Consider the following 57671-nt stretch of genomic DNA (forward strand, 5'->3'; position numbering starts at 1 on the left):
AGGAATTGACGAATCTCGTCCCAGTCACTGCCAGCCAGAGATTGATGACGCCCCTTCTCCGCGACTGAAACCACGAGACTCAGGAACTCCGCCATCTGTTGTTTCAGATCATCGATCTTGAGGTTGCGAGTGGCACCGTTAGCTTCCAGCGCCGCCAGCCATTCAGCTGACAGTTCTGGCTGGGAGGTCTTGATTGCGTCAACGGTTTTTTGCTGCACTGCTGCCATCTTGTTTGAACTCCTGAACAATGCCGGCAAACCTGATTATCCAGGAATGCAATAACGAGTATGAATATGGGCCGACTGGCCTCTTTATGCGGCGATTCTCTACCATTCACCTTTAAATGCAAGCAGCCTCTGCTGGCACATTGCTAATAGCTTTTCGTCAAGCGTTATAGCGGCCAGTTTTTTCATCAAAACCACTCTGAATGCGACTTTTTCGACGGGCGTTACACCCATTCGACCTGATTAATGCTGCATGCCTAACCGACTGACTCAAAGACGCTGACGATGTGATCGATGACAGCCCTCACCCGTGCGGTATGTCGCAAGTCTTCATGAGTCACCAACCAGACGTCGTACGTTTGCTGCCGCTGCCGATCCGGCCAAAGCCGGGTCAGCCCGTCACGCTCGCCCAGACACACCGGGATTTCGCCAATGCCGATCCCGGCAGCAATCGAGCGACGCATCATCAGTCCGGAATTAACCGTCGCCACCAGACGCCCTTCACCGACCGGCTCGGAAACGATAGTCGCTTCACGGCTACTGTCCAGATAGGGCTGAAACATGATCAGGTCATGACCGGCAAATGCCGAACCCGGTTCAGGCTCGCCATGGCGTTGCGCATACTCCGCCGACGCATACAGCCCTACCGGCCAACGGGCAATACAGCGAGCGATCAAATCCGGATTTTCTGGTTTGACGTTTCTGACGGCTATATCGGCTTCACGCCGGGAAAGACTAAGCATTTGTATGGATGCATCGAGCCGGACTTTCACGTCCGGGTGTGTTTGATGCAGATGAGCGATGGCAGGAATCAGAAAATCGACGGCCAGCGAATCGGTGGAGGTGATGCGCACCTCTCCTTTGAGTCGATCATCCAGCCCTTGAATCTGCCGTTGCAGGTCCAGCGCCGAGCGCTCCATCTTTTCCGCCGACTTGAACGCAGCCTCCCCTGCAACCGTCAGCACGTAGCCCTCGGAGGTGCGTAGAAACACCTTGGTGCCCAAGGCATTTTCAAGGGCCGCGATCCGGCGACCTACCGTTGCCTGATCTACATTCAGCAATCGCGCCGCACCGCGCAATGTGGACTTTCGACAGACCGCCAGAAAAATTCGCGTGTCATCCCAGTTCAACGGCCACCCACCTGATGCATTTATGCATCTCACCAAAGACAATTAACTGCAAGATTGCATCAATCATCGTCGCTACCATGGACCCATGCCAAGCACTTTGTAGTGCTCACTTTGATTCCATGATTCTGTGGGGAAGGACATTCCGCCATGCACACCACTACTGACACCTTTGCACCCCGGCGCAACAACGTCTGGCTGCACATACTTGCAGGCCTCAGCGCGAGCCTTGTGAGCATCGGCCTCGCGCGATTCGCCTATACGCCACTGATTCCATCACTGATCGAGGCGCACTGGTTTTCTGCGTCGGATGTGATTTACCTGAGCGCGGCAAACCTGATCGGCTATCTGATTGGCGCCCTCACCGGCCGCCCCATCGCGGCCCGACTGTCCAACGCGCACTCGCTGCGTTTGATGATGCTGATCGCCACCGCGTCGTTTTTTGCCTGTGCCTGGCCGTTGTCGGTCGCCTGGTTTTTCAGTTGGCGTCTGCTGTCCGGTATCGCAGGGGGCGCGATCATAGTAGTGGTGGCTGCAACGGTGATTCCTCACGTACCGGTCGCCCGTAGAGGGCTGGCCAGTGGTGCAATCTTTATCGGGGTGGGTTTGGGCATCGCAGGTTCAGGCACGCTGGTGCCGTTCCTGCTGTCGCTAGGCTTGCGAGATGCCTGGATTGGCCTGGGTCTGGCCTCCCTCGTGCTCACCGCAGCGAGCTGGTTTTGCTGGCCATCGGCAAGCGCTACTGCCGCCGTGTCTGCCTCTGCCGAAGCAACTCATCAGCCACTTAACAGCCGCATGAACTCAGGCATATACCTGCTGTTTGGCCAATACGCATTGATGGCGATCGGCCTGGTGCCGACGATGGTGTTCCTCGTGGATTACGTGACCCGCGGCCTTGGCCTGAGCGCCCATGCGGGTGCCGTGATCTGGGTCATGTACGGGGTCGGCGCAATTCTGGGCCCGGTGATCTACGGCTTTCTGGCTGACCGCCTGGGTGCCCGTACCTCGATCCGCCTGGTGCTCGCGGTACAAGCCGTGACTGTAGCGTTGCTGTGCACCACCAGTAACTTCGCGCTGCTGGCCTTGCTGGCAATCATCATCGGCTCGTTTCCACCGGGTATTGTCCCGCTGGCTCTGGGCAGGATTCACGAACTGGTCCCTCGCCACGAACAGCAGCAAGTGGCCTGGAGCCGTGCCACGGTTTCCTTCGCGACGTTTCAGGCGTTGAGCGGTTGTGGGTACTCAGTGATCTTCAACGCCAATGGCGGGCATCACGTGATGCTGTTTGTGATAGCTGCGCTGGCGATTGCTGTGGCGTTGGTGGCTGATTTTATTGCTGCGTTGATTGCTCGGGATTAACACCACTGTCAAAAACCACGCAGGCTTGATGTGAAATGGGATCTTCTTGTGGGAGCTGGGCTTGCCCGCGATAAACGATAACTCGGTCTGCCTTCGAACTGCGACACATGCATCGCGGGCAAGCCCAGCTCCCACAGGTAGACCGCATTTCAATTAGAGCAATAGTGGTTAACCGCCCCACAAAATTCAAAACGCTTTTATCACCTGCCGCTGCTCCCCAAGCCCCTCCACACCCAAGGTCACCACATCCCCCTGTTTGAGAAACAATGGCTCAGGCTTATGACCCAATCCCACGCCTGCCGGGGTGCCGGTGCTGATCAAGTCGCCAGGTTCCAGCTCGATGAACTGCGACACGTAGCTGACGACCGTCGCCACATCAAATACCTGATTGGCCGTGTTGCCGTCTTGCTGGCGTTTGCCATTGACCTCCAGCCACAACGCCAGCTTGCCAGGATCAGCCACTTCGTCAGCCGTCACCAGCCATGGGCCAACGGGGGCAAACCCCGGAAAACTCTTGCCTTTGGTCCACTGCCCGCCACGCTCCAGCTGGTAACTGCGCTCGGATAAGTCATTGACTACGCAATAACCCGCGACGTGCGTCAAAGCATCGGCCTTGTCGATGTACAGCCCCTGGGTGCCGATCACGATGCCCAGTTCAACTTCCCAATCAGTCTTCACCGAGCCAATCGGCAAGCGAATGTCGTCGTTGGGGCCAGTGGGATAGCAAGCCTTGAGGAACATCACCGGTTCGGCAGGAATCGGCAGATTGGTTTCGGCGGCATGGTCGGTGTAATTAAGGCCGATGCAGATCACCCGTCCGCCTTTACTGATCGGAGGCCCCATACGCACATCACCCGCAACCAGCGGCAGCGTCGAGCAGTCGATGGCACTCAGACGCGACAGGCTCTCGATGGAAAGCGCATTGCTGTTGATGTCATCAACATGCGCCGACAGATCACGAATGCCACCGTTGGAGTCAATGACGCCAGGCTTTTCAGCACCGGGTAGACCGTAGCGAACCAGCTTCATGGGGTTATTCCTTGTCAGTAAATGAGCGAGGGCATCATGGCATAGCCTCGGCAATCTATTGAAATATCGCTCTCCCGGCTAAAGCTGCTTTTACTGGTCTCTATGTTGGTCTGCAAACACTGTTCCAGTGGGAGCGAATTCATTCGCGAAGAGGCCGGGACATCCACAGCCTATGCGTAAACTGAAATGCCGCCTTCCCGAATGAATTCGGTCCTACCGGGTTCTGCGTCTTGCCCAGGTCACCGGTAAGAGCGAACTTGTTCGCGAAGGGGCCGGGACATCCGCAGCCTATGCGCACCTGAAATATCGCCCTCCCGAATGAATTCGGTCCTACCGGGTTATGCGTCTTGCTCAGGTCACCGGTAGGAGCGAACTTGTTCGCGAAGGGGCCGGTACATTCACAGCCGATGCGCTGCCTGAAATACCGCCTTCCCGAATGAATTCGGTCCCACAGGATCGAGGCGACCTGAAGGTATAAGCAAAAACGGCGCCCTACTCAAGGCAGGGCGCCGTTCTTTGAGCCTCAGAACTTACTTCGCAGTCAGTGCAGAGTAGCTGTTCATCAGGTTGCGGTAGTTGGGAATGCGTGGCGAGAGCAGATTTGCCAGACCTTCCATATCGTTGCGCCAGTCAACCTGCAGCTCGCATGCCACGGAGAACCAGTTGACCAGTTGCGCACCGGCAGCGGTCATGCGGGCCCAGGCGGCCTGTTGCACGGTTTCGTTGAAGGTGCCCGATGCGTCGGTCACGACGAACACTTCAAACCCTTCAGCCAGTGCAGACAACGTCGGGAATGCGACGCACACGTCAGTCACGACACCGGCAATAATCAGTTGCTTACGGCCGGTTGCCTTGACCGCTTTGACGAAGTCTTCATTGTCCCAGGCATTGATCTGGCCGGGACGCGGGATGTATGGCGCGTCCGGGAACAGCTCCTTCAGCTCGGGCACCATCGGGCCGTTCGGACCGTTTTCGAAGCTGGTGGTCAGAATCGTCGGCAGTTTGAAGAACTTCGCCAGATCCGCCAGCGCCAGCACGTTGTTCTTGAACTCGTTAGGCTGAAAATCCTGCACCAGCGAAATCAGACCGGTCTGGTGATCCACCAGCAGCACAACCGCGTCGTCTTTGTTCAAGCGTTTCCAGGGGGTAGCAGTACTCATGGGGTAACTCCTTCAGGTTTTCAGAGTAACGTCATCGCCGTGATGGCAGATGATCAGAATGCGAAACATGAACAGCCGAACGCGCCCCAGAAACCCTGGAAATCGCTGACCGGTACGCTGGACATACGTGCGCGCTCATGGCTGTGGGAGTGCACGACGCAAGGGCCGCTGCACTGGTGAATCTGAGCCACTAACGGCGAATTCGGACGCCAGTGACCCGGCACCTTGACCACCGGCGACCAGTCCGGCAGCACCGGAACCTGCGGTGGCGCGAGCTTCTCGAAATCGCCACTGCCGTACACCACCTTGCCGTCCACCACGGTCAGCACCGACTCGATCCACTTGATCGACTCTTCATCGACGCTGAAGTAGTCCGCAGACAGGGCCACCAAGTCAGCCAGTTGGCCGACTTTGATCATGCCCTTCTTGCCCTGCTCGGATGAGAACCAGGCGCTGCCGTGGGTGAACAACTCCAGCGCGGTGTCACGAGACAATCCTTCCGGGTACAACTCGAGACCACCCACCGTGCGACCGCTGACCATCCAGTACAGCGAAGTCCACGGGTTGTAGCTGGAAACCCGGGTCGCATCGGTCCCGGCGCCCACCGGCACACCCTCGGCCAGCATGCGTTTGATCGGCGGCGTGTATTCGGCAGCCTTTGCGCCGTAGCGCTCGACGAAGTATTCGCCTTGAAAGGCCATACGGTCCTGAATCGCGATGCCGCCATTCAAAGCGCGAACCCGCTCGATGTTTTTCGGGCTGATGGTTTCGCAATGGTCGAAGAACCACGGCAGGTTGTTGAACGGAATCTCGCGATTGACCTTCTCGAACACGTCGAGAATTCGCGAGATGGACTCGTCATAAGTCGCGTGCAACCGGAACGGCCAGCGATGTTCAACCAGATGGCGCACCACCGGCTCCAGGTCCTGTTCCATGCCTGCGGGCAGATCCGGACGCGGTTCGAGGAAGTCTTCGAAATCCGCCGCGGAAAAAGCGAGCATTTCACCCGCGCCGTTGTGGCGCAGGAAGTCATCGCCCTGATGCAATTTGACCGAACTGGTCCAGTTCTTGAAATCGGCCAGCTCTTCTTTCGGCTTCTGGGTGAACAGGTTGTATGCGATACGCACGGTGAGGTGCTTCTCGCGAGCCAACTGTTCGATCACTGCGTAATCATCCGGGTAGTTCTGGAAACCACCGCCCGCGTCGATGGCACTGGTCACACCCAGCCGGTTCAGCTCTCGCATGAACTGACGCGTCGAGTTGACTTGATACTCCAGCGGCAGCTTCGGCCCCTTGGCCAGCGTCGAGTAGAGAATCATCGCGTTGGGCTTGGCGACCAGCATGCCGGTTGGATCACCATTGGAATCCCGAACAATCTCGCCACCCGGTGGGTTCGGCGTGTTGCGGGTGTACCCGGCGACACGCAGCGCGGCGCGGTTGAGCAAGGCACGGTCGTACAAGTGCAGAACGAACACCGGGGTATCCGGAGCCGCCTGATTAAGCTCTTCAAGCGTCGGCATGCGCTTTTCAGCAAACTGGAATTCGTTCCAGCCACCCACGACCCGCACCCACTGCGGCGTCGGAGTGCGGTCGGCCTGGTCCTTGAGCATGCGCAATGCATCAGCCAGTGACGGCACGCCTTCCCAGCGCAGTTCGAGGTTGTAGTTCAGGCCGCCACGGATCAGGTGCAAGTGGGAGTCGTTGAGACCCGGAATCACCGTTCGCTTTTGCAGGTCGATGACCTGGGTCGCACTGCCACGCAGCGCCATGACTTCTGCATCGGTGCCCACTGCCACAAAGCGTCCGCCGCTGATGGCGACCGCGCTGGCCTTTGGTTTTTCACGGTCGACAGTATGCAGTTGGCCGTTGTAGAGAATCAGTTCGACGTTCATCGCGGTTCCTTCGACAGATTTTTGAGAGGCACCGGCATAGCCAGCGAAGGGAAAAGACGGAAGGATGGCCGCCGCGGCACTGAGCAACGTGCCTTTGGCCAGAAAGCGGCGGCGTTCCTGATCGGTGTCCTTGTCGTCATTGCTCATGGCGTCACTCCACGGAGGGCTGTTTCTGCGCGGCATTCAGCCAGGGTGCGAACAGCCGGGTTGCGGCAGGCATCATCACGTAACAGACCAGCAGGACGATGGTCACCGTGACCAGGGCGGTACTCACCACGTAGTTGGCGAGCAGCGGACTCAACGCGAACACCGGCCCCCAGAGCAGAGGAATGAGCAGTGTCAGCGGGCAAATGACCAGAAACGTCACACACGCCTGCTTCCAGCGCGGCGGCTGCGGTGCGGAAGCCTCGGAGGCAGGCGTGAACCAGAATTCGTTATGGGGATTAACTTCGGTCTGGTCGCCGTCGGCGAGCATTGGGCGGGCCTCCTCAACCAACTGGCTGCGCTGCTCCGAATCCAGCCAGCGCTGCATGGCGTCAGTAGAGTGAAAGCGCAGAACACAGGTGAACAGATGCAGCCCACCCGACTTGCTGCGGATCACATCCACGCCCAAGTGCCCCGGATAGCTGCCGGCAATACCTACGATGCGCCTTAGCCAGGCTTCGTAATCCGCTTCCATACCGGCGCGGATGCGGTGCTTGATCACCAGCGTCACAACTTCATTGAATGTCGGATGGTTGACCATCACCGCTTCGTCGACCAAGGAGTTTGAATCAGACATAACGCACCGCTCCGTTGAAACGTGTGTTGAGCGCGAGCCGTCCCGGCCCTGCAATCAACACAGTTGTAAAAATGATCAACAGCAACCAGCCAAACTGGCCCTGCTCCAGCGTCCATTCCGGGTGAACGGCAAGCAGTGCGACCAGCAACAGAAACAGAATGGGCAGGCATGCAAGGCGCACCAAGATCCCAGCAGCAATCAGCAGCGGGCACAGGACTTCGGCAAAGATTGCGAGGATCAGGGTCAACTGCGCGCCCAAGTGGAACGGGTCTTCGATGAGCGTCAGTTGATGGTTGAAATCGAGGAGTTTTGGCAGGCCATGAACGACCAGAAGAAAAGCCGCGGCGCTTAGCCTGAGGAACAGCAGACCGAGATCGCGGACCCGGTCTTCAAGGGATAGGTTTTCAACTGTCGAATGATTCATCACGCACCCACGAAATTGGGAATGGCCAGGACAGGGAATCTCCGTGTACTGGCCAACTCTGGATTCGATAGTGCAGCGTTGAAGCGAGCGGTAATTGAATGCTTGTGCTTTCATGGATCAGTCGTGCGCAAAAGCACGGCTGGTTTTTTTCGACAGCCGTAAACCCAGGACTAGCGCCGCACCTTGTGCGACCAGACCAAGCTCGGCTTCATCACACAAAATGCAAATTAATGGGCTGAACTGCATTTTCTGTAGGAGCTGCCGAAGGCTGCGAAGCATTTCTCCTGATACACCGCGATCGCAGCCTTCGGCAGCTCCTACAGGTCTAATGTTTGCTTCGCGACAGATGGACACTGGGACACCTCAAATCACGTCAGGCGTCTTGGCCATATGCTGACTGATGCGCGAACGGAGCCAGCGCTCGGCGGGGTCGTTGTCATGCACCCCGCTCCAGACCATCGACAACTCGGCAGCAACAATCGGAAACGGCGGATCATCTGCGCGCAGCGTGCAACCTTCCACCAGCGCACAGGCCGCGTAATCAGGCACGGTTGCGATCAATTCAGTACCCGCCAGCAACGCCCGCAGGCCATTGAATTGCGGTACACCGAGCACGACTTTGCGGGTCCGCCCGACTTTGGCCAGGTCCAGATCGATGTTGCCGGACAGGTCGCCCGAGAACGACACCATCGCATGCGGCCGCGCGCAATAATCATCAAGGGTTAACGCGCCCGGCCGAGAATCGCCACGCAACACCTTGCAGTGAATATCACGCAGCTTTTTGCGTTTGGCGTTGGCCGGTAGATCGGTGGTGTAGCTGACGCCTACCGAGATTTCGCCTGAGGCGAGCAGTGCTGGCATCAATAGATAGTTGGCGCGGCGAACCACCACGATGATGCCCGGCGCCTCTTCCCGGAGTTGATGGAGCAAGGGTGGCAACAGGCCAAACTCGGCGTCATCCGACAGCCCGATACGGAACACATCAGAGCTGGTGGCGGGGTCGAAATCCTTGGCGCGGCTGACTGCGCCAGAGATGGTATCCAGCGCAGGCTGAATTTCCTTGAGGATGTCCAGCGCCCTTGCCGTCGGCTCCATACCGCGACCACTGCGCAGCAACAAGGGATCGTCGAACAGATCGCGTAATCGCGACAGCGCGGCGCTGACGGCAGGCTGGCCCATGAACAGTTTTTCAGCAACCCGGGTCAGGTTGCGCTCAAACATCAGCGCCTCAAAGATCACCAGCAAGTTGAGGTCGACTCGGCGCAGATCATTGCGATTCATGGGGAATGTCCGGAACTGAAGAGATGAAAAGCCCGAGAGGCTTGTCCTTCATTCAAGTAAGCACGGTTATCAGCGCTTCGCCTTGTAGGTTTGTGCTTTTGAGTCGACGACGGTTATGTTCACGCAGCGAACACATACTTGTGTGGAATGCGATTTCCCTGTGGGAGCGGTGCTTGCCCGCGATAAGTGCGACTGGGTTCACCTGTCAGATCACATCGTCTGCATCGCGGGCAAGCACCGCTCCCACAAGGAGATTGCATTCCAAATCATTGAGGTGAGCGTCGCTGGAAGTCACCCCGCCCGCCGTGCTTCGGTCGACAGCGAGCGTCTCCAGCCGAACGGCGTCTGGCCTACAACACGGGTAAACACCCGGGTGAAATGCGACTGATCGGCAAAACCGCAATCGAGGCTGATACGCGAAATCGAAATGCTGGTCTCGGTCAGCAACCCCTTGGCCTTGTCCAGGCGAACCTGCAGGAACCAGTCACGGGGCGAAAAACCTGTGTTTTTTTTGAACGCCCGAGAGAAATGGCTGCGTGACAACGAGCATTCGGTGGCGATCTGGGCAATGGACAGGCCGCGATCCATATGGCTGGACATCATTTCCTTGGCACGACGCTCCTGCCACGGCGACAACGCGACTTTCTCGCAACGCTTGGGCACCACGGCTTCAGGCGTTTCAAAGCGGGTAGACAAATGCGAGCACAGCACCAGCATCGCGCGCTCTAATGAATCGTCATGATCAGCCTGACGATCACGCAAGGCAGGCAACAGCGAGCAAATCAGCCGGTAAGCCAAAGGGTCAATGCCCGGCGTTGTAACGCTGCGCTCCAGCAATTGCAGATTCGCTTCACGTGTATCGCCAACCGATGCGGACTTCATCAGTTCTTCTACAGCGGACGACAAGGTGTCGAAAGATGGAACCTGAGTGACGGCGGCTTGATCGACATGAAGCGTGGACAAAGGGCTGAACGCATTCATTACAGACTCTCCTGCTCAGAGGTGTATGGCAGGTATCGAGTCTGGTGATGGCGGTCCTTAAAGTCCTTTGCAAAACATTAAACGTTCTGAAGCGCAGGTTAATCCGCGCAGCAGTCAACATCTGTTCCTGGATTTTGCGACCTGCATGCTGGTTCTGCATCGCCTATATCGCGGGCAAGCCCAGCTCCCACATGGGACCGCGTTCCACCTGTGGGAGCTGGGCTTGCCCGCGATATAGGCGCTAAGGTCTAACTGCCCTACCTGACAACGCCCCTGCAACCACTGGCAACGTGAACACAAACACCGCCCCGCTCGACCGTCCGGAAAACGCCTGCAGCATCCCCCCATGAGCATCAATGATCGATCTGCAGATCGCCAGGCCCATTCCCATGCCCTTTTCCTTGGTCGTGAAAAACGCATCGAAGACCCGTTCAACATGTTCAGGATCAATCCCGTAACCATTGTCCTGAACACTGACCACCACATACTCATCAGCCACCGTATTGCACGTGATCGCCAGACGACGCGGCCGGTCATGAAGGTCGCTCATGGCGTCCACTGCATTCATGATCAGATTCAGAATCACCTGCTGCAACTGCACAGCATCACCTTCCACGGTCAGTTGTGGCTCGCTGACTTCCCTGTAAAGCAATACATGGCGCTGCTCGATCTCACTGGCGGTCAGCAACACCACCTGCTGAATCACATCCGTGATGTACAACGGTTCACGGTTGAGCGGCGTCTGTCTGGCCAGCGATTGAAGTGCGCGCACGATGTCGGCAGCGCGCTTGCCGTCGTTGACGATATCCCTAAGCCCGGCGAGCGCCTCCTCGACTACCGGCACATCACGGTTGAGCCAGCGCAAACTGGCACTGGCGTTGGAGACAATCGAAGCCAGCGGCTGGTTGATTTCATGCGCAATGGACGCCGCCAACTCGCCCATGGTGGTTGCCTGAGAAACCCTCCCCAGCTCGGCACGGGCAGTGCGCAAGGACGTTTCAGTGGTTTTGCGCTCGGTCACATCACTGACCACACCCACGAAAAACTGCTCGCCGTCCGGCTCTCCCAGCAGTTCGATATAACGAAGCGTCCCATCGGGCCTGAAGATACGGAAGGTGTGTTCAAAGGCACTGGAATGTCGCAGAGCCCGAGACAGCATTGATGAAAAGGCTTGCAGATCTTCCGGGTGAATCATCTTTTCCAGCACCGGCAGTGAAGGTGCAACCGCCGTCACCGGCAGGCCCCAGACCGCAAACAGCTCGTCGGACCATTGCGCCTCATCGGTGCCCGGATCCCAGCGAAAACTCCCCGACTGGCTGATACGTTGCCCCAATGCCAGCGTCGCCTTGCTGGTGCGCAGCGCCGCTTCGATCTCTTTGCGACGCGTGTTCTCTTCCGTCAATTCAGCATACAGACGAGCGTTTTCCAGCGAGATCGCGGCCTGACCGGCGAGCAGTTCAAGCACCGCCGTGCGCCTGAAAGTAAACACCCCAGGCGCCAGATTGTTTTCCAGGTAAAGCACGCCCACTACCTGGCCTTGTTTGATAAGGGGCAAACACAGTATTGAGCGCACCTGATGCTCATTGAAGTACTCATCTGCGGCAAAGACATGTGAATGCATGGCGTCGTCCAGCACGATCAGTTGCCGCGTTCTTATGACCGTGTACAACATCGACAAGGGCAAATGCCGCGCGGTGGGTGTTGTCTCCGAGAGCTCGGTGGCGATGCCGGACTCGTGCGCCTGCCCGCGGGCACGGACCTGCGGTACTTCGTCTTTGATCAGCAGTAACAGGGCATGCTGGGCACCGGCGTGAACGATCGTATTGGTCAGCAGAATACCGATCAGTCGCTCCAGCACGATCTCTTCGGACAGCGCCTGAGAGGCCTTCATGACCGACACCAGATCCAGCGCTTCCTGCCCCATGGAAATACTGATCGAGGGCCTCGACAGCGAGGCCTGCGCGCGCAGAATTCCGCTCCGCGCTTCCAGCCCGGCGACCTGGCCCAGGCACCCACATGGCTGGTAGCAATCACAGCCACTGAGAAAATGGCCATGCGCGGAGGTATAAATCCCTTCAGTGACCCGCTTGAATGCAGCACCCCGAGCCTGATACTCCGCCCGCCTCGTCAGCAAGAATTCCGGCTCAACGCCCCGGCATCGACGATCTTTTACGGTCTCGTCAAAAGCGGACAAGTGCTGGAACTGACTCCACTCGTTCAGGCACTTGCGCAAGTCAGCCTCCAGGCGACAAGCCGTCTGATAGCGATCTTCGGGATTCTTGGCAATCAGTTGCAGAATCATTTGAGCCAACGGTACGGGAATCGAGTCCCGAAAATGCCGCGGTGACAAAGGCTGGCGGGCCACGTGGCAATACACCCATTCAACCGCATCGTCTGCCTCGAAGGGCAATCTGCCGGTCAGCAGCTCATAGAACGTCATGCCCAACGCATAAAGATCGCTGCGCTGGTCGGACTGCAGCCCGCCCCGTCCCGCCTGTTCAGGAGACATATACGCCAGCGTGCCGCAGATGGAATCGCCAATGTTCGTGGGCATGCAGGATCCGGTCTCGACACTGACGCCAAACCCCGTCAGACGAACAGTGCCTTGAGCATCCTGAAGCAGATTGCTCGGTTTGATATCCCGATGCAGCAGACCCTTGCCATGAGCCATCCCAAGGGAGCGCGCTGCGCCTGACGCAAGGCGCAGGAAGCGATCAATGGAAATTTTCCCGTCAGCCAGTTCATGCAGCGTCTGACCACCAGGATCGTCGCATACCCACAGCGGACCTTCCGCCGTCTGCAACAGAGCCTGGGGAACCAGTGCCCAGGACGGCTCAAGGCGGGAGGCTAGCGCGTATTCATGCTCGATACGACGCCTGCTGCTCTCCACCTTGCGCACTGACGAACGAAAAACCAGCCACTGTCGGTAGCAGCCCTGCACATGAACCCGGTAACGATCAATCTCGCCATCGACAAACAGCAGGTCCCATGACAGAAGCGCCAGCCATTCAGGCGTGCAGCCTTCGGCCTGATGCTCAGCCCTTGCCTGAAGACCGGAGATCAGCTCTGCCTGGATGCTGCTCATAAAGGCCCCTTACGGGCGTTCCAGTGCCCGCTTTATCGAATCGAGCAACGCCTCCTCGGAGAACGGTTTGCGCAAAAAACCCAGTGCACCAGCGTCGAGTGTTCGGCGGATGGTTCCCTCGTCATCCTGAGCGGACATGCAGAAAACGGCGACCGGTTTGCCCCCGGCTTTCAACTGCCGAAGAACTTCCAGCCCCTGCATGCCCTTCATGATCAAGTCGAGAAATACGCAATCCGCATCATCACTTGCCGAAGAAGCCAGAAATGCTTCACCCGAAGCAAAGCCCACGCAAGCATAGCCCAAAGACTTGAGAAGATTGCCAAGACCATTACGCACGGAAGCGTCGTCATCAACAACGCAAATGAGGATCATAAGCTCAACTTCATGGCAGTGAAAGTAATAGAAACAGACTTTACGCCCTCCCACGAAAGAGCGCGCCTGACGCTATGTATAAATGTGCTGTTTTATATCAACTGACCGGAGTTGATTGTTCATGCATCTTGACCAGATCAATCAAAGTTCGTGCTTTCATTTTTGTCATAATGTGCCGTTTATGAACTTTCACCGTTATTTCACTGGTCCCCAGATCTCCGGCAATCTGTTTATTCATTTTGCCCGTTACCAACAACGTCATGACTTCCCGTTCACGGGGCGTCAGGGTTTCGAACCGGCGCCTGACGCTTTCGACGTGCAGCCGACCCACCAGCTCGCTTTCGTCGTGTTCAAGGGCTTGGCGCACCACCATCAGTAAATGATCCGGCTCAAAGGGCTTGGTCAAAAACTCGTGGGCGCCGGCTTTGATAGCCTTGACCGACATCGGGATGGTGCCAAAGCCGGTCATGAATATGATCGGGAAGCGATGGCCGCGACGGAGCAACTCCTCCTGCACATCAAAACCACTGGAGGCCGCAAGATTGACGTCCAGCAGCAGGCACGTCGGTTGATCTTCAAAAGACTGCTCAAGAAACGCCTGAGCGCTGGCAAAGCATTCGGTGTCGATGTCCGCAGAATGCAGCAGGCGAGCCAAAGACGTGCGGATCGTGCACTCATCATCGACCACATAAACCTTGGGTGTAGCGCTCATATACAGATTTTCCGATGCTTCGTGCTACTGGCTTGTCGCCAGAATTCGTTGGTGGTTGAGGTGAAAATAATCGGAGTCGTGCAGGCCGCCCCCTACTGCTCGCAACGTCGCGACAGACGCCATGGATGCCGGGCGCACAGAATGCTGATTGTGCTGGCGAATGCCCTGCCTTGAACCGATATCACCCGCCAGCTCACTGATTGCCTCCATCAGCCAGCTCCGGGTTGCCCTCAATAACCGGTAAAACCGGAAAGGCCCTTCGGCGGTAATCAGCAACAGAGACTTTTGCGCCAGACTGACGATGCAGTCCATGAGCCTGCCTTGAGGCAGCGCCAGGGACTGCGCCCTTTCACAGGCCTGAGCGAGGGTAAAACGGTCTTCGAAACGACCCAGACGTTTCAGTACGTTGCGCTCGTCCGGGCTCAGCAAACCATAGCTCCACTCTACCGATGCCACCAGCGACTGATGACGATCAGGGGCACTGCGCAGACCGCCGGACAAGAGGTGCGGTCCATGTTGCAGGCTTTGCAGCAATTCGAACAGTCCCAGCGTGGCAGCGCGGGCGGCCGCCATCTCCAGCGCCAGCGGGATGCCATCCAGATGACGGCAGACCTGTGCGATCAACTCCACACTTTGTTCGTCCAGACTTTCCATGTTTTCTGCCGGGAAATAAGGGTCCAGCGCCCGCAAGCGTGTCATGAACAATTGTGCTGAACTGCTTTGCAGCACTTGTTGACGATCGGCATCCTGCTCCGGGATGTCCAACGGGGCGACGTTGAGCATTCGTTCGCCGCCAATGCGCAGTGGTTCGCGACTGGTGATCAGAATCCGCAGCGACGGACAACGGCGCATTAGATGCTCACTGACCGCCGCTATTGCATCGATCAGGTGCTCACAGTTATCCAGGATGACCAGACGATTCTGCTGATCAAGGCATTCGACAATCGCCTCAATCGGCGACCTTCCCGGTAACACGACCAGATCCAGGGCAGATGCCAGAGACTCAACAATGTTTTCAGGGCAGGTAATGTGCGCCAGCGGTACGAAGCAGACATGCAGGCTATCGGTCAGGGACAGATAGTGGGCAGCAGCGACTGCCAGGGACGTCTTGCCTATCCCCCCTGATCCCACGAGGCTCACCAGCGCATCGCTCAGCAACGCTTCGCAGACGTCTTCCAGTGCGGCTTGCCGCCCAATCAACGGGACGTTATGGGGAAGATCGTGTTTGCGTGGCATCGCGCTCCCGGAGGAACCGACCGTCAGCGGGTTGTCATAATCAGCGACTGGCAGAGCAGATTCGCCCTCGCCCCCCACCAGCATGTAGCCGCGCCCCGGAATGGTCCGGATCAGATCGCGATCTTCACCCAGTGCCTTGCGCAATGCAGAGACATGCACCTGCAGGTTATTTTCCTCAACCACGGTATCGGGCCAGACGCGCCGCAGAATCTCGTCCTTGCTGACCAGACGTCCCGGACAGGTAATCAGCAGTTCCAGAATATCGAACGCCCGCGTGCCCACCCGCAGCGGCACACCACATCTGAAGACTTCTCTGAGTTCAAGAGAGACACTGGCTTGACCGAGACTGATCATCGTTAATCACACTGTCCGTCGTATGTCGGTAAGTATCTGGCCCGGGGATAGATCGTGATCAATTTCATGATTTATCGCGGGAAGCTCAGGATATCTAAGCAGCTAATTAGTTCCACCGATACTATCTATAAGGATAGGCAGGAGATTCACCCGATGAACTTCGGCGGCGACTAAGCACAATCATGCAAGTAAATGACATGAACTTTTACTTCAATCGCTATCATAGTAACCAATCGCTATAAATATGCCTGTAGCATTTACCGTGAAACGTGTTCTTCGGTGCGCTTATGATGTTGTCGATCTTCATAGAATTGAACATCATCAGGCCTGTCGTGCAGACCTTCGCTCCATACGCCCGCCGTGACGGGCCGATATTCTTCAGACTGAACATGAGCCAAAGATTATGACCTCCTCCACAGCTTCCCCCGCTCTAGCACCGCAAAACACCCTGACCCGCGGCCTGGTGCTGTTGTTTGCGTTTTGCTGTGGCGCCATCGTCGCCAACATCTACTATGCCCAGCCCATCGTCGAGCTGATTGCTCCTGAAATAGGGTTGTCGGCCCACAGCGCCAGCCTGATCGTATCGCTGACCCAGATCGGTTATGCCCTTGGCCTGTTATTTCTCGTACCGCTGGCTGACTTGCTGGAAAACCGCAAGCTGATGATCGGCACTGCCATCGTGGCGACGGCCAGCCTGCTGGCTGCGGCGTTCAGCGAACACGCCAACGGCTTTCTGATGATCTCCCTGCTGATCGGCTTCAGTTCGGTGTCGGTGCAAATGCTGATACCGCTGGCGGCGCACCTGGCGCCGGAAGAAACCCGTGGTCAGGTCGTCGGCAATATCATGGGCGGCCTGCTGCTGGGCATTTTGCTGGCCCGGCCGCTGTCGAGCCTGATAGCCGACCACTTCGGCTGGCGTGCGGTGTTCATGACCGCGTCGGTGATGATGCTGGCGATCATTCTGGTACTGGCTCTTACCATTCCAAAACGCACGCCTGATCACAAGGCGTCATACAGGCAACTGCTCGGTTCGTTGTTCACATTGCTGCGCAGGTATTCGGTGTTGCGTCAGCGGGCGTTCTATCAGGGCCTGCTGTTTGCTGCGTTCAGTCTGTTCTGGACAGCTGCGCCGATCGAACTGTCGCGTACGTTCGGACTGTCGCAGACCCAGATCGCGCTGTTTGCACTGGTGGGTGCCATAGGTGCGGTTGCCGCACCTGTCGCCGGGCGTCTGGCCGATGCCGGGCATACCCGGCGCGCATCCTTGATCGCGATGATCATGGCGCCAGTTGCGTTTCTGGTGGGTCTGAGTCAACCGGGTTACAGCGTGATTGGCCTGGCGGTCACCGGAGTACTGCTCGACTTTGCAGTGCAGATGAACATGGTGCTGGGACAACGCGCGATCTACGCTCTGGACCCGGCCAGCCGTGGTCGGTTGAACGCGCTGTACATGACCAGCATCTTCATCGGCGGTGCTATTGGCTCAGCGCTGGCCAGCAGCCTGTATGAGCAGGGTGGCTGGCACGGGGTCGTGTGGCTGGGAGCCGGTCTGCCGCTGGTTGCGCTGGTAGTTTTCTTGTTGGCCGGGCGTGTTGGTCGAAGCTAGTCAGTATGGACGCGGTTCACTTCGGACCGCGTCGCTCTTATCGCGGGCAAGCCTCGCTCCCACGTAGATCTGCGTAATCCTGTGGAAGCCGGGCTGCCCGCGAAGAACGATAACGCGGTGTGCCTGACGGACCGAAGCGCCCGTATCGCGGGCAAGCCTCGCACGGATTTGTGTACGACTTCAGGTTCATGAAGAGCCTGTGGGACCGACCGGGGTGGCGCTCCACTTCATTCGGGAAGGCGGCATTTCAAGCGATACATCAGTTGCGGATGTACCGGCCCCTTCGCGAATGAATTCGCTCCCACGGATTTGTGTTTGCAGGCCAACATAGAATCTCCCAGATAGATCTGCGTAATCCTGTGGGAGCCGGGCTTGCCCGCGAAGAACGATAACGCGGTGTACCTGGCGGACCGAAGCGCCCGTATCGCGGGCAAGCCTCGCTCTCAAGTTGGTAACATCTCAAGCTCATGCAGGACCGGTGGGACCGAATTCATTCGGGAAGGCGGTATTTTTGTCGATACAAAGGCTGCGCATTCACCGGCCTCTTCGCGAATGAATTCGCTCCCACCGGGATCAACGCTTGCAGGCGAACATAGAATCTCCCACAGAGACCGAGCTGTTCCATAGGACGGCTCTAGCACGGGGGGCGTTCGGGTATTAGCCATATCTCTTTCAGCAGAGTAAAAAGCGCTCAACTCTCTGGTATTGCTTCAAGGCCAAGATGCTCCCTTAACGTCGAACCTTCATACGCCCTGCGGAACAACCCTTTGCGCTGCAGATGCGGAATTACACTTTCGACGAATTCGCTGAACGAACCCGGCAGATAGGCAGGGGAAATGACAAACCCGTCGCTACCGCCCGCCAGGAAAATATCCGCGAGTTGCTCCGCTATCTGCGCACCGGTGCCCACCAGTTGCGGCACGCGAACACTGCTTGCGAAGATCCGCCCGAGCTCTTCCAGCGTCGTATCAGCGCCCTGCATCAGCAGTTTCTCGGCAGCCGCCGGATGAATCAGCGGCGAGCGGGCAATATCTGCCAGGGTCGCTGACAACGGGAATGGCGACAGGTCCACATTCAGTTGTGAGGCCAGCGTTACCAGGCCCAGTTCAGGGCGAGCCAATGCATTGTGCTTGTCACGTTTGGCCCGGGCCTCGGCTTCGCTGCCACCAATGAACGGCATCACTGCCGTCAACACTTTGCAGCTGTCTGCCGGACGCCCTTGTTGCACCACTTGCGCCCGCACGTCTTCACGAAACGCCTGCATGGCTTTCAGGTGCGGGTGAATGGTGAAGATCGCTTCGGCCCAGCGCGCACCGAAACGCCGGCCACGCCCCGAAGAACCGGCCTGGATCAGCACCGGCCGACCCTGAGGTGTGCGGGGAATGTTCAACGGTCCCTCGACCTTGAACCAGTCGCCGTAATGTTGAACCGGATGAATCTTCGATGGATCAGCCAGCACTCCGGTTTCGCGGTCCAGCTTCAGCGCGTCCCGCTCCCAACTGCGCCAGAGCTTGAGCGCCACTTCGACGAACTCATCGGCGCGGTCGTAACGCAGATCGTGCTCGAGGTGTTTGTCCTTGCCGAACAGACGCCCTTCACTGTCGTTCATCGAGGTGACGATGTTCCAGGCGGCGCGACCTTTGGACAGGTGATCCAGCGTCGCAAACTCACGGGCGATATGCGCTGGCTCGTAGTATGTGGTCGAACGTGTCGCGCCCAACCCCAGTTTGCGAGTCTGACCGACCAGATAAGAGAGGATCGGCAACGGGTCCAGACGCGTCGCGTCCTGAGCCCCGTAACGCAACGCCACGTCCCGGGATCCGCCCATTTGATCACCGACCGCGAGGCGGTCGGCGAAAAACAGAAAATCGAACAACCCCTCCTCCACCACGCGCGCCGTGCGGGCGTAATACTCAGGGTCGAGGTAGCTCCCTACCGTCTCCGGATGTCGCCAGACGGCATGACTGTGAATGACCGGTCCGGTCAGCAGAAACGCGGACAGGTGAATTTGACGGCTCATGTGCAACTCCAGTCGAAGGGGGCGGGCCTGAGGTTATTTGCTTTCAGGTGCCCAGACAGTGATGCCGGAAATCTTCAGCGGCTTGGGGATCAGCTTTGCGCCGTAATAGGTGTCAGCAATGCGCTGTTGTTCGGCCAGCTCATCCAGTTTGACGGGGACGATGTCGTAGCTGCGGCGGCTGTTGGCCAGCTCTACGGTTTCGACCGGGATGTTGCCCCACACCGGCGCAAGGATCTTCGCTGCATCCTGCGGATGGGATTTAACCCACTTGCCGGACTCGCGCAGGGTATCGATCACCACCTGCAAGACCTCGGGGTGCGCCCTGGCAAAGCTGGTGTTGGCCAGATAGAAACGGTTGTAATTGGCCAGCCCCTGACTGCCGTCAGCGATGATGCGCACCTGATGCTCGCGTTGCTGGGTGGCCAGGAACGGGTCCCAGATGGCCCAGGCATCAACCTTGCCACTGGCAAACGCGGCGACGCCATCCGGCGCTTCCAGATAGCGCGGCGTGATGTCGTTGAGGCTCAGCCCGGCCTGTTTAAGCGCAGAGATCAGCAGGAAGTGACTGCCCGAACCCTTGGAAACCGCCACGGTTTTACCCTTGAGGTCTGCCACGCTTTTGATCGGCGAATCCTTCGCGACGATAATTGCCTGCGCGCTCGGCGAGGCCGCTTCACGTGCGTAATAGGTCAACGGCGCATCCGCTGCCTGGGTAAACAGCGCAAAGGCATCAGCCACATCAGCGTGCAAATCCACCGCGCCAGCGTTCAATGCACTGAGCAGACCGCTGCTGAATTCATGCCAGTTGACGTTGAAACCCAAAGGCTTGAGGCGCTCCTCCAGTTGGCCATTTTCCTTGAGCAGGATCCACAACGTGGAAGAACGCTGGTAGCCGATATTGATAGTCTGTTCGGCATGCGCGGTGACCGCCGCAAGCATCAAGCCTGCTGCGAGGATGAGTTTTCGTAGGGTCATGGAATCCTTCGCCTTTGGAGGAGGCGTCGCTCATTTCAGAAAGCATGAGCGACGCTTTTTAAATTCCATTTAATTATAATAATTTACGAAAACTATTGAAGAACCGTATAAACATAAGCTTATGCCGTTTGCCTCCAGCGGCATATACGCACTCCTCGAATCAGAAGCGCGAGGCCGAGAACGGCGTGATATCGATGGGCGTAGACTTACCGGCAAAAAGACTGGCGACGATTTCAGCCGTCATGGGCGCCGAAGCAAGGCCGACATGGCCATGACCGAAGGCATGCACGACGTCAGGCGTGGCCTTCGCTTTAGTGATGACAGGAAGCCCATCGGGCGTTGAGGGACGATTGCCCTGCCAGCGGGAAATGTTCAATTGCGAGGGATCATCGCCAAGCTCGGGGTAAGTCTTCAGCAAGTGGTGCAACAGGATGTCTGCACGTTTCCAGTCTGGCGGGTATCCGACACCGGCCAATTCCACCTGACCAGAAGCACGCAACCCACTGCTGGTCATGGTGTTGGCCATCTTGCCGTCAGACGGCATGACCGGAATGCGCGGGCCGCTGGCAGGCTGAGCGATTTGCACGTGGTAACCGCGCTCGCTTTCCAGAGAAACCCGGTCGCCCACACCCTTTGCAAGCGCTTTGGAATGAATACCGGCGGTGATCACAGCTCCATCGCAGACGACAGATCCCTTGTCGGTAACCACGCTTTGCAGTCGAGCGTTGCTGATGTTGAATCCCTCGGCCCGCACCTGGATCAGCTCGCCGCCCTGAGACATGAAACTGTCCACCAGGCCGCGCACATAAGCCCCCGGATCGAGGCAATGCCCGCCACTTTCGAGCAACACGCCGAAGGTATAGCGGCGACTCAGGGCAGGCTCGAACTCATGCAGGGCATCGGCGTCCAGTTCCCACCACTGAATGCCATTGTCGCGCCTTAGCTGCCACGAGAATGCTTCCAGAAGAAAGGCATCACGATCCGGGTAAACGTAGAGCAAACCGTCCTGACGAATGAGCTCAGGCACGCCGCATGCCGTGGCAAGCGCCAGATGCCGAGCGGGCGCATCAGACAACAAGGTAGAAAGAATACCGGCTGTTCGGGCGGCCTTTGCAGGCGTCGCGCCCGCCTTGACGAATCGGATCAACCAAGGGGCGAGCTTCAGCAGGTACTGCCAGCGAATCGTGAACGGGCCCAGCGGATCGAGCAGAAAACCGGGGACCTTTTTCCAGAGCCCAGGCATGGACATCGGAATGATCGACGCCGGGCTGATAAACGCACCATTGCCGTAACTCGCAGCGTGCTCGCCACCGGGATCATTAGGCTCCAGAATCGTCACGCGATGCCCATCCTTCAGCAGCGCCAGCGCGGTACACGCACCGACAATGCCGCCGCCAATCACCACGATGTGCCGGGGCGTTGTTGCCGTGTGCTGTTTCATACCGGATGCGCTACTCATCGTTCAGCCAGAATGCGTGCATTGCCGCGCAGCGATGCTTCAGTGACAGAGATGCCCAAACCCGGCCCGGTCGGTACGATCACAGCACCGTCACGGTTGGGAATACGCTCCTCCAATACGTCTTCGGTCAACACGTGATGCGGCATGTAGAACTCGCAGCCCAGCGACATACCAGGCGTCGCGGCGATGAACTGGGTGCCCGCAGCCAGCGCAATACCGCCCTCCCACAACGTGCCGCCATAGGCCGGGATATGCACGGTATCGGCGATGGCCATGATGCCTTGCGCCTTGAGAATCCCCCCGGCTTTCATCAGTTTGACCGAGATCGCATCGGCCGCGCCGAGACGAATAATTTCCATCAGATCGCGCGCGTCAAAACAGCTCTCATCGGCCAGAATCGGCGTGTCCAGGGCATCGGCAAAGGACGCCATTGCAGCAAGGCAATTACGGGGGACCGGCTGTTCAATGAACGTCGGACGGAATTGGTCAACATCACGCAGGATGCTGATCGCACCAAAGGGTGCCAGCGCCTGGTTGTAGTCGAGGCGCAGATCAATCGAATTGCCGAATTCGTTGCGCATGGCCTCCAGATGGGCCATGTCTTCAGCATGGGATTTGACTCCGGTCTTGACCTTGAAGATGCGATTGCCGGCCGGAACCATCGCCCGCATGCGCTCCATGTCGGCATCAAAGTCAGGGTCGGCAATCGAGAACGACAGTGGAATGCTGTCGCGCACCCTGCCGCCCAGCAGGTCAGCAATGGACAAACCGCAGGACTTGCCGAGGATGTCGAACATCGCGGTTTCAATGGCGAGTTTGGCTTCGCCGTGGCCCACCAGCGCAGTATCCATTGCCAGGGTGGTAGCCCGAATCGAGCGGATATTTGCGCCAATCACCAACGGCCGAAGATAGGTGTCGATGGCGGCGAACGCGCCTTCGGCGGTACCGGTAAACACCTCCCAGGGCGCAGCCTCTCCCCAGCCGACAATGCCAGAAGTCGAGGTCAGCTCCACCAGCACCCGTTTCACGCTGCCTTTGACATTGCCCACGCCCTGAAGCCGCGCCATTTTGATCGGGCTTTCAATCAAGAAGACCCGAAGTCGTTGAATGCTTTCATTTGTCATGGTCATGACTCCTCCGCCCGCCGCGCAGCCTGAACAATCAGAGACTGGGCACGATTAATGTCTGTTGAAATCGGTCAGGCCCGGTTCAACGGGCGCCGCTACCTTTATGGAAATGGTTGAGGAAGTTACGCGTGGCGTCTTCACGCGGGTTGTCGATGGTCTCCCGCGCAGGACCTTCCTCGATCACATAGCCGTCACGCATGAACACCACACGATCAGCCACTTCACGGGCAAAGGCGATCTCATGAGTGACGATCACCATGGTCATGCCATCCGCCGCCAACTGCTGAATGGTGCTCAGCACCTCGCCTACCAATTCAGGGTCCAGCGCCGAAGTGGCTTCATCGAACAGCATCACTTCAGGTTCCATCGCCAACGCTCGTGCAATGGCCACGCGCTGCATCTGGCCGCCGGACAATGTTTTGGGCATTTGCTGAGCACGGTCAGCCAGACCGACTTTCTCCAGCTGCGCCATGGCCAGATCCCGTGCCACGCTTTTGCTCAACCGACGCACGTGGACCGGCGCTTCCATCACGTTTTCCAGTACGCTCATGTGCGGAAACAGGTTGAAGTTCTGGAAGACCATGCCGGTTCTCGCCCGAAAAGCCGCGAGCTCTTTAGTGCCAGGCGGACGGCGGCCCTGACCGAACAGGAAAGTGGTATCCCCCACGCGAATCTCACCTGCATCAGGTTCAACCAACAGATTGATGGAGCGAAGGAGCGTCGACTTGCCGGAACCGGAAGGACCGATCAGCGAGACAACGCCGCCCTCTTCGACCTTGAAGTTGATGTTCTTCAACACTTCCAGCGCACCGAAACTCTTGCGCAGTGCGGTGATTTCGATCTTCGGTTTCGCGGACATCATTGAAGGGCTCCGTGTTTCTTCTCGCGATAGCGCACGATCAGGGTGAGCGGAAACAGGATCACAAAGTAGGCCACGGCCACCGCCGAGTAGGTCTCAAGCGGGCGAAAACTGTCATGGGCAATCATCTGCCCTTGGTACACCAGGTCGGGCACGGCCAGGACCGACACCAGCGAGGTGTTTTTGAATTGCATGATCGACTGGTTCATCAGCGCAGGCACCATGCGCCTGATTGCCTGGGGCAGAATGATCCGTCGCATGGTCAGCATCGGCGTCATGCCCAACGCACCGCCCGCCTCGCGCTGGCCTGCCTCGATGGAAACGATGCCGCCACGAATGATCTCGGCGTAGAACGCGCCGCCATAACAGGACAAGGCCAGCAACGAAGCGGTGATCGGCGTCATCTCGACACCCGCCAGAATCGGCAGCGCGTAATAGAACCAGATCAGTTGCACCAGCACCGGCGTGCAGCGAAAGACCTCTGTGAACATCAGTGCAACAGCCCGCACCAGCGCAAAACGAGACAGCAGCCCCATCGCCGCCAATAGTCCAATAACCAGTCCGCCCACAACGATGGCAGCGGTAAAGGACACTGTCAGGCCAAGGCCTTCAAGCAGCAGCCAGCGATATTCCCAGAGTGCGGAAAAATCCCACTCGTACATGTCAAAACCCCACGTCACATAAACCGTTTAAGCCGCCATCAACAATCAAGAGTGATCAGATTTCGAAGCCTTCCGGGAAGTCTTTCGGGGTGACTTTGACCAGTTCCATGTTGCGCATGATCGCGTCCTTGATGAAGCCATTGGCACGATGCTCGGTGATCCAGGCATCAACAAATTCGCGCCAGGAAGTATCTTCCTCACGACGGAAGCCTGCATTGGAGGTGGTTGAGTTCACCGGGGTCGGCACAATCAATTGACCGATCGCAGGATTCTTCGCGCGCAAGGCAAGCGCCAGAACCATCACCAGACACTGCGCATCCACTCGGCCGGATTGCAGCGCGGCCGTGGCATCACTGGCGGTCTTGAGGCGAGACACCGCAGCGTTCGGCGCGAGGCGGGTCACGGCGCTGTCATGAGAAGAACCTGCATCGACGCTGATGCGCATATCGGCAGTGTTGAAGTCATCCCAGGTCTTGGCCGTGACTGACTTTTTGGCAATGAACGTGAACGAGTTCTTGAACACCGGACCGGAAAAGTCGATGACTTTTTGTCGCTCTGGCGTGGGATTCAGCCCGAAGAACACATCGATTTTACTGGCCTGCAGATCCAGCACCGAGTTCCCCCAGGTGGTTTCCAGAATCGAGAGTTTCACCCCCAGATCATCCGCAAGCTTTTGACAGATATCGATGTAAAAGCCGCGCCATGGGCCGCCGGTCAAGCTTTTCTGATAGTAAGGGGCGCCATCGGCAATGGAGCCAATACGCAAGACGCCTGAAGATTTAATGCGCTCAAGTGAGCTGTCGGCTTTGGCACTCAGTGAAACCAGTCCCGTCGACGCGCTAATGACGGTCGCCCCGAAAAGCTTGGTGAATCTTCTGCGCGTAATCATGCAAAGCGTTCCTTTTTCTGGGCCATTTGTGATGTTGTGAATTCATCATCTCGCGAAAATCTGACTGGCAGTCGAAAAAAGACAGGTGACGCAATTGTCGATTGGACGGCGCGTTTGACTAGGTCTCGGCGCTGTTCGACTTATTGTTGGCAGATGACTTCTGCTCAGTGCTACGTATTCATTCTGTATCCCTGCACGCCCTGCATACATGCGCGCAATGCTCCGGGAATGGTGCATGACAGAGTGTTTAAACCTGGGACAGATTTGTACGACATATTGATGACATAAAGCGTTTTACAACTGAAGCCTTGAAAAATGGGGTCGCCATGACTAAAAATCATGCCACCTTCACTCAGGATCAACGTTATGCGCCGATTTTTACCCTCGCTCTCCGCGCTTCAGGCGTTCGAGGCCTCGGCACGGCACCTGAACTTCACCCGGGCGGCTGAAGATCTTTCAGTGACACAAAGCGGGATCAGCCGCCAGATCACCAACCTGGAACAGTTTCTCGGTATGCGGCTTTTCGAGCGCTCGGGCTCCCGGCTGATCCTCACGGACGCGGGCAGCAAGTACGTTCAGGACGTGGTGCCGATGCTTAATCGGCTCGAAGAAGTCTCCATTGACCTGGTACGCGGCCGCAAAGCGGATGCCTCGTTGATGATCGGCGCGAATCCCACCTTTGTGTCCCGCTGGCTCGCGCCACGGCTTGAAGACTTTGTACGCCAGGCACCGGAGATCCCCGTCGAGGTCAACCCGATCGAGGCCAACGTGGACTTCAAGACCTGCCGTTTCGATATCGCGATCATGCGTGGAACGGGTGCCTGGAAAGAAGCCAGAGCGCTGGAGTTGTTTGCCGAGGAACTGGTGGTCGTGGCCTCGCCCAGGTTGATTGCTCCGGGTGAACGGCATGACCAACTGGATTTCTCCAAAGTACCAACGCTGCAAAACGCAAGTCGGCCCAGCCTGTGGCTGCAATGGCTAAGAGCGTCGGGATGTGTGGGGACGGGATTGATTCAGGGCGTCCGGTTTTCTCAGAGCGAGATGCTCATCAGTGCCGCCGTCAGCGGCCTGGGGCTTGCGGTGGTGCCCATCCACTATGTTGAACGGGAATTGCAATGCGGCGAACTTCATATGCCGTTTGGCGACCCCGTACGCTCGGGGGAATCGTATTGGGTAGTCAGCCCCGAGCGTAAATCCCAGAAGCAGCATGCACTGCTTTTTCGGGACTGGTTGATGCAACAGGTGCGGCAGAACAGACACTGATCTGATTGATCACTGACCTGCTTTAACTTGCGCCCACACGCTCACCCTTAGCGCTTCGATATCTGGAGGTATTGCCTGCAGGGGGAACAGCGTGCTGAGCGTATCTGCATCGGGATAGATGGCGATGTCGTTGTGCACGGAGGCCTCGACCAGAGCCTCGGACTTCTCGTTACCGTTCGCGTAATGCAAATAGTTTGAAATGCCGCTGATCACCTTGGGGTCGAGTATGTAATTCATGAAGGCATAGGCGGCTTTCTGGTTTGGTGCGTCTGCAGGGATGGCCATCATGTCAAACCACATCGGCGAGCCTTCCCTGGGAAGCATGTAGCGGATGCCAACGCCTTTACCTGCCTCTTGCGCCTGTTGCTGCGCGAGCATGACGTCCCCGGAGTACCCCACTGCCACACAAATCTTGCCGCTGGCCAGATCCGTTATGTAATCGGTGGAGTTGAAGTAGCGCACATAAGGCCTGATCGCAAGCAACGCCGCTTTGGCTTTCGGGTAATCCGCAGCATTTGCACTGTCGGGTGCTTCTCCCAGATAGTTGAGTGCGATCGGCAATACACTGGCCGCACTGTCGACGAATGCAACGCCGCATTGAGCCAGCTTCTTCATGTTCTCGGGCTTGAAGATCAAATCCCAGGAGTTCAAGGGCATGTCTTTGCCCAATACCGCTTCGACCTGGGCGGCGTTATAGCCAATTCCCGTCGTGCCCCACAAATAGGGGAACGCATAAGCATTACCTGGATCAACGCCAGCCAGGGCTTGCAGCAGAACCGGATTGAGGTTTTTCCAGTTGGGCAATTGGCTCTTGTCCAGCTTCTGCAGGTCGCCACGCTGAATCTGCCGAGCCAGGAAATGACTCGACGGCACCACGATGTCGTAACCGGAATGTCCTGCCTTCAGTGTTTCGTCCAGCTTCTCGTTACGTTCGTAAGTGTCATAAGTGGCAGCAATACCGGTTTCTTTCTGAAAGTTTTTCAACGTGTCCAGTGCGAAATAATCCGTCCAGTTGAAAATCTTCACGGTCGGCGCGGCCTGACTCATCGAAGCTATCAACATCAGCGGGACGAAGGCTTTGATGGACATCTTGTAGTCCTGTTCAATGTGAGAATCACATTCCATGTGGTTGTCGTGATGCTAACCCATTGGTCTGTTGCCCAATGACATTATTTTAACTATAGGTCCGGTGAGAATTAGCAAATCCAGACGGTACTGTTGACGGTGTAGAATCTGCGCCAGGCTAAAGCTGGAACGGACTGAATAGATGACTCAATGGGAACCCAGAGAATTTACGAAAAAGACCCGGAATCGGGCGCTACTGGCTTGCCTGATAATAGTCAGCTTTTTCGTGGATGTATCCTGGCTTGGGGATGGCTCATCAAACCGCAAGCGTGTGTTCAGCGCAGGGTTCGTGAGCCTGTGCATTATCGTGGCGGTGCTTGAGCTGGTGATTTTGAATGGTATCTACGGCCAGGGTCGGTGACGCCTGAACGCGCGCGAATGTGAAAAAATCTGCACGAAACGTTCACGCTTTTTTCACGCCCTGCCTCGTATTGTTATCCCAGCTCCTTCATGACTTTAAGCCCGTTGATCCCCATCGCGGGCTTTTCTTTTGCCTGCGATTTATTGCCTCTGGCTTTGAGCGTCCCCGCCCAATGCTTCAATCAACCCGGCAGACGCGCTATACAACGGTACATGTCCGCGCATCAGGACCTGCGTACTTCGGCGATATGCAGCGGCCTTGACGTCGATATGACTGCCTTCGGTTCTTGCACTGACCGTCGTATCCAGCTTGCCAGCCGGGTTCTCGATACTCACTTCGATGTCTGAAAACTCAGCGCCAGGCTGAGCAATCCCCACTGCGACTTTATAGGCAACTGTTCCGGGAAGCAGGCAGGCAGCGGCAAGACAGCAACCTCCGGAAACTGCCATCGACGCATGGCCCGTCTGAGGCGTGAAGTAACGCACGGCGATGTTGCCGCCATGACGCGGCGCGCCGACGATGCACACCTTGGGTATGGTCTCGCTTCGCTCAAGATCTGCAAGGCTCATGAGCTCACCGTCGCGACGACGAAGTTTCATTTTGAGCCCCGCCTCAATCCAGACTTGCCTTAGCTGTGCCATGAACGCCAGGTCAGCTTCGAGCTCCGAGACGGGTTCATGACCGGTCTTGCCAAAACTCGCCGCGTCGGCAATCACCATTGGCACCGCGACATCGACACAGGAAACGTCGTGTCCGTTGATTGTATCCAGCACATTACCCGTCGGCAGAAACGCACCGGTCTTGTTGCCTACGGGAGACTGGAGAAACAGATCGACACTGGGAAAGGCACCGTGGACGCCCGGAATTTCAGCATTGATAAAACGGCCCTGTTCGTCGCGATACATCCGCGCCAGCGTCACCACGCCAGTGTTGGTGTTCTTGATTTCAATCTCGAAGACGCCGCAGGCAGGCGCTTTTATCAGCCCGCTATCGATTGCCCAGAGCGGCAACGCAGACGACATGTTGCCGCAATTCACACTCCAGTCGATGCCGCTGTGATCACTGGCTAGCTGCGCCAGGGTGCTGACTATCTGAGGCCCCTTCGGTGTTTCTTCGATCCTCGCCAGGAACACCTTATTACTGGTGGCAGGCCCCCGACCGAGGCCTGTGATCTGGCGATTACCAGGCTGATTTCCAGACTGGGGGACACCCATCAGATGACGCAGCAACTCTGCGCGCAGCCCTTCGTCGCGGGGTAACAATGGCTCCCAGATGACGACACCCGTCGAAGTACCGCCGCGCATGTAATGCACTGGCAGTTCGATTACGCCGTTTTGAAGTCGGTTACGGAGCGAGGTTTGACTGGGGGACTCGGGGCTGGATGCGTGCATGTTGGTTTCCATAGCCTTCGGAAGAATGAGCTTTTAACGCATCCTACAGACTTATAGACCCAGAAATCGATCCGCCCCCAACGACCAAAACACCTGCCCGCGTATCAAACAACTGCTCGCTTGCGCAGCTCATACGTCGCCCGGTAACTGCCCGGTGCGGCGTCAAAGAAATCTCGAAACCGTTTGTGGAAATGCGGCATGCTCACAAAACCGGTGGCCATGGCGATATCGGTGATGGAACGATTGGTCTGCAGGACAAGCTGCCGGGCTCGGGTCAATCGCAGTTCCAGGTAATACCGACCGGGGGCGGCACCGACAAAGCGAAAGAACCGGCGCTCAAGCTGGCGCTTCGAGATTCCGGCACAGGCAGCCAGATGATCGAGGCTTAGCGGCTCTTCTATGTTCTTGTGCATCAACTCCAGCGCCAGCTTCAGGGATTGCGGCAGTGTCGGATCAGAGTCCACCGACACAGTAGATACACCGCTGACATACTCATGCTCGTCACACCCGAGAATTTCCTGCACTGCCCGGGTCAAGGAACTGCCTTGGGTGCCACGCATGTACTCGAGCATCATTCGCAGTGCACTGCTCGCGCCGGCGCACGTCATCCGGTCGGAATCAACCACATGACTCCGGTCACAGATACGCAGATTGGGAAAAGTATCCGCCATCATTGCGCGGCCATCAGGGTGGAAGGCACAGAGATATCCGTCCATTACCCGGGCATCTGCTAGAAAGTAAGCGCCATTCCACAACCCTCCCATGCTCGTGCCGCAAGCTGCTGCGGCAATCAGCTTGCGTCGCAGACACGGATTGCTTTTCAACTCGACACGCAAGCCGCCGACCACAACAAGCAAATCATGGCGACTACGCAGTTCCGAAAGCTCCAGGTCAACGGGGACGGCGACCCCCAGATCACTCAAGACTGCATCGCCTTTGAGGCTGACTTTCTGGATGTCGAAAATCGGTGAATCGCTCATCAGGTTCGCAGTCACCAGTGCGTCCATGGCACCGCTGAAAGACATCAGTGAAAAATTATCCAGCAGGATAAAGGCAACGCGCACTGCCGACTGCGGCTTTGACCGGTTTTTTGCAGAGGACGAATAACGCAGGTTCTGATCCCTGAGCACGCTTTCAAAAACGTAGGTCATCGGTTCCCCCCCCTTGGCCAGGCACTCACTTGTACGCAGCTTCAGTGCAGGGAGACAACAGAAGGTTAAGCAGACCTTCGCAATCAGGCTTTTCTGCCAGGCTGGCGACTGCCTGCTCAAGCAAACGACTGCGAGAAACCCCAAGGCTTTGCTCTGAAAACAACCGATACTTTTCGATGAACTCGGCGGCAGACATTGGGTTGGCCGGATCGCCTTTGGCCGATGTCGTCGGGCTGGAAATACACCTGCCGTCTTTGAGTTGAACCGTGACCCGAGACAGGATTTCTTCCGGAAAGCGCGCCGATAAATCACTCGCTTCAGCGATGTTGATGATCTTGCTGACAGCCAGAATGTCCGGGGCATCGATAGCTGTTCCTGTCACTTCGCTCGCGGTGACCTGGCCACGCGCGACTAAGGCTGCAACCGGAAATGCCAATGCATACTGGGCTTCATCGGCATTTTTTGGAAAATGCCCCTGCAAACGCACTGACTCATGAAAGGTCTCAATCTGGATCGTTTCGATATTTTCAGGAGCGATCTCTGGGTGCTCGCTCATCAGTTGCGTCATGGCAGTCAATGCTGGCTGGGCCCAGCGACAGACCGGCCAGGGTTTGAAGTATTGCTCGTCGATTTCCCAGCTTTCGCCCAAGCCCTGCCAGTAAGGGAGCCCTCCCAGCAATTCGACGGTTTCAGCGGGCGCACCAGTGACTCCAGCCTGGGCCATGAGCAGCGCACTTATGCCCGCATGAGCGCCGGCGCCGTGCGCATCACGCAGCATCGACGGGTAATCCACCACGCGCATCATTGGGCAGCGTGGGCCAAAATATTCCGCAATACCGAGGGCGTGCCTAAAGGTTTGCTCGTCCAGCTTGAGCAGCCGGGCTCCAGCACACACCACTCCAATCCCGGCGAAAGCTCCCGAAGCATGGTATTGCGCAGCGGTCGCCATCAAGGCCCGTCCGGCTCTTAGCGCCGTCTCGTAGCCGATGGTCAATACACAGAGCATCTCCTCGCCGCTGATATTTTTGCCACTGGCGCAAAAGGTATCGATCAGCGCGATGATTGCCGGAACCACGGTAGCCCCCGCGTGGCCTTTGGACGTGAAGTGTCCTTCATGAGCATCCAGGCTATCGACACTAAAGCCGCCCGCATAGGCTGCGCCCAAGGGGTGGACCGGTCTGCCATCAAACCAGAGGCGGCTGGAAAGTGTGGCCGCCGGGTAATGGGCAACCGCAAACTCCTGCAGGACATGGCTGGTATGGTTGTCACGCGCGGCGGCGGCGACGCCGATAATATCGAGCAAACAGGTTTCAATCCGCTTGCGGGTTTCAAGCGGTGCGTCGGCAAGTTCGAATTGCTGAATGAACGAATAAAGGGACATACACCCCTCCTTATTTAAACGGGGTATAAAAAAGGCCGCCCGAACACGGACAGCCTGAGGCTTTATCGGTAAGGCTTACTTCTTCGCGGCGGCTCGCGCATCTGCCAGCCAGCCATCGTAGGCAGCCCGGTGCGCGGCAATCCATTCAGCGGCATGGCGCTTGATATCCGCAGCAGAGTTTTCGCCATTGTGCATTTTCAGGTTCTGAGCGCTTTCATCATCCGTGGTGATTTGCATCTCGGACAGAAACTTGACCGCTACCGGATTCTTCTCGGCAAAGTCCTTGTTCAGCACCGCGCGAATGTTGTCCACAGCAAAGCCCAGATTTTTGCCTTTGTAAGTGGTGTCGACGTCGTTTTTCCCGCCTGGAAGGTCGGTCTTCGGAACGCTTAGCCAGACCACATCCCTGCCCTCGACCAGTACGGTGGAGATCCACTGTGGAACCCAGGTGAAGTAAAGGATTGGCTTACCCTCTTTATAGCGGGCAATGGTGTCGGCCATCAGAGCGAAGTAAGAGCCACGGTTGTCGGTGACCGTCTTTTCAAGGCCGTAGGCCTGCATATGGTATTCGACGACAACCTCACAGCCCCAGCCGGGGTTGCACCCTGTCATGTCGGCTTTCCCGTCGCCATTGCTGTCGAACAGCTTGGCAATTTCCGGTTTCTTGAGATCTTCGACTGAAGTGATTTTGTATTGATCAGCGGTTTTCTTGTCGATCATGTACCCCTGTAATACACCGGGCATGATGTTGCCGACTTTCACCATGGTGTCATCCCCGCCCGCCTTGGCGTAGAACGACGCGTGCAACTGCTCCCAGGCATGCACGGTAAAGTCCGCATCACCATAAGACAGCGCGAGCATCATTGCCGGATAGTCGGTTTCCTTGGGCTGCTGCACGCTGTAGCCCAGATCCTTGAGCCCGGCCATGGCAATCTCACCACGGAATCGCTCTTCGGCAATGGTTGGAAAAATCGGTGTGATGGATACGCCCTTGCCAGGTTCCTGAGCAGCAGCAGTAGCAAAAGCCGGTGTTATGGCGATAGCCAGAGCGGCCATACAACGAATCATTTTTGTTTTTACACTGTGTTTTTCAGCATTCATCGTCATCTACCTTGCAGGGGGATAAGGGGCAGGCGTACAGCGATCAATTAACGTCCGGCACTTAGTTGTCTTTTAAAGGTGCGCCGGTCTGTTTTGCTTCAGTCTTTTTTCCAAGTTTGAACAGCATTCCAACGGGCCCTGTCTGGTACCAGCGTTCACCCTTGACTGCGCTGTTACTGCGCTCACCCATGGCCTGGGTTAACCGGTCAAGGAAGATTGCCAATAACACCAGCCCCACACCGCCCACGGTGGCAAGCCCCATGTCCAGTCGGCCAATACCGCGAAGTACCATCAACCCAAGGCCGCCAACAGAAATCATGGAGGCGATGACCACCATGGACAGCGAGAGCATCAGTGCCTGGTTCAAGCCGGCCATGATCGTGGGAGCAGCCAGCGGGAGCTGCACCTTGAGTAGCATCTGCCGCCGTGTACAGCCGAACGCCCGGGCCGCCTCGACCTTGTCTTCGGGGACCTGGCGGATGCCCAGATTGGTCAGGCGCACCAACGGCGCAACCGAGAAGATAATGGTGACCAGAACGCCTGGTACGTTGCCGATCCCGAACAGCATCACTACCGGCACCAGATAAACGAACGCCGGTAATGTCTGCATCGCATCAAGCCCTGGCCTGAGTATTCTTTCCAGGCGGTCGCTGCGGGCACACAGTACGCCCAGCGGGACACCGATCACTACGCAAAACACCAACGACGTGAGCACTAACGCCAGGGTCGTCATCGCGTCATTCCAGACGCCAATCAGCCCCAGAAGCGTGAGTGTGACGAAACAGAGGGCTCCCACTTTTTTACCGCCCACCTGCCAACCGAGCAGCGTGGCAAAGATGATGAAGATCGTCGGTGGGATCGATAGCAAGCCACTTTGAATACCGTTCAATATTTGATCCACGGGCCATCGTATGGATCGAAACACTTCACGGAAGTTATGCACCAGATAGTTGAGCACTACCTCGACCCACTGGCCCAAGGGGATAGTGATGCTTTGGAACGGATCAAGAACGCTGAAATCGGACATGCTGGATACCTGAGTAGCTGAGCCTGATGTTTCGCCCGGTTAACACTGTCAGTGACGACTCATTGTCTGCAGCAGAAGGCTCTTGGAAATAGTGCCTTTGAACACGCCCTGCCCATCCAGAACGGCGACGGGGTGCACGGCATTGGCGACGATGTGAAAGATGTCTTGCAGCGGAATATCAGCATGCAGCGTAGGCCGCGATGTGTCTGCGTCGTACGGATGTTCTGCGCTGAGGGTCGCAACGTCGCCAGCCCGAAGAATCTTCGATGCATCAAAGCCCTTGAAAAAGGCCCTGACGTAATCGTTCACCGGGTTGCAAAGCAGCTCTTGAGGAGAGCCAATCTGCACAATGCGTCCGCCTTCCATGATCGCGATGCGATGGCCGATACGAATGGCCTCCTCGATGTCATGGGAGATAAAAATAATGGTCCGGTGCTGCTCAGCCTGCAGGCGTATAAGCTCGCCCTGCATCTCATGACGGATAAGCGGATCCAGCGCTGAAAACGCCTCGTCCATGAGCAAGATTGCCGGGTCGTTGGCCAGCGCGCGAGCCAGGCCGACTCGCTGCTGCATACCACCAGACAACTGGTGCGGATAGCTGTATTCATGCCCGGTCAGCCCCACCTGCTCCAGCGCTTTACGGGCGCGGTCGTGGCGCTCTTTTTCGTCGATACCGGACACTTCAAGACCGAACGCAGCATTGTCGATAACGTTCATGTGCGGCATGAGCGCGAACGACTGGAAGACCATGCTCATTTCCTTGCGACGCACATTCAGAAGCGCCGCATCGGACAGCCCCGTGATTTCCTTGCCGTTGAGATGGATAGTGCCTGACGTGGGTTCGATCAAACGATTGAACAAACGAACCATGGTCGACTTGCCGGAACCCGACAAGCCCATGATGACAAAAATCTCGCCACGCTTTACCGAAAACGTTGCGTCGAATACACCAACGACTTGCCCGGTCTTATTGAAGATTTCATTTTTATCCGCCCCGCCCTTTAGCATATCCATTGCTACTTTTGGCTGGGTACCAAAGACTTTATAAATATGCTTGACCGAGAGTATTTCGTCACCATGACTCATAATCCCTTCCTTCCGCGAGTGCTTTAAAAGGCTCGGCGAATAGCCCGGGCTATCACCGATCAGAATGAACTTGTTATGGCAGCAGAAGAACGTTTGAACGAGAGAAATGAGACATTTTTGAATCCTCTTATTATTATTTAGTTGTCAGTGGCTTCTGAGTGAGACGAGAGCCTTGATGACAAAGTTATTACCTTAGCCCTGTAACGTCTAACAACATTTCGTCCAGTCAATCAATAACGTCAGGTTATTGATCGTCGCTTATCCAAAAACGACATGCTCGACGGTCCCTTGTGGACAGCGCCTGTCTACGCCTGTCATAAGGCTAAGGAGCGGCGGTTATCAGCGGTGCAGGCTTCTGCGAGCCACTGGCCGCCAGCCTCGGACACGAGCCCTCTACACCTGTTTTCCAGAAAAATGGATACCTTAGGTTATGGTTAAGCACATCGACCCCGACAACACGTTATTAAAGATGCCGTCGCTCAAAGCAGTGAAGTCTTTCGTAGCAGCCGCGAAATACCAGAGCTTCACCCGAGCGGCTGAAGCGCTTTGCGTCACTCAGGCAGCTATCAGCAGGCAGATTCGCGAGCTGGAAGCGTATCTGGGCGTTGAGCTGTTCAGAAGGGTCGGCAGAGCCGTCGAGCTGACCGAGGCCGGTTCTGCGTTTTTCGATGCAGCGCAGTTGTCCTTCGTCAACATCTCTCAGGCCGCCAAACGGGTCGGCGCTTACAGGGCCGGTAAGTCAGAGCTGACCCTGTGTTGCTCTGCGGCGTTTGCTGCGCTGTGGCTTTCACCGAAACTGCCGGGTTTCTTCAGTCAGAACCAGGACATCGACCTGAATCTGATTAGCACACAAAATTTTCTTTCGATGGAGCCTGGCGTCACGCCCGATATTTTTATCACCAAATTCGCCAGCGTGCAGAGCGGGTACCGTAACTACCCGCTGTTTCACGACGTGATATTCCCCGTGTGCACGCCGCAGTATCGCGATGAGCATCCAGAACTCGCGACGCTTGAAGGCTTGCGCGACAGTGCGCTACTCAACTTGAGCCCCTACGGGCGTTCGCAAGTGGCTGAACATGTCGATTGGGGCGTCTGGCTTGCCTTTCACGATACCGATATAGAAAAACGCCCGCACGACCGGCCTCACGTCTTCAGTGCCAATGACTACAACGTGGTGATCAATATGGCGCTGGCCAATCAGGGCGTCGCGCTCGGCTGGAGCCATCTGGTAGCCGAGTCGATTGAAAGCGGCGCACTGGTTCGCCCCATCCAGAAAGAAGTCGTTCATAAGGATTCCCAACACTACCTCGCATTCAGGGAAGACCGGGCCAATGACCGGGCGTGCTGCAAATTGCGCGACTGGCTGCTCGCCTATTTCACGTAACAAGCCTTTTAAATATCCCTTCACTCTCCGTGACAAAGCCAATCACCCCTGATTTCTCACGGTCAGGGAGTTGAAATATGCCTGCGACACTCTGCGCTTCGCACACTTCCCCTGCCCTGTTTTCCCGTCCTCCTCTCGCAATTGATAACATTTGTTTATGCATTGTCTGACCTAAAAGTTTCTTGTTGAACGTCGATTTGTACACGTAACCTTCACAAAAGCCGGGAGAACTAACGGTTGGCCGTTTACAGATGCTTGTCAGGATCATCGCGTCATGATTGAAAACTTCAAGTGACGGTCAATACAGAGGTTCGAACCCATAATGATCGGCAGCTGCTTTCTTACCGGACAGCAGCGCCTGAAGCGAATGGAGTGCGTGGGACGTGAATATCAGATCAGCCGTTTCTCAGCTTATTGCACAACGCAAACCCCGACACGCACTTCCAGGGGCGCTTTACAGCGATCCGGATGTCTATCAACAAGACCTTGAACAGCTGTGGCACAAGGACTGGATTTTCGCAGGCCACACCTTTGAACTGGAAAAATCCGGGCAGTATCTTTCACTGCAGGTTGGCCAGTATCCGGTTGCAGTGGTACGTGGTGCGGATGGAGAGATTCGCGCGTTCCACAACGCCTGTCGGCACCGGGGTTCAAAGGTTTGTCCCGAGGCGAAAGGCAAAGTCGCCAAGCTGGTGTGCCCTTACCACAAGTGGACTTTTGAGCTGGACGGTCGGCTGCTGTTCGCAGGCAATATGGGTGACGATTTCGACAAGTCTCAGTACAACCTCAAGCCAGTGCATTGTGAAATCGTCAACACCTACATCTATGTCTGTGTGGCTGACGTCGCCCCTGATTTCTCCACATTCAGGGAAGCAGTAACGCCCTTCCTCGCACCTCATCTGCTGGAAGACTGCAAGGTCGCTTTCGAATCGAACCTGATTGAAAAAGGCAACTGGAAGCTGGTCTTCGAAAACAATCGCGAATGCTATCACTGCGACGGCACCCACCCCGAACTGATGAATTCGTTCGTGGAAAACCTGTCGGTGGCAGGCGTCGGCGGCAGTGATGACCCGGAGCTAAAAGCTCATTGGGACCGCTGCGAAGCCGCAGGCATGCCCAGCCAACTGGTCATGGATAAAGACGGGCGCTTCCGTATTACCCGAATCCCTCTGTCATCCGGTGCAGTCAGCTACACCATGGATGGCAAGCCAGCAGTCGCTGGCAGGCTGGACAACAGTGGCGAAGCAGACATAGGTGCGCTGCTGTATTTCAACTATCCGTCTACCTGGAATCATTTCCTGGGCGATCACGCCCTGAGTTTCCGCGTCCTGCCAATTGGCCCAAACGAAACACTGGTGACCACCAAATGGATCGTCAAGAAGACCGCTCAGGAAGGCGTCGACTACGACCTTGAGCGCCTGACCAAAGTCTGGCTTGCCACCAATGATCAGGACCGCACGCTGGTTGAAGGCGCACAAGTAGGTGTTAACTCCCCGGCTTATGAACCCGGCCCCTTTTCTTCGAAGGCCGAAAATGGCGTCTGTCAGTTCGACGACTGGTACTGCGACATCATGCTCGACAGACTTAAAGATGACAGCGGCACCGCTCCCCTAAAACTGAAGTCGGTGGGATAACAGTATGGCGGTGATTAAGACAGTCGCCGCCAGCCTTGTCCGAAAGACTGACAATAATAAATAACCACTCAGGATGACCTTATATTCAGAGGGCATTATTGAGTCACCTCTTAACTCTGCGCCATTACAACAATCTGGAACTTTAACGCGTCAGCAGTAATACAACGCGCGCGTTTATTGCTCTTCCGGCCATGACTATTCGGAGTAATCCTCTTGAGATTCGAAGGTATTTATACGCCTGCGGTAACACCGCACACAGCCGATGGCGAAATTGACTGGGCTGTTTTTCCGGAAGTTCTGGAGTCGCTTATCGAAGCCAGAGTGCATGGCATTATTATTGGCGGCTCGACAGGCGAATATTATGCGCAGACCGCCGAGGAACGTCTGAAACTTGCGGCCCGCGCCAAAGAAGTTATTGGTTCCCGTGTTCAGTTGATTATTGGTACAGGTGCCATTCGTACCGAAGATGCCGTGCTGTTTGCCAAGGACGCCAAAGCAATCAAGGCCGACGCGATTCTGGTCACCACTCCCCCCTACGCATTGCCGACCGATCAGGAAAACGCCATTCACGCGTTGACCATCGATCGGGCCGCCAACATGCCGATCATGTTGTACAACTACCCGGGGCGCATGTGCGTACAGATGAACGAGGACTACCTGGCTCGCGTGGGCAAATCAAAAAACGTGGTGGCCATCAAGGAAAGTTCGGGGGACATGAGCCGGGTGCATTTACTCGCCCGTGAATTCCCGCATATCGCACTGTCCTGCGGCTGGGATGATCAGGCACTGGAATTTTTCGCCTGGGGCGCAAGAAGTTGGGTATGCGCCGGTTCAAACTTTCTGCCCCGGGAGCATGTGGCGCTGTATGAAGCCTGCGTGGTCGAGAAGAACTTCGACAAGGGTCGGCAGATCATGTCGGCCATGATGCCGCTGATGAATGCGCTGGATGGCGGCAAGTTCGTGCAATGCATCAAATTTGGTTGTGAATTGAACGGCCTGAAAGTCGGAGATGTTCGCGCGCCTTTGCGGCCTTTGAATGGCGAAGACAAACGTAGCCTCCAAACCGTTATCGCCAACGTGAAGCGTACCGTTGCACACATCACATCAGGAGCCAGCCATGCGTGACCTTCTTACCGCGGATGAATATGCCGCTATCGCACAATCGATTTCATTTCCATCGAACGCGTTCATCAACGGTGCATTCAAGCCTTCCGTTTCTGGCAACACGCTGGCGACGACCAACCCGGCAACGGGCGAGTTTCTCACCGATCTGGCGGCCTGCACGGCTGAGGATGTGGACATTGCGGTCAGCAAAGCCAAAGAAGCATTCGATGATGGACGCTGGAGGCTGCTTGCGCCCGGCGACCGGAAAGCCGTGTTGTTGAAGTTCGCGCGTCTGCTCGAAAACAATCGCCACGAACTGGCCGTACTGGAAAGCCTGGACAGCGGCAAGCCGGTACGTGAATGCCAACTGGTGGATGTGCCCGACACCATTCATACCTTGCGCTGGCACGCCGAATTGATCGACAAGCTGTATGACAACACGGCCCCGGTGGGCAACGACGCGCTGACCATGGTGGTGCGCGAGCCTATCGGTGTGGTGGGCTGCGTGCTGCCGTGGAACTTCCCGCTGTTGATGCTCGCCTGGAAGATCGGCCCGGCACTGGCCGCCGGTTGCTCGGTAATCGTAAAGCCCGCCGAACAGACCAGCCTGACCACTTTGCGCGTGGCCGAACTGGCATTCGAAGCGGGTGTGCCTGCAGGCGTGCTCAATATCGTGACCGGCACCGGCAAAGACGTCGGTGAGCCTATCGGCCTGCACAAAGATGTCGATATGGTCAGCTTCACCGGCTCCACCGCGACCGGTCGGCGCTTCCTGCATTACTCGGCCGATTCAAACCTCAAACGCGTGGTGCTTGAGTGCGGCGGCAAGAACCCTGCGGTCGTCATGGACGATGCTGAAGACCTGGACCTGGTGGCCGAACAGGTGGTCAATGGTGCGTTCTGGAACATGGGCGAAAACTGCTCGGCGACGTCACGACTGCTGGTTCACGCCTCGGTCAAAGACCAATTGCTAGAACGTATGGGTGCCTACATACGCGAGTGGAAAATGGGTGACCCCCTGGATCCTCAAAACCGGGTTGGGGCATTGGTCAGCAGCGACCATTTCGACAAGGTGAAGTCTTACCTGGACTACGCCAGCGCTGCCAATCTGGACATCGTCTACGGCGGTGATACTCAGGATGGCGCGTTCGTCCAGTTGACTGTGGTAGACGGCGTGGAACGGGACAGCCGACTGTTTCAGGAGGAAATTTTCGGGCCGGTGTTGTCAGTCACTACCTTCAATACGATCTCTGAAGCGATTGCTCTGGCTAACGACACGGTATACGGCCTGGCGGCCTCGGTTTACACCGGTAGCTTGCGCAAGGCGATAAAGCTTTCCCGTGAAATCCGTGCGGGGATTGTCACCGTCAACTGCTTCGGTGAGGGCGATGCCTCTACCCCGTTTGGCGGCTACAAAGAGTCAGGCTTCGGTGGTCGCGACAAATCGGTTTTCGCCCACGACCAGTACACCGAAATCAAAACCATCTGGATCGATGTGTCTGATCGGTCGGTTGATGAGACCGTAAAATGAGCACACATTCCATCAAACGCTTGCCGGTAGATACCGGTGTTTCGGGTTGGGAGGCTATTTCCAGGCGGGCTACTCCTGTGCAAGTGCTTGATGGGAGCGTGACGGCAGACTGGCTGATCATCGGGGCCGGTTTCGCCGGTCTCTCCGCGGCACGTCGGCTAACCCAGCTGCGACCCAAGGATCGCATCGTGGTCGTCGACGCTCACGAGATCGCCACGGGGCCAGCGGGAAGAAACTCCGGGTTCATGATCGATGTGCCCCACAGCCTTTCCTCCGGGGAGTACTCAGTGGCTGGCGAATCAGCGACGGCACGAGAAATCGCGCAGAACCGCTTCGCCATCGAATTTGCCGCTCAGGCTGCCCGGGACTACGGTATGGCCGGCGCAACTTTTGACCCTTCGGGCAAGATAAACGCCGCTGCCACAGAACGCGGCGAACGCCTGAACGCCAATTACGCGGCGTCGCTCAAAGGCATTGGCGAGCACTACGAGCTCTTCGATGCCGCGCAGATGCGCGACATTACCGGGTCCACTTATTATCACGGCGGTATCTACACACCCGGCGCCGTGATGATCCAGCCTGCGCAATACATCCGCGATCTGGCTGCCGGACTTGATGAACGTATAAGCCTTTACGAACGCTCTCCTATCGTCGAACTGTCCCGCTCGGGTAATGACTGGACAGCGCGCTCACATCGCGGCGTAGTGACGGCGCCCAAGGTTATTCTTGCCGTGAACGGTCACATCGAAGACTTCGGACACTTCCAGGGACGCTTGCTGCATGTGTTCACGTATGCCTCGATGACGGCGGGTTACAACCACAATGATTTCGCAAAAGCGGTGACGGGACGCGAGCGCTGGGCCCTTCTACCGGCTGACCCGATGGGCGCCACCGTTCGTAAAATTACGGTAGATGGACTTTCACGGATCGTAATCCGCACCAAATTCACCTATGACCCGAGCATTCAAGTGACACCTCAGCGCGTCGCAGATGTCGCCCGGGAGCAACGACTCTCTCTGGACGCTCGCTTCCCGGAATTGAAGTCAACACCGCTGGAGTTCAGTTGGGCGGGCCGTCTGTGCTTGAGCCGCAACAGCGCGCCGGCATTCGGGGAAATAGAAGAAAACCTGTATTCAGCATGTTGCGAAAACGGCCTCGGAACGGTTAAAAGCACGCTGGCTGGCGTCATGGCGGCTGAGTTGGCGACCGGCATGAAGTCCAGATTCCTGGATGACTTCAGCAACACACCCGGCCCCAGCAAGCTGCCCCCCAAAATTCTCACACGGCTTGGGGTGAGTTCGGTCATCAGTTGGCAGGCCCTTCGCGCAGGCAAGGAAGGCTAAAGCCCGCTCGGCCCATCGAAGTTAGCCGACTTCAGCGGCCTTCAGCCCGGAGAGAACAGCGACCTGATCATGTGAAGTTCTGCCGCATGAGTCATGGCCTCCAGGTCATCAAGACTCATTGAATGGCCGCACCCTGCACATTGCTCGCCCACCAGATCCTCAATCCCGAACAGGCCGCTGGTAGTGCCATCTTTGGGATCAAAAGGGTTGCCGTTGCAGGCGATGCACCGGAAATCCTCGAAATACTGCTCGTCCAGTCTCATTGTCTGACAATCCTGAAAATTCGACCGCATGAAACAACATCTTTATCTTACTTGCTAGCCAGACCCGACGGCAGACATGCCGTTGAGTCTTTTTGACGCACATGTGTTCTGTCATGCCCTTCTTTACCAAGGAGCAAGTATGCAATCTGCATCCCCCCGGAAAGGTACCTGATCAGCGACCGGTGACCTTTAGTTCGATGCAACGAAGGATGACAGTTTGTAAGATCATCCAGCCTACAAAAAGCCATGTACCGGTTTCGTGACTGACGGGCAACTCATATATGACGGTGGCGCCGAGCATGAACCCGCCTAGCGTAAGGATCGCGGATAAAATAAGCCCCACTTTTAAAGCTCCATGTCTGATTGCAGCGTGTTTTTAGTATAAGCATTTTCATGCTCCCTTTTCCCTGGGAAATCCTGCCGAAAAAAACACCGCTGGCTGATGACTCAGCAGTGATGCGATCCGTTTGGGGATGCCCTGATGCGGTTGAACGAGACTGAGCAGTCCAGTCACGACTTTTACAAAATTCTGAGCGGAAAAAGGGTGGAACCTGTAAGTAAAAAGATCCGGGCCAAGTGCCCTGCTTTTCGTATCTGACGAGTACCCGCCTATGCTATTGTGCCGCCCCCAAACAGGCATGGATGTACTGAAGAATGAACTCATGGAAAGCTGTGGTGATGGCTCTGGCAACCTTGATCGTCGCTAAGGTAGAAGCGGCTGAATACGTCTACATGAGTTCGTACGCGACGGTTTTGGGGAGTGAAATATCGTCCAAAAAAATTGCTGACTTGTTCACACCAGCTCGAGAAGATGCCCTCGCTTTCATTGGATCAGATGGCGATATCCGTGGCGCGCGCTTTGAGCAGGCCGTCCAGCGCTACCGCTCGACTGCTAGCCAACCCCAGATGTCAGACCTTCAACTGGCCCAAGCTATTGCTGCAAGGGACTGACCGGCTCACCGGTGGGCTTTTCGTATCTGCCCTACCCCCGTCATTCCAGGTACTGATTAACTGCGCGCTCAATGAATATTGACGTTAGGTCTATCTCCCGCAGCACTCAGGAAAACCAGGCCCCTCTGAAGAAGGTCTGAGTAAATAGAGCAACTAAAATAGGCCAGGAGCTGATCTTAATATTTGAGGACATCATTGCGCAGCAAGGTGTCTTCGAGAAAAATTGAAATCCATGTATCCATAACGCCGAAGACGTCCATTCCTGTTTCTGGTTCCATGGGTTGTTCATGCCACCAAATAATCCCGTTACTATCAGTCAGATTATTCAGATCTATAGCAAGGTAATCTCCGCCCCCATTTGATAGTATCGTTAACCATTTTGCCGCAAAGTCTGTGCTCTCTTCGTCAATCAGTTCAGAGATGAATGTACAATCGGAAATTTTTTGTGGCCCCATAGAGCGCGCTGGGTAGAAGGTAAATCCATTGTGAACTCCTTTATAAAACTCCGACAGTCTAGTGCCAAAAGCAGAGGGAGTATCAGAGTCGGCTAGAGGCTCACCCCCTATGTAGTAATAAAGACCATTGGCGTCATGAAATATATATAATAATTCAGTTGGCGACCCCGCTAAAATAGCGGTGCCAAGCAAGCACCTATCCAGTAGCGATGTTAGCCAAGGTAACTCAGCACTGAATGCCCGCCAAGCAAGAGGAAATGAAGGCGTTTCAGAAAAGGCAATCCCAAAATTCTGCCATTCACCAGGAATCTCGAGGTCTGGTGGCAGTTGAGCAAGCGAGAAATAAACATCTCTTTCTGCAAAAGCAGCCTTCGTGGCTCCAATGATTTCAATGGCATTTATCATGCGATACCCCTTTCTGACCTGGACATTTTACTGACACTTGAATTCTTCATTCGCAGCAAACAGATTTGAACCGCAACTGATTTTGCACCTGCCTTATACCCTATAACTTCGCTCACCATTAGAATGAGAAAGAGTCGGGAATATCGGCAAACAGCCGCTCAGCCAAATTTTGCTCGCCAGACTCAATTACAACTGCCCAAACGCATCAGTGTATTCACGCTCGCAGCTCTCTGATGCAATCACACTCAGTGCCCTTTTAACAACTTGGCGCATAGCAACTCCCACACTTTAATGAGCGCCCATGCTAACAGCCTCGACGTTACTAACTAAACAACCAGCGCCACGCCAACCCGATACTCTCAGTGCGCGCGCAGCGGCCTGCAATCTCGCCGGAACGTAAATACCGATTACCCGAAAGCTTGTCACAGGGCAGCCAATACGGCGGGCGGAGGTTCGCCCTCTGACATGCAGCACCGATGCGGATAAGTACACACCGAGAAACCGGGCCCTGTGTCAACCATTCACTAGCGCAGAATGAAATTGATCATTTCGCGCCGTAGTTCTTGCACAGGTCTTTGGCGACATAAGCTCCCATCGGGGAGTGAATCAAGTTTTCAGCGGTGTTGCTCACTTTAGATTTATAGGCAGGGTCGGATTTGATTTTTCTCACTTCCGTCTTTGTCGCCTCGTCAATGGTGGGATCCGATGCCATCGCGTTCTCGACATCGCTCTTCATACCAGGGTTCGCGTTATTGCAGACCTGCTCCATCGCAACCAAGACTACAAGGCCCTGCTGCTTTTCATCCTCCGAGCTCGCCAAAGTGCTGCCGGTATAGCCCAGTATGCCCAGACAAAGCGACAAGACAGACATCCTGATCGGCGACATTACTAACTCCCTACTAATAGAAAAATTCGCCAGCGCGCTGCCAGCCATAGCGACCCGCACTTTATATCACCACCCGAATCCACCCGTCAGTCTTGTCCTCATTTACTCTTAGGGGCTGGCGGCGGAGATGAAGCTTTAATGCTGCTAATCACAGTAATCCTGGGCAGCTGAGTCAGTGCGCAGCAGGCTGTACTGATGCAGGCTCAAGAACTCACCGTCTTTAAGCTCGACGTCCCGCAGAGTTCCGTCCAGATGAAACCCGAGCTTGCGAAGCAAGGCGCAGCTCGCTGCGTTGGCGGGCTCGACATCAGCGTGGATTCGATGAACACCCAAAGCATTGAACGCATAGCGAAACACAGAAGGCAGAGCCTCGGTCAATAGCCCTTGGCGCCAGTAGGCAGGCATGAGCCAATACCCAAGCTCTGCGCGGCGATGCTCATGGCTCCAGTCATTGAAACCGCAGGCACCTATTATTGAGTCGTTTTTAAACTCCGCGATAGCCCACCAAGCCCCCGTTTGTTCGGCAACTATTTCCTCAAACCAGCGCATTTGCACCTCGGTCGCCTCAAGGCTGGAGTACGAAACTCCATAGTGAGCGATGACTTGAGGATCGGACAAGCCAGCATAGACCGCTGGCAAATCTGCCGGCCGGACAGGCCTCAATCTCACCCTTTGAAGCGCGAACTCTGGAAGATTCTCAGACAATTGTGGTTCTCACTTTTTGAGTGCCGAGATCATGCCAGTGTTTGGGACATTACTTCAACGAGGCACCGACGTGGTCTCAGCAACCGATTCAAGAGGTTCGGTGCTGACAATTGAAGAGCAGGAAGGATGAGCATCGAGAAGGCTCGAAAATCTCGCAGACATGAAAAAGCCCAACTCGTGAAAGCTGGGCTTTTTCATTGAATTAAATGGTCGGGACGGAGTGATTCGAACACTCGACCCCTTGCACCCCATGCAAGTGCGCTACCGGGCTGCGCTACGCCCCGACTAGGCGTGTATCAGTTTCCCATGCTGCGAAAACTTCGAGGAATATAACCTAAGCTTTTGAATTATGGAAGTATCCGGGCGATTTCTACTTGCCCAATACCACCAGAACGTCTTCCAGCTCGACGATCATCTGCCGGAGCAGTTTCTTGTAATCCTGAGTCTCATCCTTGGGTTCGCCAGCGGTCATACGCAGCCGCGCACCACCAATGGTGAAGCCTTGCTCATAGAGCAAGCCGCGGATCTGCCGGATCATCAGCACGTCTTCGCGCTGATAATACCGGCGGTTGCCGCGTCGTTTGACGGGGTTGAGCTGAGGAAATTCCTGTTCCCAATAGCGCAAAACGTGCGGTTTCACCGCGCAGAGCTCGCTGACCTCACCGATGGTGAAGTAGCGTTTGCCTGGTATCGGCGGTAACTCGTCGTTATGACTTGGTTCCAGCATAAGCCTCAACTCGGGCCTTCAACTTCTGCCCTGGACGGAACGTGACAACACGGCGAGCCGTGATAGGAATTTCTTCCCCGGTCTTCGGGTTTCTACCAGGCCGCTGGCGTTTATCTCGCAGGTCAAAATTGCCGAAACCGGACAATTTGACCTGTTCATTATCTTCCAGAGCGTGCCTGATTTCCTCGAAGAACAGCTCGACCAATTCCTTGGCTTCTCGTTTATTCAGGCCCAGCTCTTCGTACAGACGTTCGGCCATCTCAGCTTTCGTCAGAGCCCCCATACGCTACTTCCTTAACGTGGCGTTTAACCTTTCCTCGAGTGAGGTGAGGATTTTATGCGTTGCCGCATTGACCTCATCGTCGTTAAGAGTGCGCGATGGATGCTGCCAGGTCAAGCCAACTGCAAGGCTTTTTCTATGCGGATCAATGCCTTTACCCTGATAAACATCAAATAGCCTTAGGTCTGTGAGCCATTCGCCTGCATTTTCTCGAATAACGTCAAGAACTGCAGTGGCTGCAACGCCTTCATCAGCCAGTAGCGCCAGGTCACGTCTTACTTCAGGAAAGCGCGACAACTCCTGGAATTTCGGCATTTTACCCAGTGCAACTTCAGCCAGAATCAGCTCGAAAACGAATACCGGACGATCCAGTCCCAGGGTTTTCGACAACTCAGGGTGAATGGCACCCACATAGCCAACTTCGCGACCATCACGTTCGATGCGCGCTGTCTGGCCCGGGTGCAGTGCTGGATGTTTACCAGACACGAATTTGAAAGCGTCTAGCGCACCGGCGAAGCCTAGAACGGCTTCAACATCAGCCTTGACGTCGAAGAAGTCGATCACATCACGGCCCTGTGCCCAGCCTTCCGGCAAACGGCTGCCACAGACCACGCCGGCCAGCATCGGCTCTTGTTTCAGACCGTCCAGCTGACCGACGAAGCGCAGGCCGCTTTCGAACAGACGTACACGATCCTGCTGACGATTGAGGTTGTGCTGCAAAGACTTGACCAGGCCAGGCCACAACGAGGCGCGCATGGCGGCCATGTCGTTGGAGATCGGATTTGCCAGCAGCAACGGCTCAGCGCCAGGGCTGAATAGCTCAAATTGCTTGGGATCGATGAAGCTGTAGGTGATCGCTTCCTGATAGCCGCGAGCGACCAACAGGCGACGCAGCTCGGGCAGATCGCTACGGGCTTCAGCCTTGGCTTGCGGTGCCAGACGCGCCTGCGGGTAACGAACCGGCAGACGGTTGTAGCCGTATAGGCGAGCCAGTTCTTCGATCAGGTCGACTTCAAGGCTGATATCGAAGCGATGACTCGGCACTTCTACGCGCCACTGCCCTGCCGCTGCAGCTGAAACGGTCAAGCCCAGGCCAGTCAACAAGCCTTCGATTTCGACCGGGTCCATTTTCAGGCCCAGCATCTGCTCGATACGCTCGGCGCGCAAAGTGACCGGCGCGATTGACGGCAGATCTTTCTCGCTGACAGCTTCAATCACGGGGCCAGCTTCGCCACCAGTGATTTCCAGCAGCAGGCCAGTAGCTCGCTCCATGGCCTTGCGTGCCAACTGCCAGTCAACACCGCGCTCGTAGCGGTGCGAAGCGTCAGTGTGCAGGCCATACGAACGGGCCTTGCCCGCGACGGCGATCTGGTCGAAGAACGCGCTTTCGAGGAATACGTCACGAGTCGTGCTGGATACACCGCTGTGTTCCCCGCCCATCACGCCGGCGATGGCCAGAGCGCGCTGGTGGTCAGCGATAACCAGAGTGTCGGCTCGCAGGCTGACTTCCTGGCCGTCCAGCAGAACGAGCTTCTCGCCCTCTTCTGCCATACGGACACGAATGCCACCGTTGATTTCAGCCAGATCGAACGCGTGCAATGGTTGACCCAGTTCGATCATCACGTAATTGGTGATGTCGACCACGGCATCAATGCTGCGAATGTCGGACCGACGCAGACGCTCAACCATCCACAACGGGGTTGGACGCGACAGGTCGACATTGCGAATCACACGGCCGAGATAACGCGGGCAAGCGCTGGTCGCCAACACGTCAACCGGACGCACTTCATCGTGCGTCACGGGAACAGCGGCAACGGCCGGCACAGCCACAGGGATGGCATAGAGCGCGCCGACTTCACGAGCAAGACCGGCCAACGACAGGCAGTCGCCACGGTTTGGCGTCAGGTCCACTTCGATGCTGGCATCATCCAGCTCAAGGTAAACACGGAAGTCTTCACCCACCGGCGCATCGGCTGGCAGCTCCATCAAACCGTCATTGCCCTCGCCCACTTGCAGCTCGGACTGGGAGCAGAGCATGCCGTTGGATTCAACGCCACGCAGCTTGGCTTTCTTGATTTTGAAATCGCCCGGCAACTCGGCACCGATCATGGCGAATGGAATTTTCAGACCCGGGCGCACGTTTGGAGCGCCGCAGACGACCTGAAAGGTTTCCGAACCGTTGCTGACCTGGCATACGCGCAGTTTGTCGGCATCGGGGTGTTGCTCGGTGCTCAGTACTTCGCCGACGATCACGCCGCTGAATACACCAGCGGCCGGGGTGACGCTATCAACTTCAAGACCGGCCATCGACAAGCGGGCAACTAGCTCGTCGCGGGATACTTGCGGGCTTACCCAGCCGCGCAACCATTGTTCACTGAATTTCATCCTGCTCTCCAAAAAAATGCGTTACGGGCGACTCCGGTGCTCTACGACAGCGGCCATTGGCGGGCTGCCGCGAAGCGCCTCAGCGAAATTGCGCGAGGAACCGCAAGTCGTTGTCGAAGAACAGACGCAAGTCGTTGACGCCGTAACGCAGCATGGCCAGACGCTCCACGCCCATGCCGAAGGCAAAGCCCGAGAACTCTTCAGGGTCGATGCCGGACATGCGCAGCACGTTCGGGTGAACCATGCCGCAGCCCATGACTTCAAGCCAGCCAGTCTGTTTGCAGACACGGCAGCCTTTACCGCTGCACATCACGCACTCCATGTCGACTTCGGCGGACGGCTCGGTGAACGGGAAGTAAGACGGGCGGAAACGCACGGCCAGTTCTTTTTCGAAGAACACCCGCAGGAACTCTTCGATTGTGCCTTTGAGGTCGGCGAAGTTGATGTCGCGATCAACCAGCAGGCCTTCGACCTGATGGAACATCGGCGAGTGGGTAATATCGGAGTCGCTGCGGTACACACGGCCTGGGCAGACAATGCGGATCGGCGGACGCTGCGATTCCATGGTGCGGACCTGTACCGGTGAGGTATGGGTGCGCAACAGCATGTTCGCATTGAAATAGAAGGTGTCATGCATCGACCGGGCCGGGTGATGGCCTGGGATGTTGAGCGCTTCGAAGTTGTGGTAATCGTCTTCCACCTCAGGGCCTTCGGCGATGCCGTAGCCAATGTGGGTGAAGAATTGTTCGATGCGTTCCAGAGTACGGGTAACGGGGTGCAGACCGCCTGAGGTCTGGCCGCGGCCAGGCAGGGTCACGTCAATGGACTCGGCGGCGAGTTTAGCGGCAAGATCCGCTTCCTCGAACTGCGCCTTGCGGGCATTGAGAACCTCTGTGACACGCTCCTTGGCTACGTTGATCAGGGCGCCGACTTGCGGACGCTCTTCTGCAGGCAAATTCCCCAGGGTCTTCATCACCTGAGTCAACTCACCTTTCTTGCCAAGGTATTGAACCCGGATTTGCTCCAGGGCATTGATATCTTCAGCGCTCTGCACAGCCTCAAGAGCTTGCGAGACCAGCGCGTCCAGGTTTTCCATGTACAGACTCCAGATACGAAATAGGGGAAGAGCTTTTAGGCTCTTCCCCTATTTATGACGTTTAACACCGAGCCTCAGAAACTGAGGCCCGGTGATTGTCGGGGACTTAGGCCAAGGTGGCTTTAGCTTTCTCGACAATCGCAGCAAACGCCGCTTTTTCGTTCACTGCCAGATCAGCCAGAACCTTACGGTCGATCTCGATGGACGCTTTTTTCAGGCCGGCGATGAAACGGCTGTAGGACAGACCGTTGATACGAGCACCAGCGTTGATACGAGCGATCCACAGAGCGCGGAACTGACGTTTTTTCTGACGACGGTCACGGTAGGCGTATTGGCCTGCCTTGATTACCGCTTGCTTGGCAACACGGAATACGCGTGAACGCGCGCCGTAGTAGCCTTTAGCAAGTTTCAGAATTTTTTTGTGACGCTTACGGGCAATGACGCCACGCTTTACACGAGCCATGAGTTACTTCCTATATTCTTGATCAAAATTAACGAAGGCGCAGCATGCGCTCGACTTTTGCCACGTCAGACGGATGCAGCAAGCTGCTACCGCGCAGTTGACGCTTACGCTTGGTCGACATTTTGGTCAGAATGTGGCTCTTGAAAGCGTGTTTGTGCTTGATGCCGTTAGCAGTTTTCAAAAACCGCTTAGCTGCACCACTTTTAGTCTTCATCTTTGGCATGTTCGGATACTCCGCATTCAGTTGATAAACATAACCGCAAGGCCTGCCGTGCCCTGGTGGTTATTTCTTCTTTTTCGGGGCGATGACCATAATCAGCTGGCGTCCTTCCATCTTAGGATGCTGCTCAACGGAACCGTATTCGAGAAGGTCACCTTCAACCCGCTTCAACAGTTCCATGCCCAGCTCCTGGTGGGCCATCTCACGACCGCGGAATCTTAACGATACCTTGGCCCTGTCCCCGTCACTCAGGAAACGTACCAGGTTGCGTAGTTTTACCTGGTAATCCCCTTCCTCCGTCCCTGGACGAAACTTGATTTCTTTAACCTGGATCTGTTTCTGATTTTTCTTGGCAGCGGCAACCTGCTTCTTCTTTTCGAAGATCGATTTGCCGTAGTCCATCAGCTTACAGACAGGGGGTACTGCATCGGCGGAAATTTCCACCAGATCCAGCTTGGCCTCTTCAGCCTTAAGCAGCGCGTCTTCAATTGACACAATCCCAAGCTGCTCGCCTTCAGCTCCAATTAACCGAACCTCGCGTGCCGAGATATTCTCGTTGATCGGGGCTTTCGGTGCAGCTCGTTTATCTTGTCTCATTTCACGCTTAATAGTAATTACTCCGAATCTTGGCGACCACGCCGGGAAACCGCTTGTGCGAGGAATTCAGCGAACTGGGCGACCGGCATCGAGCCGAGGTCTGCACCTTCGCGTGTACGCACAGCGACAGTTTGCATTTCAACTTCCCGATCTCCAATCACGAGGAGATAAGGGACCTTGAGCAAAGTATGCTCACGGATTTTAAAGCCGATCTTTTCATTTCTCAAGTCGGACTTGGCACGAAAACCGCTTTCAGCGAGAGTTTTTTCCACTTCAAGGGCAAAATCTGCCTGTTTATCAGTGATATTCATGATCACTGCCTGAGTGGGCGCCAGCCAGGCCGGGAATGCACCTTCGTAGTGCTCGATCAAAATCCCGATGAAACGCTCGAAAGAACCGAGAATCGCCCGGTGCAACATGACCGGATGTTTACGGCTGTTGTCTTCGGAGACATATTCGGCGCTCAAACGGATCGGCAAGTTAAAGTCGAGCTGCAGGGTACCACACTGCCAGACACGACCGAGGCAGTCTTTTAACGAGAACTCGATCTTCGGACCGTAGAACGCGCCCTCGCCCGGCTGCAGATCATAAGGCAGACCCGCGCTATCGAGCGCCGATGCCAGCGCGCTTTCAGCGCGATCCCACAGCTCATCGGAACCCACACGCTTTTCAGGACGAGTCGACAGCTTCAGCTCGATGTCCTTGAAGCCGAAGTCGGCATAGACATCCAGGGTCAGCTTGATGAACGCCGCGGATTCCGCCTGCATCTGATCTTCAGTACAGAAGATGTGCGCGTCATCCTGAGTGAAACCACGAACGCGCATGATCCCGTGCAACGCACCGGACGGCTCGTTACGGTGGCAAGCACCAAACTCGGCCAGACGCATCGGCAGCTCACGGTAGCTTTTCAGGCCCTGATTGAACACCTGCACGTGGCATGGGCAGTTCATCGGCTTGATTGCGTAGTCGCGGCTCTCGGACTCGGTGGTGAACATGTTATCGGCGTAGTTCGCCCAGTGACCTGACTTCTCCCACAGGGAGCGATCAACCACCTGCGGCGTCTTGATCTCCAGATAACCATTCTCGCGCTGCACTTTGCGCATGTACTGCTCAAGCACCTGATACAGAGTCCAGCCCTGGGGATGCCAGAACACCATGCCCGGCGCTTCTTCCTGGGTGTGGAACAAGCCAAGACGCTTGCCGATTTTACGGTGATCGCGCTTTTCAGCCTCTTCGATGCGCTGGATATAAGCAGCCAGTTGCTTCTTGTCGGCCCAAGCGGTGCCATAGACCCGTTGCAGCTGCTCGTTTTTGGCATCGCCGCGCCAGTAAGCACCGGACAGCTTGGTCAGCTTGAAGGACTTGAGGAAGCGAGTGTTCGGCACGTGCGGGCCGCGGCACATGTCGACGTATTCTTCGTGGTAGTACAGACCCATGGTCTGCTGCTCTGGCATGTCTTCAACCAGACGCAGCTTGTAATCTTCGTGACGCGCAGTGAACACGTCGATCACTTCGGCGCGCGGAGTGACCTTCTTGATGACGTCGTAATCTTTTTCGATCAGCTGCTGCATGCGCTGCTCGATCGCCGCCATGTCGTCAGGCGTGAACGGGCGCTCATAAGCGATATCGTAATAAAAGCCGTCATCGATGACTGGCCCGATGACCATCTTTGCAGTTGGATACAGCTGCTTGACCGCATGACCTACCAGATGGGCGCACGAGTGGCGGATGATCTCCAGCCCTTCCTGATCCTTGGGGGTAATGATCTGCAGGGTGGCGTCTTTCTCGATCAGATCGCTGGCGTCGACCAGCTGACCGTCGACTTTACCGGCAACGGTGGCCTTGGCCAGACCTGCACCAATGGAAAGCGCGACCTCGGCTACGGAAACCGGATGATCGAATGAGCGTTGACTGCCGTCGGGAAGAGTAATGGTGGGCATGGCGCCTCCTCTCCTAGTGGTGACCCCTACCAAAGGTCACGTGGGTTGGGATGAGCCAGTACGTGATCCGGTGGTATGCCTGCCTCACAGTGGCAGGAGCCTCGCGGCCAACCTTGAACCGAACCAGATGACTGGTTTGAAATAAAAACTGCACAACGACGGCGAAAAGAACACCAGCCAGACGCAGACAGATATAAAGGACGCGCATCCTATCACAGCTCAACCCATTCACATGCACGCAGGATCAATCAATTGCAGCATCCGCGTTCGCCTCGTAATTTTCAAACTGAACTGGCGTCCACACTCATCGTCAGATAGCTGTGCAACCTGCAGCAAATACGTTGAACCCTATAAAGGAAAACGCCATGAAGCTTATACGTTTACTCGCCCTGCTCGCCCCAATCGCCCTGGCAATGCCACTCAGCGCTCAAGCAGCGATGAGCGCTCCAACCAAAGCCAAGTTCATCCAGGATTGCGTGGCCACTGCGGGACAAAAGCTTGATGCAGCCTCTGCGAAATCCCATTGCGAGTGTGGCGCTGAGCAAGTGAGCAAAAACTTCAGCAGCGCGGAAATTGAAAAAATGAGTAATGCCAATCCGCCACCAACCCCTGAACAAACTAAAAAAATGAGTGATCTGGTCGCCAAAAACTGCACTCAGCCAAAAAAATAATTCATCTACATGACTTCACGAAGTAAGGCGGGGCATGTTTTCAGGATGACTGATAGCGAACTCTGAAGGCCTTGAAATACGCGCCTTTCAGCCCCGTCTACTTACGACTCAATGTGACTTTGAGCGCCAGAAACAGGGTGACTTAGAGAAGTTATTCCGGGTTTACCTACGGTTAATGCTCAAAGTTCTTACTGAAAAAGTTCTACATTCCCACATTTCGACTATGATAGGCCGGTGTGCCCAGTTGGCCTGAGCAACACGTACACTGAAAAAATTATGTTCTTGGAGATTCACCATGTCTAATCGCCAAACCGGCACCGTAAAATGGTTCAACGACGAAAAAGGCTTCGGCTTTATCACCCCACAGGGTGGCGGTGACGACCTGTTCGTACACTTCAAAGCTATCGAAAGCGACGGTTTCAAAAGCCTGAAAGAAGGCCAGACCGTTTCGTTCGTGGCTGAGAAAGGCCAAAAGGGCATGCAAGCTGCTCAGGTTCGCGCGGAGTAATCCAGGCGATCTAAAAAAACCCCGTCACTGACGGGGTTTTTTTATGGGTACAGGAAAGGCTCGGCTCAGCCGCAGTTGACCCGCACGACCTTGCCATTGGCATCGGTGTTGAGATTGACGCGATTGGAGCGGTATTCCAGGGTGACCATATCGTTGGCACCAATGAACCGGGCATCTTGCGCCCCTGCTTTGGCTCGGGCCTGGGCGAGCAACGCAGCTGATGCTTGCTGACCTACGGCGAACTGAGCACCTGCGGCGTCGCAGCGCCCACTGGCAACCGGAGCATTCGGTTCTTGAGCTGTTGACTCAGACGTACTGCTGCACCCTGCCAGCAACGACAACGCAACAGCAAACCCGACTGAAGAGATTTTCCACGGCATACAGACTCCTTGACCGATAAACATAAGCTGAATCCTTGCGACAGCGCCGCAACCCATTCGTTGCAACACATGGCCAGTTCCAGGCCATCAGTACAGACCGCTGCGCAGTCTGCCCGAGCTTGAAGCGCCACGTCTCAGCAAATCGTCACAAAACATGAGTACGTATGCACCGGGTTCTGACTCGTCACTGAATTACCGCCGTAGGTTGCAGTGTCAAACAGCGGCTGAAATGCTTTACTGGAACTGGCGTTCGGCCGCCCAGGCCGCACTCTGTAAAGGATCTCCCTTTCAGACGACGAGACGAGGCAGCAATGGCAGTCGTATCCATCGATGCAGACATCAAGGCGAAATGGCACCAGGGACATTCATCACACAGCCCTGGCAACCCGGAAGAGCTGGCGATCATTGCTGTGGACTTGCTGGTAAAGGAGTTGGGCACAGAGGGCGCGCTGGCATTCATCACGCAAGTACTTGCTCGTTACCCGAACGAGACCGGCAAGGCGTAACAAGCGCCTGCCGGTTTCTCAGAGAGGCTTTATTTAAGGCGTGACAGGCGACTGGTCAGCAGATCGAAGAAGCCCTGCGCGTCGCCACTTTCGACCCAGAAGACGTTCTTGTCCAGGCCGAGCGTGTCGTACCAGTCGGCAACGGTCTGCCCAAAACCTATGCCTTCACGGCTATCGACAGCCACGTTGATCTGCCTGCCGCTGAACAACTCAGGCTTGAGCAACCAGGCGATGACACTGGCGTCATGCACCGGCCCGCCGGGCAGACCATAGTGAGTCATGTCCAGCTTCACGTACTCATTGAGAATACTGCCGACCAGTTTGCCCGCCTGATTATTCAATGCGGCGATCTGCGCAAGACGCTGCTCGCTGGTGAGTATTTTGTGAGTGACGTCCAGCGGCAGGTAGGTCAGTTTGACGCCGCTGGCCAGAACCACTTGAGCAGCATGAGGGTCGGCGAACAGGTTGAACTCGGCAACCGGCGTGATATTCCCGCCATTGAAGTGCGCTCCGCCCATCACGACGACTTCCTTGATGCCCTGAGTGATTTCCGGATCCTGTACCAGTGCCAGAGCCAGGTTGGTTTGCGGCCCCAGCATGGCGATGGTGATGCTGTGCGGTTTGGCCTTGCGCAAGGTGTCAATCAGGTACTGCACCGCATTACCCTGGGCAAGCCCCTGCTTGGGTTCATGCACGGGCACCCCGGGCAAACCTTCCTGACCGTGGACATTCTCCGCATAGATCGGCGTACGCACCAAAGGCTTCGACGCACCGGCGTATACCGGCACTTCTTCGCGCCCCGCCCACTCGCGGGCCAGTCGTGCATTGCGAGAGGTTTTGTCCAGACGCACATTGCCCGCCACGGTCGTGATCCCCAGAACGTTCAACTCCTCGGGGGATGCCAGTGCAAGCAGCAACGCCACCACGTCATCGGCCCCCGGATCGGTATCGATGATCAAGTCGCGTTTTCCTGCGGCCTGGGCCACGCTTGCACTGAGAATGGACAAAAGCAGCACGCTCCGGAATAACTGTTTGATGATTGGCAATGCTTGCATAGCGAACTCCCTGTTCAGATTAAATGACTTTACGGACAATCAGAAAACCACACCGGCGACCAGCGCAATGTTGCTGTATGGCTCGCACTCACCGGTACGCACGATGGCTTTGGCACTTTTGCTCAGGGCCTTGAGCGCCTCATGACTGAGCAGCCGCTGCTCACCCAGATCTCCATCCAGATTCAGCCCTTCGATAACGCTCAGGGCGGGAGGCTTCTTGAACATGATTTCTTCGGCCAGCACATGGCTTTCGACCTGCATTTCACTCAGTACGGTATCCAGTGCACTGGCGAAGTCGACCATCCCACGGGTCAACGCCAGATCAATCAACTCCACGCCTGCCGGAATCGGCATGCCAGCGTCAACAATCATCACGATATCGCCGTGCCCCAGGGACGCGATGACGCGGGAAAGAGCGATATTCAGCAAGGGTGTTTTTTTCATGTAGGGTCAAACCTTAGTACTTCAGCACGATCAGGGATGGAAGGTTGCGCACCCGCTCGGGTTACCGACAACGCCGCAGCCTTTTGCGCGAAACGAATCGCCTCGGCTTCAGTGCGACCTTCAGCCAGCGCCGCGGCGAAACCGCCGACAAATGTATCACCCGCAGCCGTGCTGTCGACAGCAGTCACGCGCGGCGCAGGAAACTGCTCCATGCCCTGCCCCGATGCCAATAACGCGC

General features: G+C 56.3%; 54 protein-coding genes, 1 tRNA gene and 1 pseudogene (2 of these 56 running past the window's edge). 12 read left to right on the forward strand and 44 right to left on the reverse strand.

The window, feature by feature from the left end:
• Window positions 1-227 carry the 5' portion of an STAS domain-containing protein gene (locus KDX30_RS01610; protein WP_231666017.1) on the reverse strand. 625 nt of this gene lie to the left of the window's left edge, so only the first 227 of its 852 coding nucleotides appear in the window; its start codon is at window positions 225-227; its stop codon lies beyond the left edge, outside the window.
• 254 nt (window positions 228-481) lie between these two features.
• Entirely contained in the window at window positions 482-1354 is an 873-nt protein-coding gene (locus tag KDX30_RS01615) for a LysR family transcriptional regulator (RefSeq protein ID WP_099268732.1), read from the reverse strand.
• Window positions 1355-1501: 147 nt separating this feature from the next.
• On the opposite strand from KDX30_RS01615, the gene KDX30_RS01620 reads away from it, so the two are divergent.
• The gene (locus KDX30_RS01620; protein WP_231674785.1) at window positions 1502-2710 is read left to right on the forward strand and encodes a YbfB/YjiJ family MFS transporter; all 1209 of its coding nucleotides are present in this window, start codon (window positions 1502-1504) and stop codon (window positions 2708-2710) included.
• Window positions 2711-2896: 186 nt separating this feature from the next.
• On the opposite strand, the gene KDX30_RS01625 is transcribed toward KDX30_RS01620, so the two are convergent.
• The 11 genes from KDX30_RS01625 to KDX30_RS01675 all read right to left on the reverse strand — a co-directional run bounded on the left by KDX30_RS01625 (window position 2897) and on the right by KDX30_RS01675 (window position 16017).
• Window positions 2897-3739 carry a fumarylacetoacetate hydrolase family protein gene (locus KDX30_RS01625; RefSeq protein ID WP_231674786.1) on the reverse strand — a complete coding sequence of 281 codons (843 nt, stop codon included), beginning with the start codon at window positions 3737-3739 and terminating at the stop codon, window positions 2897-2899.
• Between the two features lie 530 nt (window positions 3740-4269).
• Window positions 4270-4899 (reverse strand): isochorismate family cysteine hydrolase YcaC, encoded by a 630-nt coding sequence (gene ycaC / locus KDX30_RS01630; protein ID WP_027900462.1) that lies wholly within the window; start codon window positions 4897-4899, stop codon window positions 4270-4272.
• Between the two features lie 53 nt (window positions 4900-4952).
• The gene (locus KDX30_RS01635) at window positions 4953-6791 is read right to left on the reverse strand and encodes an amidohydrolase (protein WP_231674830.1); all 1839 of its coding nucleotides are present in this window, start codon (window positions 6789-6791) and stop codon (window positions 4953-4955) included.
• 151 nt (window positions 6792-6942) lie between these two features.
• Window positions 6943-7572, reverse strand: coding sequence for an antibiotic biosynthesis monooxygenase (locus KDX30_RS01640; protein ID WP_231674787.1), 630 nt, complete (start codon window positions 7570-7572; stop codon window positions 6943-6945).
• The gene (locus tag KDX30_RS01645) at window positions 7565-7996 is read right to left on the reverse strand and encodes a DoxX family protein (RefSeq protein ID WP_027900465.1); all 432 of its coding nucleotides are present in this window, start codon (window positions 7994-7996) and stop codon (window positions 7565-7567) included. Before KDX30_RS01645 ends, KDX30_RS01640 begins: the two co-directional genes overlap by 8 nt.
• A gap of 363 nt (window positions 7997-8359) precedes the next feature.
• A complete protein-coding gene (locus KDX30_RS01650) occupies window positions 8360-9277 on the reverse strand; it encodes a LysR family transcriptional regulator (protein WP_231674788.1) in 918 nt (305 codons plus the stop codon).
• A gap of 291 nt (window positions 9278-9568) precedes the next feature.
• Window positions 9569-10258 carry a helix-turn-helix domain-containing protein gene (locus tag KDX30_RS01655; RefSeq protein ID WP_231667117.1) on the reverse strand — a complete coding sequence of 230 codons (690 nt, stop codon included), beginning with the start codon at window positions 10256-10258 and terminating at the stop codon, window positions 9569-9571.
• Window positions 10259-10499: 241 nt separating this feature from the next.
• The gene (locus tag KDX30_RS01660; RefSeq protein ID WP_231674789.1) at window positions 10500-13343 is read right to left on the reverse strand and encodes an ATP-binding protein; all 2844 of its coding nucleotides are present in this window, start codon (window positions 13341-13343) and stop codon (window positions 10500-10502) included.
• Between the two features lie 9 nt (window positions 13344-13352).
• Window positions 13353-13715 carry a response regulator transcription factor gene (locus KDX30_RS01665; RefSeq protein WP_231674790.1) on the reverse strand — a complete coding sequence of 121 codons (363 nt, stop codon included), beginning with the start codon at window positions 13713-13715 and terminating at the stop codon, window positions 13353-13355.
• Between the two features lie 97 nt (window positions 13716-13812).
• Window positions 13813-14427 carry a response regulator transcription factor gene (locus KDX30_RS01670; protein ID WP_231674791.1) on the reverse strand — a complete coding sequence of 205 codons (615 nt, stop codon included), beginning with the start codon at window positions 14425-14427 and terminating at the stop codon, window positions 13813-13815.
• A gap of 24 nt (window positions 14428-14451) precedes the next feature.
• Window positions 14452-16017, reverse strand: coding sequence for an ATP-binding protein (locus tag KDX30_RS01675; RefSeq protein WP_231674792.1), 1566 nt, complete (start codon window positions 16015-16017; stop codon window positions 14452-14454).
• A gap of 403 nt (window positions 16018-16420) precedes the next feature.
• Between KDX30_RS01675 and KDX30_RS01680 the strand changes: the two genes are divergently transcribed.
• Window positions 16421-17623: an MFS transporter gene (locus KDX30_RS01680; RefSeq protein WP_231674793.1), complete on the forward strand. Its 1203-nt coding sequence runs from the start codon at window positions 16421-16423 to the stop codon at window positions 17621-17623.
• 691 nt (window positions 17624-18314) lie between these two features.
• Here KDX30_RS01680 and KDX30_RS01685 read toward each other — a convergent pair.
• From KDX30_RS01685 to KDX30_RS01715, 7 genes are all read right to left on the reverse strand, one after another.
• Window positions 18315-19643, reverse strand: a complete 1329-nt coding sequence (locus tag KDX30_RS01685) for an LLM class flavin-dependent oxidoreductase (protein WP_231667122.1) — start codon at window positions 19641-19643, stop codon at window positions 18315-18317.
• 33 nt (window positions 19644-19676) lie between these two features.
• Window positions 19677-20618, reverse strand: a complete 942-nt coding sequence (locus KDX30_RS01690) for an aliphatic sulfonate ABC transporter substrate-binding protein (protein WP_231674794.1) — start codon at window positions 20616-20618, stop codon at window positions 19677-19679.
• Between the two features lie 160 nt (window positions 20619-20778).
• Complete coding sequence (locus KDX30_RS01695) at window positions 20779-22077, reverse strand: NAD(P)/FAD-dependent oxidoreductase (protein WP_231674795.1); 1299 nt, start codon at window positions 22075-22077, stop codon at window positions 20779-20781.
• Entirely contained in the window at window positions 22074-23207 is a 1134-nt protein-coding gene (locus KDX30_RS01700) for an enolase C-terminal domain-like protein (RefSeq protein WP_200866040.1), read from the reverse strand. The genes KDX30_RS01695 and KDX30_RS01700 overlap by 4 nt, the downstream gene beginning before the upstream one ends.
• A 79-nt stretch (window positions 23208-23286) precedes the next feature.
• A complete protein-coding gene (locus KDX30_RS01705) occupies window positions 23287-24063 on the reverse strand; it encodes an amino acid ABC transporter ATP-binding protein (RefSeq protein WP_027898703.1) in 777 nt (258 codons plus the stop codon).
• Window positions 24063-24725: an amino acid ABC transporter permease gene (locus KDX30_RS01710; protein ID WP_231670930.1), complete on the reverse strand. Its 663-nt coding sequence runs from the start codon at window positions 24723-24725 to the stop codon at window positions 24063-24065. The genes KDX30_RS01705 and KDX30_RS01710 overlap by 1 nt, the downstream gene beginning before the upstream one ends.
• Before the next feature lie 55 nt (window positions 24726-24780).
• Window positions 24781-25614: a transporter substrate-binding domain-containing protein gene (locus tag KDX30_RS01715; protein ID WP_027898701.1), complete on the reverse strand. Its 834-nt coding sequence runs from the start codon at window positions 25612-25614 to the stop codon at window positions 24781-24783.
• Window positions 25615-25980: 366 nt separating this feature from the next.
• Here KDX30_RS01715 and KDX30_RS01720 point away from each other — a divergent pair, with 366 nt between their 5' ends.
• Complete coding sequence (locus KDX30_RS01720; protein WP_122704581.1) at window positions 25981-26877, forward strand: LysR substrate-binding domain-containing protein; 897 nt, start codon at window positions 25981-25983, stop codon at window positions 26875-26877.
• 9 nt (window positions 26878-26886) lie between these two features.
• Here the strand turns inward: KDX30_RS01720 and KDX30_RS01725 are convergent, their stop codons facing one another.
• The 7 genes and pseudogenes from KDX30_RS01725 to KDX30_RS01760 all read right to left on the reverse strand — a co-directional run bounded on the left by KDX30_RS01725 (window position 26887) and on the right by KDX30_RS01760 (window position 35500).
• On the reverse strand, window positions 26887-27966 hold the full coding sequence (locus tag KDX30_RS01725; protein WP_231674796.1) for a polyamine ABC transporter substrate-binding protein: 1080 nt from the start codon (window positions 27964-27966) through the stop codon (window positions 26887-26889).
• Between the two features lie 537 nt (window positions 27967-28503).
• Window positions 28504-29754 (reverse strand): PrpF domain-containing protein, encoded by a 1251-nt coding sequence (locus KDX30_RS01735; protein ID WP_231674797.1) that lies wholly within the window; start codon window positions 29752-29754, stop codon window positions 28504-28506.
• Between the two features lie 104 nt (window positions 29755-29858).
• Window positions 29859-30905 (reverse strand): GlxA family transcriptional regulator, encoded by a 1047-nt coding sequence (locus KDX30_RS01740; protein ID WP_231674798.1) that lies wholly within the window; start codon window positions 30903-30905, stop codon window positions 29859-29861.
• Window positions 30906-30930: 25 nt separating this feature from the next.
• On the reverse strand, window positions 30931-32286 hold the full coding sequence (locus tag KDX30_RS01745; protein WP_231674799.1) for an MmgE/PrpD family protein: 1356 nt from the start codon (window positions 32284-32286) through the stop codon (window positions 30931-30933).
• Between the two features lie 75 nt (window positions 32287-32361).
• Entirely contained in the window at window positions 32362-33342 is a 981-nt protein-coding gene (gene proX / locus KDX30_RS01750; protein WP_231667128.1) for a glycine betaine/L-proline ABC transporter substrate-binding protein ProX, read from the reverse strand.
• Window positions 33343-33448: 106 nt separating this feature from the next.
• A pseudogene (gene proW, locus KDX30_RS01755) lies at window positions 33449-34417 on the reverse strand (glycine betaine/L-proline ABC transporter permease ProW); the annotation flags it as partial.
• Between the two features lie 45 nt (window positions 34418-34462).
• Window positions 34463-35500, reverse strand: coding sequence for a quaternary amine ABC transporter ATP-binding protein (locus tag KDX30_RS01760; RefSeq protein ID WP_231674800.1), 1038 nt, complete (start codon window positions 35498-35500; stop codon window positions 34463-34465).
• A gap of 430 nt (window positions 35501-35930) precedes the next feature.
• Here KDX30_RS01760 and KDX30_RS01765 point away from each other — a divergent pair, with 430 nt between their 5' ends.
• From KDX30_RS01765 to KDX30_RS01785, 5 genes are all read left to right on the forward strand, one after another.
• On the forward strand, window positions 35931-36884 hold the full coding sequence (locus KDX30_RS01765) for a LysR family transcriptional regulator (RefSeq protein WP_099268708.1): 954 nt from the start codon (window positions 35931-35933) through the stop codon (window positions 36882-36884).
• Between the two features lie 383 nt (window positions 36885-37267).
• A complete protein-coding gene (locus tag KDX30_RS01770) occupies window positions 37268-38518 on the forward strand; it encodes an aromatic ring-hydroxylating oxygenase subunit alpha (RefSeq protein ID WP_231674801.1) in 1251 nt (416 codons plus the stop codon).
• A gap of 213 nt (window positions 38519-38731) precedes the next feature.
• Window positions 38732-39643 (forward strand): dihydrodipicolinate synthase family protein, encoded by a 912-nt coding sequence (locus tag KDX30_RS01775; protein WP_231667130.1) that lies wholly within the window; start codon window positions 38732-38734, stop codon window positions 39641-39643.
• On the forward strand, window positions 39636-41153 hold the full coding sequence (locus KDX30_RS01780) for an aldehyde dehydrogenase (protein WP_099268704.1): 1518 nt from the start codon (window positions 39636-39638) through the stop codon (window positions 41151-41153). Before KDX30_RS01775 ends, KDX30_RS01780 begins: the two co-directional genes overlap by 8 nt.
• A complete protein-coding gene (locus KDX30_RS01785) occupies window positions 41150-42496 on the forward strand; it encodes an NAD(P)/FAD-dependent oxidoreductase (RefSeq protein ID WP_231674802.1) in 1347 nt (448 codons plus the stop codon). Before KDX30_RS01780 ends, KDX30_RS01785 begins: the two co-directional genes overlap by 4 nt.
• 41 nt (window positions 42497-42537) lie before the next feature.
• Here the strand turns inward: KDX30_RS01785 and KDX30_RS01790 are convergent, their stop codons facing one another.
• Window positions 42538-42759 carry a hypothetical protein gene (locus tag KDX30_RS01790; RefSeq protein ID WP_027898694.1) on the reverse strand — a complete coding sequence of 74 codons (222 nt, stop codon included), beginning with the start codon at window positions 42757-42759 and terminating at the stop codon, window positions 42538-42540.
• Window positions 42760-43413: 654 nt separating this feature from the next.
• On the opposite strand from KDX30_RS01790, the gene KDX30_RS01795 reads away from it, so the two are divergent.
• A complete protein-coding gene (locus KDX30_RS01795; protein ID WP_027898693.1) occupies window positions 43414-43710 on the forward strand; it encodes a DUF2388 domain-containing protein in 297 nt (98 codons plus the stop codon).
• Window positions 43711-43886: 176 nt separating this feature from the next.
• On the opposite strand, the gene KDX30_RS01800 is transcribed toward KDX30_RS01795, so the two are convergent.
• From KDX30_RS01800 to thrS, 12 genes are all read right to left on the reverse strand, one after another.
• Entirely contained in the window at window positions 43887-44570 is a 684-nt protein-coding gene (locus tag KDX30_RS01800) for an SMI1/KNR4 family protein (RefSeq protein ID WP_231674803.1), read from the reverse strand.
• Window positions 44571-45114: 544 nt separating this feature from the next.
• The gene (locus tag KDX30_RS01805) at window positions 45115-45504 is read right to left on the reverse strand and encodes a hypothetical protein (RefSeq protein WP_231674804.1); all 390 of its coding nucleotides are present in this window, start codon (window positions 45502-45504) and stop codon (window positions 45115-45117) included.
• A gap of 96 nt (window positions 45505-45600) precedes the next feature.
• Window positions 45601-46125 (reverse strand): GNAT family N-acetyltransferase, encoded by a 525-nt coding sequence (locus KDX30_RS01810; protein ID WP_319946077.1) that lies wholly within the window; start codon window positions 46123-46125, stop codon window positions 45601-45603.
• Between the two features lie 243 nt (window positions 46126-46368).
• Window positions 46369-46445: transfer RNA gene (locus tag KDX30_RS01815), tRNA-Pro, on the reverse strand.
• A gap of 86 nt (window positions 46446-46531) precedes the next feature.
• Complete coding sequence (locus tag KDX30_RS01820; protein ID WP_027898690.1) at window positions 46532-46888, reverse strand: MerR family transcriptional regulator; 357 nt, start codon at window positions 46886-46888, stop codon at window positions 46532-46534.
• A complete protein-coding gene (ihfA, locus tag KDX30_RS01825; RefSeq protein ID WP_002553164.1) occupies window positions 46869-47171 on the reverse strand; it encodes an integration host factor subunit alpha in 303 nt (100 codons plus the stop codon). The genes KDX30_RS01820 and ihfA overlap by 20 nt, the downstream gene beginning before the upstream one ends.
• A 3-nt stretch (window positions 47172-47174) precedes the next feature.
• Window positions 47175-49553, reverse strand: a complete 2379-nt coding sequence (pheT, locus tag KDX30_RS01830; protein ID WP_231674806.1) for a phenylalanine--tRNA ligase subunit beta — start codon at window positions 49551-49553, stop codon at window positions 47175-47177.
• Between the two features lie 79 nt (window positions 49554-49632).
• Window positions 49633-50649 (reverse strand): phenylalanine--tRNA ligase subunit alpha, encoded by a 1017-nt coding sequence (gene pheS / locus KDX30_RS01835; protein ID WP_027898688.1) that lies wholly within the window; start codon window positions 50647-50649, stop codon window positions 49633-49635.
• Window positions 50650-50755: 106 nt separating this feature from the next.
• On the reverse strand, window positions 50756-51112 hold the full coding sequence (gene rplT / locus KDX30_RS01840) for a 50S ribosomal protein L20 (protein WP_007905879.1): 357 nt from the start codon (window positions 51110-51112) through the stop codon (window positions 50756-50758).
• Between the two features lie 28 nt (window positions 51113-51140).
• Window positions 51141-51335: a 50S ribosomal protein L35 gene (gene rpmI / locus KDX30_RS01845; protein WP_002553160.1), complete on the reverse strand. Its 195-nt coding sequence runs from the start codon at window positions 51333-51335 to the stop codon at window positions 51141-51143.
• Between the two features lie 60 nt (window positions 51336-51395).
• The gene (gene infC / locus KDX30_RS01850) at window positions 51396-51947 is read right to left on the reverse strand and encodes a translation initiation factor IF-3 (RefSeq protein ID WP_176469887.1); all 552 of its coding nucleotides are present in this window, start codon (window positions 51945-51947) and stop codon (window positions 51396-51398) included.
• Window positions 51947-53869, reverse strand: a complete 1923-nt coding sequence (thrS, locus tag KDX30_RS01855; protein WP_027898686.1) for a threonine--tRNA ligase — start codon at window positions 53867-53869, stop codon at window positions 51947-51949. Before thrS ends, infC begins: the two co-directional genes overlap by 1 nt.
• A gap of 365 nt (window positions 53870-54234) precedes the next feature.
• On the opposite strand from thrS, the gene KDX30_RS01860 reads away from it, so the two are divergent.
• Both KDX30_RS01860 and KDX30_RS01865 read left to right on the forward strand, forming a co-directional pair.
• Complete coding sequence (locus KDX30_RS01860) at window positions 54235-54540, forward strand: hypothetical protein (RefSeq protein ID WP_027898685.1); 306 nt, start codon at window positions 54235-54237, stop codon at window positions 54538-54540.
• 295 nt (window positions 54541-54835) lie between these two features.
• Window positions 54836-55048, forward strand: coding sequence for a cold-shock protein (locus tag KDX30_RS01865; RefSeq protein ID WP_007905882.1), 213 nt, complete (start codon window positions 54836-54838; stop codon window positions 55046-55048).
• Window positions 55049-55113: 65 nt separating this feature from the next.
• On the opposite strand, the gene KDX30_RS01870 is transcribed toward KDX30_RS01865, so the two are convergent.
• Entirely contained in the window at window positions 55114-55428 is a 315-nt protein-coding gene (locus KDX30_RS01870) for an I78 family peptidase inhibitor (RefSeq protein ID WP_027898684.1), read from the reverse strand.
• 311 nt (window positions 55429-55739) lie between these two features.
• Here KDX30_RS01870 and KDX30_RS01875 point away from each other — a divergent pair, with 311 nt between their 5' ends.
• Window positions 55740-55934 (forward strand): hypothetical protein, encoded by a 195-nt coding sequence (locus KDX30_RS01875; protein ID WP_027898683.1) that lies wholly within the window; start codon window positions 55740-55742, stop codon window positions 55932-55934.
• A 29-nt stretch (window positions 55935-55963) separates the two neighbouring features.
• Here the strand turns inward: KDX30_RS01875 and KDX30_RS01880 are convergent, their stop codons facing one another.
• The 3 genes in view from KDX30_RS01880 to rbsK are tightly spaced (at most 39 nt apart) and all read right to left on the reverse strand, a layout consistent with a single transcriptional unit that may run on beyond the window.
• Window positions 55964-56989: a nucleoside hydrolase gene (locus tag KDX30_RS01880; protein ID WP_231674807.1), complete on the reverse strand. Its 1026-nt coding sequence runs from the start codon at window positions 56987-56989 to the stop codon at window positions 55964-55966.
• A gap of 39 nt (window positions 56990-57028) precedes the next feature.
• Entirely contained in the window at window positions 57029-57433 is a 405-nt protein-coding gene (gene rbsD, locus KDX30_RS01885; protein ID WP_027898681.1) for a D-ribose pyranase, read from the reverse strand.
• Window positions 57430-57671, reverse strand: partial view of a ribokinase gene (gene rbsK, locus KDX30_RS01890; RefSeq protein WP_231674808.1) — the 3' portion only. Its footprint extends 706 nt past the window's final position; the window shows 242 of its 948 coding nt (coding positions 707-948); its start codon lies beyond the right edge, outside the window; it ends in the stop codon at window positions 57430-57432. The genes rbsD and rbsK overlap by 4 nt, the downstream gene beginning before the upstream one ends.

It is taken from the genome of Pseudomonas quasicaspiana (assembly GCF_021147825.1).
In the GTDB taxonomy this organism is placed as follows: Bacteria; Pseudomonadota; Gammaproteobacteria; order Pseudomonadales; family Pseudomonadaceae; genus Aquipseudomonas; species Aquipseudomonas quasicaspiana.

Excerpts from the sequence above, each read along its gene's own strand:
- KDX30_RS01620 (WP_231674785.1), top strand. The coding sequence starts at position 1,502 with ATGCACACCACTACTGACACCTTTGCACCCCGGCGCAACAACGTCTGG.
- KDX30_RS01625 (WP_231674786.1), bottom strand. The coding sequence starts at position 3,739 with ATGAAGCTGGTTCGCTACGGTCTACCCGGTGCTGAAAAGCCTGGCGTC.
- ycaC (WP_027900462.1), bottom strand. The coding sequence starts at position 4,899 with ATGAGTACTGCTACCCCCTGGAAACGCTTGAACAAAGACGACGCGGTT.
- KDX30_RS01635 (WP_231674830.1), bottom strand. The coding sequence starts at position 6,791 with ATGAACGTCGAACTGATTCTCTACAACGGCCAACTGCATACTGTCGAC.
- KDX30_RS01640 (WP_231674787.1), bottom strand. The coding sequence starts at position 7,572 with ATGTCTGATTCAAACTCCTTGGTCGACGAAGCGGTGATGGTCAACCAT.
- KDX30_RS01645 (WP_027900465.1), bottom strand. The coding sequence starts at position 7,996 with ATGAATCATTCGACAGTTGAAAACCTATCCCTTGAAGACCGGGTCCGC.
- KDX30_RS01650 (WP_231674788.1), bottom strand. The coding sequence starts at position 9,277 with ATGAATCGCAATGATCTGCGCCGAGTCGACCTCAACTTGCTGGTGATC.
- KDX30_RS01655 (WP_231667117.1), bottom strand. The coding sequence starts at position 10,258 with ATGAATGCGTTCAGCCCTTTGTCCACGCTTCATGTCGATCAAGCCGCC.
- KDX30_RS01660 (WP_231674789.1), bottom strand. The coding sequence starts at position 13,343 with ATGAGCAGCATCCAGGCAGAGCTGATCTCCGGTCTTCAGGCAAGGGCT.
- KDX30_RS01665 (WP_231674790.1), bottom strand. The coding sequence starts at position 13,715 with ATGATCCTCATTTGCGTTGTTGATGACGACGCTTCCGTGCGTAATGGT.
- KDX30_RS01670 (WP_231674791.1), bottom strand. The coding sequence starts at position 14,427 with ATGAGCGCTACACCCAAGGTTTATGTGGTCGATGATGAGTGCACGATC.
- KDX30_RS01675 (WP_231674792.1), bottom strand. The coding sequence starts at position 16,017 with ATGATCAGTCTCGGTCAAGCCAGTGTCTCTCTTGAACTCAGAGAAGTC.
- KDX30_RS01680 (WP_231674793.1), top strand. The coding sequence starts at position 16,421 with ATGACCTCCTCCACAGCTTCCCCCGCTCTAGCACCGCAAAACACCCTG.
- KDX30_RS01685 (WP_231667122.1), bottom strand. The coding sequence starts at position 19,643 with ATGAGCCGTCAAATTCACCTGTCCGCGTTTCTGCTGACCGGACCGGTC.
- KDX30_RS01690 (WP_231674794.1), bottom strand. The coding sequence starts at position 20,618 with ATGACCCTACGAAAACTCATCCTCGCAGCAGGCTTGATGCTTGCGGCG.
- KDX30_RS01695 (WP_231674795.1), bottom strand. The coding sequence starts at position 22,077 with ATGAGTAGCGCATCCGGTATGAAACAGCACACGGCAACAACGCCCCGG.
- KDX30_RS01700 (WP_200866040.1), bottom strand. The coding sequence starts at position 23,207 with ATGACCATGACAAATGAAAGCATTCAACGACTTCGGGTCTTCTTGATT.
- KDX30_RS01705 (WP_027898703.1), bottom strand. The coding sequence starts at position 24,063 with ATGTCCGCGAAACCGAAGATCGAAATCACCGCACTGCGCAAGAGTTTC.
- KDX30_RS01710 (WP_231670930.1), bottom strand. The coding sequence starts at position 24,725 with ATGTACGAGTGGGATTTTTCCGCACTCTGGGAATATCGCTGGCTGCTG.
- KDX30_RS01715 (WP_027898701.1), bottom strand. The coding sequence starts at position 25,614 with ATGATTACGCGCAGAAGATTCACCAAGCTTTTCGGGGCGACCGTCATT.
- KDX30_RS01720 (WP_122704581.1), top strand. The coding sequence starts at position 25,981 with ATGCGCCGATTTTTACCCTCGCTCTCCGCGCTTCAGGCGTTCGAGGCC.
- KDX30_RS01725 (WP_231674796.1), bottom strand. The coding sequence starts at position 27,966 with ATGTCCATCAAAGCCTTCGTCCCGCTGATGTTGATAGCTTCGATGAGT.
- KDX30_RS01735 (WP_231674797.1), bottom strand. The coding sequence starts at position 29,754 with ATGCACGCATCCAGCCCCGAGTCCCCCAGTCAAACCTCGCTCCGTAAC.
- KDX30_RS01740 (WP_231674798.1), bottom strand. The coding sequence starts at position 30,905 with ATGACCTACGTTTTTGAAAGCGTGCTCAGGGATCAGAACCTGCGTTAT.
- KDX30_RS01745 (WP_231674799.1), bottom strand. The coding sequence starts at position 32,286 with ATGTCCCTTTATTCGTTCATTCAGCAATTCGAACTTGCCGACGCACCG.
- proX (WP_231667128.1), bottom strand. The coding sequence starts at position 33,342 with ATGGCCGCTCTGGCTATCGCCATAACACCGGCTTTTGCTACTGCTGCT.
- KDX30_RS01760 (WP_231674800.1), bottom strand. The coding sequence starts at position 35,500 with ATGAGTCATGGTGACGAAATACTCTCGGTCAAGCATATTTATAAAGTC.
- KDX30_RS01765 (WP_099268708.1), top strand. The coding sequence starts at position 35,931 with ATGGTTAAGCACATCGACCCCGACAACACGTTATTAAAGATGCCGTCG.
- KDX30_RS01780 (WP_099268704.1), top strand. The coding sequence starts at position 39,636 with ATGCGTGACCTTCTTACCGCGGATGAATATGCCGCTATCGCACAATCG.
- KDX30_RS01785 (WP_231674802.1), top strand. The coding sequence starts at position 41,150 with ATGAGCACACATTCCATCAAACGCTTGCCGGTAGATACCGGTGTTTCG.
- KDX30_RS01790 (WP_027898694.1), bottom strand. The coding sequence starts at position 42,759 with ATGAGACTGGACGAGCAGTATTTCGAGGATTTCCGGTGCATCGCCTGC.
- KDX30_RS01795 (WP_027898693.1), top strand. The coding sequence starts at position 43,414 with ATGAACTCATGGAAAGCTGTGGTGATGGCTCTGGCAACCTTGATCGTC.
- KDX30_RS01800 (WP_231674803.1), bottom strand. The coding sequence starts at position 44,570 with ATGATAAATGCCATTGAAATCATTGGAGCCACGAAGGCTGCTTTTGCA.
- KDX30_RS01805 (WP_231674804.1), bottom strand. The coding sequence starts at position 45,504 with ATGGCTGGCAGCGCGCTGGCGAATTTTTCTATTAGTAGGGAGTTAGTA.
- KDX30_RS01820 (WP_027898690.1), bottom strand. The coding sequence starts at position 46,888 with ATGCTGGAACCAAGTCATAACGACGAGTTACCGCCGATACCAGGCAAA.
- ihfA (WP_002553164.1), bottom strand. The coding sequence starts at position 47,171 with ATGGGGGCTCTGACGAAAGCTGAGATGGCCGAACGTCTGTACGAAGAG.
- pheT (WP_231674806.1), bottom strand. The coding sequence starts at position 49,553 with ATGAAATTCAGTGAACAATGGTTGCGCGGCTGGGTAAGCCCGCAAGTA.
- pheS (WP_027898688.1), bottom strand. The coding sequence starts at position 50,649 with ATGGAAAACCTGGACGCGCTGGTCTCGCAAGCTCTTGAGGCTGTGCAG.
- rplT (WP_007905879.1), bottom strand. The coding sequence starts at position 51,112 with ATGGCTCGTGTAAAGCGTGGCGTCATTGCCCGTAAGCGTCACAAAAAA.
- rpmI (WP_002553160.1), bottom strand. The coding sequence starts at position 51,335 with ATGCCAAAGATGAAGACTAAAAGTGGTGCAGCTAAGCGGTTTTTGAAA.
- thrS (WP_027898686.1), bottom strand. The coding sequence starts at position 53,869 with ATGCCCACCATTACTCTTCCCGACGGCAGTCAACGCTCATTCGATCAT.
- KDX30_RS01860 (WP_027898685.1), top strand. The coding sequence starts at position 54,235 with ATGAAGCTTATACGTTTACTCGCCCTGCTCGCCCCAATCGCCCTGGCA.
- KDX30_RS01865 (WP_007905882.1), top strand. The coding sequence starts at position 54,836 with ATGTCTAATCGCCAAACCGGCACCGTAAAATGGTTCAACGACGAAAAA.
- KDX30_RS01870 (WP_027898684.1), bottom strand. The coding sequence starts at position 55,428 with ATGCCGTGGAAAATCTCTTCAGTCGGGTTTGCTGTTGCGTTGTCGTTG.
- KDX30_RS01875 (WP_027898683.1), top strand. The coding sequence starts at position 55,740 with ATGGCAGTCGTATCCATCGATGCAGACATCAAGGCGAAATGGCACCAG.
- KDX30_RS01880 (WP_231674807.1), bottom strand. The coding sequence starts at position 56,989 with ATGCAAGCATTGCCAATCATCAAACAGTTATTCCGGAGCGTGCTGCTT.
- rbsD (WP_027898681.1), bottom strand. The coding sequence starts at position 57,433 with ATGAAAAAAACACCCTTGCTGAATATCGCTCTTTCCCGCGTCATCGCG.